60 protein-coding genes and 1 pseudogene (1 of these 61 only partly in view) are annotated in these 55,128 nt (G+C 69.0%); 18 read left to right on the forward strand and 43 right to left on the reverse strand.

All coding sequences use genetic code 11. The features are described from left to right. The 6 genes and pseudogenes from EV651_RS20310 to EV651_RS20335 all read right to left on the reverse strand — a co-directional run. Positions 1 to 455, reverse strand: a pseudogene (locus EV651_RS20310) (nitrate reductase subunit alpha); the annotation flags it as partial. A gap of 31 nt (positions 456 to 486) precedes the next feature. Beyond that, positions 487 to 1,749, reverse strand: a complete 1,263-nt coding sequence (locus EV651_RS20315; protein ID WP_166658672.1) for an MFS transporter — start codon at positions 1,747 to 1,749, stop codon at positions 487 to 489. 102 nt (positions 1,750 to 1,851) lie between these two features. Continuing rightward, positions 1,852 to 2,361 carry a DsrE/DsrF/DrsH-like family protein gene (locus EV651_RS20320; RefSeq protein ID WP_133786790.1) on the reverse strand — a complete coding sequence of 170 codons (510 nt, stop codon included), beginning with the start codon at positions 2,359 to 2,361 and terminating at the stop codon, positions 1,852 to 1,854. Between the two features lie 14 nt (positions 2,362 to 2,375). After that, positions 2,376 to 2,681, reverse strand: a complete 306-nt coding sequence (locus tag EV651_RS20325) for a TusE/DsrC/DsvC family sulfur relay protein (protein WP_133786791.1) — start codon at positions 2,679 to 2,681, stop codon at positions 2,376 to 2,378. Beyond that, on the reverse strand, positions 2,678 to 3,922 hold the full coding sequence (locus EV651_RS20330; RefSeq protein WP_133786792.1) for an NAD(P)/FAD-dependent oxidoreductase: 1,245 nt from the start codon (positions 3,920 to 3,922) through the stop codon (positions 2,678 to 2,680). The genes EV651_RS20325 and EV651_RS20330 overlap by 4 nt, the downstream gene beginning before the upstream one ends. A 58-nt stretch (positions 3,923 to 3,980) precedes the next feature. Further along, a complete protein-coding gene (locus EV651_RS20335) occupies positions 3,981 to 4,406 on the reverse strand; it encodes an Hsp20/alpha crystallin family protein (protein ID WP_133786793.1) in 426 nt (141 codons plus the stop codon). Between the two features lie 152 nt (positions 4,407 to 4,558). On the opposite strand from EV651_RS20335, the gene EV651_RS20340 reads away from it, so the two are divergent. From EV651_RS20340 to EV651_RS41425, 6 genes are all read left to right on the forward strand, one after another. Then, the gene (locus tag EV651_RS20340; protein ID WP_133786794.1) at positions 4,559 to 5,575 is read left to right on the forward strand and encodes a YbhN family protein; all 1,017 of its coding nucleotides are present in this window, start codon (positions 4,559 to 4,561) and stop codon (positions 5,573 to 5,575) included. Between the two features lie 77 nt (positions 5,576 to 5,652). Beyond that, a complete protein-coding gene (locus EV651_RS20345; protein ID WP_133786795.1) occupies positions 5,653 to 5,970 on the forward strand; it encodes a hypothetical protein in 318 nt (105 codons plus the stop codon). Positions 5,971 to 5,975: 5 nt separating this feature from the next. Further along, positions 5,976 to 6,347, forward strand: coding sequence for a hypothetical protein (locus EV651_RS20350; protein WP_133786796.1), 372 nt, complete (start codon positions 5,976 to 5,978; stop codon positions 6,345 to 6,347). Next, on the forward strand, positions 6,344 to 8,911 hold the full coding sequence (locus tag EV651_RS20355; protein WP_133786797.1) for a cation-transporting P-type ATPase: 2,568 nt from the start codon (positions 6,344 to 6,346) through the stop codon (positions 8,909 to 8,911). Before EV651_RS20350 ends, EV651_RS20355 begins: the two co-directional genes overlap by 4 nt. Positions 8,912 to 9,149: 238 nt before the next feature. After that, positions 9,150 to 9,371, forward strand: coding sequence for a hypothetical protein (locus tag EV651_RS20360; RefSeq protein ID WP_133786798.1), 222 nt, complete (start codon positions 9,150 to 9,152; stop codon positions 9,369 to 9,371). Positions 9,372 to 9,427: 56 nt separating this feature from the next. Beyond that, complete coding sequence (locus tag EV651_RS41425; protein ID WP_165546536.1) at positions 9,428 to 9,568, forward strand: hypothetical protein; 141 nt, start codon at positions 9,428 to 9,430, stop codon at positions 9,566 to 9,568. On the opposite strand, the gene EV651_RS20365 is transcribed toward EV651_RS41425, so the two are convergent. Continuing rightward, positions 9,554 to 10,009, reverse strand: coding sequence for an ATP-binding cassette domain-containing protein (locus EV651_RS20365; protein WP_133786799.1), 456 nt, complete (start codon positions 10,007 to 10,009; stop codon positions 9,554 to 9,556). The two genes, EV651_RS41425 and EV651_RS20365, sit on opposite strands and share 15 nt — an antisense overlap. Next, a complete protein-coding gene (locus EV651_RS20370) occupies positions 9,997 to 10,266 on the reverse strand; it encodes an ATP-binding cassette domain-containing protein (protein ID WP_133786800.1) in 270 nt (89 codons plus the stop codon). Before EV651_RS20370 ends, EV651_RS20365 begins: the two co-directional genes overlap by 13 nt. A 190-nt stretch (positions 10,267 to 10,456) precedes the next feature. On the opposite strand from EV651_RS20370, the gene EV651_RS41430 reads away from it, so the two are divergent. Beyond that, a complete protein-coding gene (locus EV651_RS41430; RefSeq protein WP_166658673.1) occupies positions 10,457 to 10,948 on the forward strand; it encodes a GyrI-like domain-containing protein in 492 nt (163 codons plus the stop codon). 10 nt (positions 10,949 to 10,958) lie between these two features. On the opposite strand, the gene EV651_RS20380 is transcribed toward EV651_RS41430, so the two are convergent. From EV651_RS20380 to EV651_RS20390, 3 genes are all read right to left on the reverse strand, one after another. After that, on the reverse strand, positions 10,959 to 11,234 hold the full coding sequence (locus EV651_RS20380; protein ID WP_133786802.1) for a DUF1876 domain-containing protein: 276 nt from the start codon (positions 11,232 to 11,234) through the stop codon (positions 10,959 to 10,961). A 93-nt stretch (positions 11,235 to 11,327) separates the two neighbouring features. Further along, a complete protein-coding gene (locus EV651_RS20385) occupies positions 11,328 to 12,446 on the reverse strand; it encodes a site-2 protease family protein (RefSeq protein ID WP_133786803.1) in 1,119 nt (372 codons plus the stop codon). A gap of 178 nt (positions 12,447 to 12,624) precedes the next feature. Next, positions 12,625 to 13,473: a VCBS repeat-containing protein gene (locus EV651_RS20390; RefSeq protein WP_166658674.1), complete on the reverse strand. Its 849-nt coding sequence runs from the start codon at positions 13,471 to 13,473 to the stop codon at positions 12,625 to 12,627. 308 nt (positions 13,474 to 13,781) lie between these two features. Between EV651_RS20390 and EV651_RS20395 the strand changes: the two genes are divergently transcribed. Further along, positions 13,782 to 16,202: a glycoside hydrolase family 65 protein gene (locus EV651_RS20395; RefSeq protein ID WP_133786805.1), complete on the forward strand. Its 2,421-nt coding sequence runs from the start codon at positions 13,782 to 13,784 to the stop codon at positions 16,200 to 16,202. A gap of 150 nt (positions 16,203 to 16,352) precedes the next feature. On the opposite strand, the gene EV651_RS20400 is transcribed toward EV651_RS20395, so the two are convergent. Genes EV651_RS20400 through EV651_RS20410 form a run of 3 tightly spaced genes read right to left on the reverse strand, consistent with a single transcriptional unit; the run spans position 16,353 to position 18,882 of the window. Then, complete coding sequence (locus tag EV651_RS20400; protein ID WP_133786806.1) at positions 16,353 to 16,844, reverse strand: hydrogenase maturation protease; 492 nt, start codon at positions 16,842 to 16,844, stop codon at positions 16,353 to 16,355. After that, the gene (locus EV651_RS20405) at positions 16,841 to 18,109 is read right to left on the reverse strand and encodes a Ni/Fe hydrogenase subunit alpha (RefSeq protein ID WP_202870417.1); all 1,269 of its coding nucleotides are present in this window, start codon (positions 18,107 to 18,109) and stop codon (positions 16,841 to 16,843) included. Before EV651_RS20405 ends, EV651_RS20400 begins: the two co-directional genes overlap by 4 nt. A gap of 23 nt (positions 18,110 to 18,132) precedes the next feature. Next, positions 18,133 to 18,882 (reverse strand): oxidoreductase, encoded by a 750-nt coding sequence (locus EV651_RS20410; protein ID WP_133786808.1) that lies wholly within the window; start codon positions 18,880 to 18,882, stop codon positions 18,133 to 18,135. 107 nt (positions 18,883 to 18,989) lie between these two features. Here EV651_RS20410 and EV651_RS20415 point away from each other — a divergent pair, with 107 nt between their 5' ends. From EV651_RS20415 to EV651_RS20435, 5 genes are all read left to right on the forward strand, one after another. Continuing rightward, complete coding sequence (locus EV651_RS20415; RefSeq protein WP_133786809.1) at positions 18,990 to 20,081, forward strand: 4Fe-4S dicluster domain-containing protein; 1,092 nt, start codon at positions 18,990 to 18,992, stop codon at positions 20,079 to 20,081. Beyond that, the gene (locus tag EV651_RS20420) at positions 20,074 to 20,511 is read left to right on the forward strand and encodes a Crp/Fnr family transcriptional regulator (RefSeq protein ID WP_133786810.1); all 438 of its coding nucleotides are present in this window, start codon (positions 20,074 to 20,076) and stop codon (positions 20,509 to 20,511) included. Before EV651_RS20415 ends, EV651_RS20420 begins: the two co-directional genes overlap by 8 nt. Beyond that, complete coding sequence (locus EV651_RS20425; protein ID WP_202870418.1) at positions 20,504 to 21,325, forward strand: FAD/NAD(P)-binding protein; 822 nt, start codon at positions 20,504 to 20,506, stop codon at positions 21,323 to 21,325. Before EV651_RS20420 ends, EV651_RS20425 begins: the two co-directional genes overlap by 8 nt. Positions 21,326 to 21,450: 125 nt before the next feature. Next, positions 21,451 to 21,822: an SPW repeat protein gene (locus EV651_RS20430; RefSeq protein ID WP_166658675.1), complete on the forward strand. Its 372-nt coding sequence runs from the start codon at positions 21,451 to 21,453 to the stop codon at positions 21,820 to 21,822. A gap of 71 nt (positions 21,823 to 21,893) precedes the next feature. Continuing rightward, a complete protein-coding gene (locus EV651_RS20435; protein WP_202870419.1) occupies positions 21,894 to 22,388 on the forward strand; it encodes a nitroreductase/quinone reductase family protein in 495 nt (164 codons plus the stop codon). 259 nt (positions 22,389 to 22,647) lie between these two features. Here EV651_RS20435 and EV651_RS20440 read toward each other — a convergent pair whose 3' ends face one another. From EV651_RS20440 to EV651_RS20510, 15 genes are all read right to left on the reverse strand, one after another. Further along, a complete protein-coding gene (locus EV651_RS20440; RefSeq protein ID WP_133786812.1) occupies positions 22,648 to 23,430 on the reverse strand; it encodes a DUF6390 family protein in 783 nt (260 codons plus the stop codon). Further along, positions 23,427 to 24,350: a DMT family transporter gene (locus tag EV651_RS20445; RefSeq protein ID WP_133786813.1), complete on the reverse strand. Its 924-nt coding sequence runs from the start codon at positions 24,348 to 24,350 to the stop codon at positions 23,427 to 23,429. Before EV651_RS20445 ends, EV651_RS20440 begins: the two co-directional genes overlap by 4 nt. Next, on the reverse strand, positions 24,347 to 24,547 hold the full coding sequence (locus EV651_RS20450) for a HypC/HybG/HupF family hydrogenase formation chaperone (protein WP_133786814.1): 201 nt from the start codon (positions 24,545 to 24,547) through the stop codon (positions 24,347 to 24,349). The genes EV651_RS20445 and EV651_RS20450 overlap by 4 nt, the downstream gene beginning before the upstream one ends. Positions 24,548 to 24,566: 19 nt before the next feature. Next, entirely contained in the window at positions 24,567 to 25,034 is a 468-nt protein-coding gene (locus tag EV651_RS20455; RefSeq protein ID WP_238157090.1) for a pyridoxamine 5'-phosphate oxidase family protein, read from the reverse strand. A gap of 171 nt (positions 25,035 to 25,205) precedes the next feature. Further along, on the reverse strand, positions 25,206 to 25,622 hold the full coding sequence (locus tag EV651_RS20460; RefSeq protein WP_133786816.1) for a universal stress protein: 417 nt from the start codon (positions 25,620 to 25,622) through the stop codon (positions 25,206 to 25,208). Continuing rightward, on the reverse strand, positions 25,619 to 26,239 hold the full coding sequence (locus tag EV651_RS20465) for a V-type ATP synthase subunit D (protein ID WP_133786817.1): 621 nt from the start codon (positions 26,237 to 26,239) through the stop codon (positions 25,619 to 25,621). The genes EV651_RS20460 and EV651_RS20465 overlap by 4 nt, the downstream gene beginning before the upstream one ends. Then, positions 26,236 to 27,615: a V-type ATP synthase subunit B gene (locus tag EV651_RS20470; RefSeq protein WP_202870420.1), complete on the reverse strand. Its 1,380-nt coding sequence runs from the start codon at positions 27,613 to 27,615 to the stop codon at positions 26,236 to 26,238. The genes EV651_RS20465 and EV651_RS20470 overlap by 4 nt, the downstream gene beginning before the upstream one ends. Then, positions 27,612 to 29,345, reverse strand: a complete 1,734-nt coding sequence (locus EV651_RS20475; RefSeq protein WP_133786818.1) for a V-type ATP synthase subunit A — start codon at positions 29,343 to 29,345, stop codon at positions 27,612 to 27,614. Before EV651_RS20475 ends, EV651_RS20470 begins: the two co-directional genes overlap by 4 nt. Beyond that, positions 29,333 to 29,860, reverse strand: a complete 528-nt coding sequence (locus tag EV651_RS20480) for a V-type ATP synthase subunit E family protein (RefSeq protein WP_133786819.1) — start codon at positions 29,858 to 29,860, stop codon at positions 29,333 to 29,335. Before EV651_RS20480 ends, EV651_RS20475 begins: the two co-directional genes overlap by 13 nt. Next, positions 29,857 to 30,081, reverse strand: coding sequence for a hypothetical protein (locus EV651_RS20485; protein WP_133786820.1), 225 nt, complete (start codon positions 30,079 to 30,081; stop codon positions 29,857 to 29,859). Before EV651_RS20485 ends, EV651_RS20480 begins: the two co-directional genes overlap by 4 nt. Beyond that, a complete protein-coding gene (locus tag EV651_RS20490; protein WP_202870421.1) occupies positions 30,078 to 30,458 on the reverse strand; it encodes an ATP synthase subunit C in 381 nt (126 codons plus the stop codon). Before EV651_RS20490 ends, EV651_RS20485 begins: the two co-directional genes overlap by 4 nt. Then, positions 30,455 to 31,774: a V-type ATPase 116kDa subunit family protein gene (locus EV651_RS20495; protein ID WP_202870422.1), complete on the reverse strand. Its 1,320-nt coding sequence runs from the start codon at positions 31,772 to 31,774 to the stop codon at positions 30,455 to 30,457. Before EV651_RS20495 ends, EV651_RS20490 begins: the two co-directional genes overlap by 4 nt. After that, a complete protein-coding gene (locus EV651_RS20500) occupies positions 31,761 to 32,687 on the reverse strand; it encodes a V-type ATPase subunit (protein ID WP_133786822.1) in 927 nt (308 codons plus the stop codon). Before EV651_RS20500 ends, EV651_RS20495 begins: the two co-directional genes overlap by 14 nt. After that, positions 32,684 to 33,121 carry a hypothetical protein gene (locus tag EV651_RS20505; protein ID WP_133786823.1) on the reverse strand — a complete coding sequence of 146 codons (438 nt, stop codon included), beginning with the start codon at positions 33,119 to 33,121 and terminating at the stop codon, positions 32,684 to 32,686. The genes EV651_RS20500 and EV651_RS20505 overlap by 4 nt, the downstream gene beginning before the upstream one ends. Next, positions 33,118 to 35,691 (reverse strand): cation-transporting P-type ATPase, encoded by a 2,574-nt coding sequence (locus tag EV651_RS20510; protein WP_133786824.1) that lies wholly within the window; start codon positions 35,689 to 35,691, stop codon positions 33,118 to 33,120. The genes EV651_RS20505 and EV651_RS20510 overlap by 4 nt, the downstream gene beginning before the upstream one ends. 148 nt (positions 35,692 to 35,839) lie before the next feature. On the opposite strand from EV651_RS20510, the gene EV651_RS20515 reads away from it, so the two are divergent. Next, on the forward strand, positions 35,840 to 37,582 hold the full coding sequence (locus EV651_RS20515) for a GAF domain-containing protein (protein WP_202870423.1): 1,743 nt from the start codon (positions 35,840 to 35,842) through the stop codon (positions 37,580 to 37,582). Here the strand turns inward: EV651_RS20515 and EV651_RS20520 are convergent, their stop codons facing one another. Genes EV651_RS20520 through EV651_RS20530 form a run of 3 tightly spaced genes read right to left on the reverse strand, consistent with a single transcriptional unit; the run spans position 37,583 to position 39,315 of the window. Next, positions 37,583 to 37,825, reverse strand: coding sequence for an SHOCT domain-containing protein (locus EV651_RS20520; RefSeq protein ID WP_133786825.1), 243 nt, complete (start codon positions 37,823 to 37,825; stop codon positions 37,583 to 37,585). It abuts the gene before it with no gap. Between the two features lie 45 nt (positions 37,826 to 37,870). Then, on the reverse strand, positions 37,871 to 38,746 hold the full coding sequence (locus tag EV651_RS20525; RefSeq protein ID WP_133786826.1) for a universal stress protein: 876 nt from the start codon (positions 38,744 to 38,746) through the stop codon (positions 37,871 to 37,873). 5 nt (positions 38,747 to 38,751) lie between these two features. Next, entirely contained in the window at positions 38,752 to 39,315 is a 564-nt protein-coding gene (locus EV651_RS20530) for a hypothetical protein (RefSeq protein WP_238157091.1), read from the reverse strand. Between the two features lie 180 nt (positions 39,316 to 39,495). On the opposite strand from EV651_RS20530, the gene EV651_RS20535 reads away from it, so the two are divergent. Both EV651_RS20535 and EV651_RS20540 read left to right on the forward strand, forming a co-directional pair. Beyond that, positions 39,496 to 40,146, forward strand: coding sequence for a hypothetical protein (locus EV651_RS20535; protein ID WP_133786827.1), 651 nt, complete (start codon positions 39,496 to 39,498; stop codon positions 40,144 to 40,146). Continuing rightward, entirely contained in the window at positions 40,143 to 40,643 is a 501-nt protein-coding gene (locus tag EV651_RS20540; protein ID WP_133786828.1) for a DUF1579 family protein, read from the forward strand. Before EV651_RS20535 ends, EV651_RS20540 begins: the two co-directional genes overlap by 4 nt. Here EV651_RS20540 and EV651_RS20545 read toward each other — a convergent pair. The 4 genes from EV651_RS20545 to EV651_RS20560 form a co-directional block, all read right to left on the reverse strand. Beyond that, on the reverse strand, positions 40,635 to 41,486 hold the full coding sequence (locus EV651_RS20545; protein ID WP_166658677.1) for a universal stress protein: 852 nt from the start codon (positions 41,484 to 41,486) through the stop codon (positions 40,635 to 40,637). The two genes, EV651_RS20540 and EV651_RS20545, sit on opposite strands and share 9 nt — an antisense overlap. A 25-nt stretch (positions 41,487 to 41,511) precedes the next feature. Continuing rightward, entirely contained in the window at positions 41,512 to 42,378 is an 867-nt protein-coding gene (locus tag EV651_RS20550) for a hypothetical protein (protein WP_202870424.1), read from the reverse strand. A 9-nt stretch (positions 42,379 to 42,387) separates the two neighbouring features. After that, complete coding sequence (locus EV651_RS20555; protein WP_133786830.1) at positions 42,388 to 42,999, reverse strand: hypothetical protein; 612 nt, start codon at positions 42,997 to 42,999, stop codon at positions 42,388 to 42,390. 62 nt (positions 43,000 to 43,061) lie between these two features. Next, a complete protein-coding gene (locus tag EV651_RS20560) occupies positions 43,062 to 43,811 on the reverse strand; it encodes a phosphatase PAP2 family protein (RefSeq protein ID WP_166658678.1) in 750 nt (249 codons plus the stop codon). A gap of 176 nt (positions 43,812 to 43,987) precedes the next feature. Between EV651_RS20560 and EV651_RS20565 the strand changes: the two genes are divergently transcribed. Both EV651_RS20565 and EV651_RS20570 read left to right on the forward strand, forming a co-directional pair. After that, positions 43,988 to 44,884, forward strand: a complete 897-nt coding sequence (locus EV651_RS20565; protein ID WP_133786832.1) for a lysylphosphatidylglycerol synthase domain-containing protein — start codon at positions 43,988 to 43,990, stop codon at positions 44,882 to 44,884. Continuing rightward, on the forward strand, positions 44,881 to 45,552 hold the full coding sequence (locus EV651_RS20570; protein WP_202870425.1) for a glycerophosphodiester phosphodiesterase: 672 nt from the start codon (positions 44,881 to 44,883) through the stop codon (positions 45,550 to 45,552). Before EV651_RS20565 ends, EV651_RS20570 begins: the two co-directional genes overlap by 4 nt. Here EV651_RS20570 and EV651_RS20575 read toward each other — a convergent pair. The 7 genes from EV651_RS20575 to EV651_RS20605 all read right to left on the reverse strand — a co-directional run. Continuing rightward, complete coding sequence (locus tag EV651_RS20575) at positions 45,484 to 46,641, reverse strand: ABC transporter permease (RefSeq protein WP_133786833.1); 1,158 nt, start codon at positions 46,639 to 46,641, stop codon at positions 45,484 to 45,486. The two genes, EV651_RS20570 and EV651_RS20575, sit on opposite strands and share 69 nt — an antisense overlap. Beyond that, the gene (locus EV651_RS20580) at positions 46,638 to 47,804 is read right to left on the reverse strand and encodes an ABC transporter permease (RefSeq protein ID WP_202870426.1); all 1,167 of its coding nucleotides are present in this window, start codon (positions 47,802 to 47,804) and stop codon (positions 46,638 to 46,640) included. The genes EV651_RS20575 and EV651_RS20580 overlap by 4 nt, the downstream gene beginning before the upstream one ends. After that, a complete protein-coding gene (locus tag EV651_RS20585; protein ID WP_133786834.1) occupies positions 47,804 to 48,745 on the reverse strand; it encodes an ABC transporter ATP-binding protein in 942 nt (313 codons plus the stop codon). Before EV651_RS20585 ends, EV651_RS20580 begins: the two co-directional genes overlap by 1 nt. A gap of 9 nt (positions 48,746 to 48,754) precedes the next feature. Then, the gene (locus tag EV651_RS20590; protein WP_133786835.1) at positions 48,755 to 50,710 is read right to left on the reverse strand and encodes a heparinase II/III family protein; all 1,956 of its coding nucleotides are present in this window, start codon (positions 50,708 to 50,710) and stop codon (positions 48,755 to 48,757) included. A 129-nt stretch (positions 50,711 to 50,839) separates the two neighbouring features. Beyond that, positions 50,840 to 51,475, reverse strand: coding sequence for a hypothetical protein (locus tag EV651_RS20595; RefSeq protein ID WP_133786836.1), 636 nt, complete (start codon positions 51,473 to 51,475; stop codon positions 50,840 to 50,842). Positions 51,476 to 51,526: 51 nt separating this feature from the next. Next, positions 51,527 to 53,890, reverse strand: coding sequence for an HAD-IC family P-type ATPase (locus EV651_RS20600; RefSeq protein ID WP_133787093.1), 2,364 nt, complete (start codon positions 53,888 to 53,890; stop codon positions 51,527 to 51,529). A gap of 149 nt (positions 53,891 to 54,039) precedes the next feature. Then, on the reverse strand, positions 54,040 to 55,128 hold the 3' portion of the coding sequence (locus tag EV651_RS20605) for an NADH-quinone oxidoreductase subunit C (RefSeq protein ID WP_133786837.1). 420 nt of this gene lie beyond the right edge of the window; the window shows 1,089 of its 1,509 coding nt (coding positions 421–1,509); its start codon lies beyond the right edge, outside the window; the stop codon is at positions 54,040 to 54,042.

The following is a 55,128-nucleotide window of genomic DNA, read 5'->3' on the forward strand; positions in this document are numbered from 1 at the left end:
CCGCCGTACTGGCGCCTCGCCTCGCGATACATCTCCAGCAGCACACCGCGGACGTAGGGATAACGCACCCGGGTCGGCGAGTACGTGTACCAGGAAAACGCCGCGCCCCGCGGACAACCCCGCGGCTCGTACTCCGGCCGGTCGGGCCCGACCGACGGATAATCGGTCTGCTGGGTCTCCCAGGTGATGATGCCGTCCTTGACGTACACCTTCCACGAACACGAACCCGTGCAGTTCACGCCATGCGTCGAACGGACCACCTTGTCGTGACTCCAACGATCCCGGTAAAAGTCATCAGCCTGCCGCCCACCGGTCTTCGTCAGCGTCCGCAGGTCAGCCGACACCGCGCCTTTCGTGAAGAACCGCCTCGTACGCACGAGCGCGTCGCTCAGACCTCCGTCCAGCCCCACCTCGCGACCGGCTCCCGTGCCTTCGGGCTGGACCTCAGTGCTCACAGGGAAATCCTCTCCTCGACGCGGTCAGGACTCAGGCGACGTTCTTGGAAGCGTCTTGTTCGCCGGGCGACGCAGGCCGGTGTGCGCGCTCGGTCGCACGCACGAGGGTCAGAGTCAGGGCGAGGGTCAGAGCCGCCGTCACCGACAGCAGCCACAGGCCGATCGCGTAGGACTCCGTCCGGCCGTAGACATAACCCATCACCAGCGGCGGCACGAACCCACCGAGTCCGCCGGCCGCACCGACCAAACCGGTCACCCCACCCACCCGGGACGGTTCCGTCACCTCGGCGATCAGCGCGAAGGTGGCCCCGCTGCCCGAGCCGAGCGCGGCAGCCATTCCCAGGAACGCGATCGTGCCGATGGGCTCGAGCAGCGGATGGGTCGCCGCGACTCCCGCGCCGGCGACCACGACGGCGTAACCGACCGCCAGCACCGGAACCGGCCCCAACCGGTCCGACAGCCACCCACCGAGCGGACGCATGATCACCGCGACCGCGACGAAGCCCGCCATCCGGTTCGCGGCGTCCGCAGGCGTCAAGCCATAGTCCGTCTTCAGGTAGGCCGGGAGATAGACCGAGAAGGCGACGTACCCGCCGAAGGCCACCGCGTACAGTACGCAGGCCTGCCAGGTGATCGGGAGTCTGGCGTTGGCCACGAGGCGCTGGACGAGTGAGGTCGTCGGGGCAATACGTCCGGGGGCGTCCCGAAGGAACATCCAGGCGACCACGGCGTACACGGCGAGCACGGCTGCCGTGATCAGGAAGGGCGCCTTGGAATCGACGTTGTTGTACAGCTTCACGGTGGTCAGTGCGCTGATCGCCGTACCGCCCATGCCGGCACCGAAGACCCCCACCGCGAGCCCCCTCCGCTCAGGCGGAAACCACGCGTTCACGAACGGCACCCCGACCGCGAAGGCCGTCCCGGCGACGCCCAGGAAGAACCCGCCGACCAGCAGCAAGACATAGGAGCCGAGCGCGACGAACGCGATGAACAGGATCGGCACGATCGTCACCGCGGACACGATCGGGAACATCACCCGCCCGCCGAGCCTGTCGGTCAGCGCACCGACCACGATGCGACCGAGCGACCCCACGACCACCGGGACCGCGACCAGCAGCGCGACATCCGACTCGCTCAGTGTGCCCAGCGACCCGTTCTGCCGGAACAACGGACCGAGCGGGCTGATCAGCGCCCACGCCCAGAAGTTCACGGCGAAACCAACCGTCGCCAGCACCAGCATCAACCACGGCGAACCCACCGTGTCCCCGGTACGCCGCTCCGCACGAGTCGTCATCCCTCGTCCCCATCCGAGATCGTCACGCTCTCCACCATCACGCAAGTTGCTCGTGTTGCCAATGGGCCGAAAGTCCCGCCTGCGGCATTTGGGCGCGACTGGTCAGATGAAGAGGAGTTGGGCGCCTTCGGTCTTTTCGATGAAGTCGGCGGCGCTGATGATGGCTTCGACGTCTTCGTAGAGGTCGGACTCGTCGAGGCGCATCATGTCGGCGGACATCCGGCAGGCCCACAGGTGACCGCCCGACGCGACGATCTGCTCCAGGAACTCCGGTACGTCGGGCACGCCGACGTCCTGGATCTGCTTCTTCATCTGATGGGTGGCCATCGCGGTCATACCGGGCAGGCCGCCGAGGCCTTGCGGCAGATGCGTAGCGGTGTTCCCGAGCATCGTGAACTTCAGGTCGTGCATTCGCGACTTGGTGATCATGTCGAAGCCCCAGAACGTGAAGAACAGGTGGGTCTCCACTCCTTCGCCCAGGGCGGCGTTGGCCAGGATCAGGCCCGGGTAGGCCATGTCCAAGTTGCCTTTCGAGCAGATGATGGCCAGCTTGCGGCCCTCGGTTGCCTCGTCCCCGAAGTTCGGGACGGTCAGCGGCATCGTGGTGGTCATGTCGGTTCCTTCTCTCACACGCAACCGCGGGGCTTCGGCAGGCCGGCGACGTACGCCATCTTCTTGGCCGGCTTGCCGGGGAACAGGGCGAACAACTGCTTGACCGGAATGCCGGCCAGCGTCGACACGCGGCGCAGCGTGGCGGTTTCGCCATGCGTCGGGTAGTCCTCGCGTAGGAAGCGGATCGCCTTCCAGTGCTCGTCGGTCAGCTCGATCCCGATCCGGGCCGCGAGCTGTACGGCGAGTTCCTCGGACCATTCGTCGTACACGGTCAGGAAACCCTCGGCGTCGGTGTGGATCTCAGGGTGGACAGTCGTCATGGTCGGACCTCCTCGTCCGGTCGGTGTTTGCCGTTCATCGACATCCGGCTCGGAATCGGCAACCAGCGGCCCTTGACCAGCAGGTTCCAGTAGATCCAGCGGAATGCGAGCTTGCCCCAGTGGTTCGCCTTCGTCTCGCGGAGCAGGGACAGCGGCCCGAGACGTCCGAACGGGAAGCGTCCGGGCAGCGGTTCGGTGTCGTAGTTGAAGTCGATCAGCAGGCCCCTGCCGTCGCCGGTCTCGACGAAGCAGTTGGCGTGCCCGTCGAAGCGGTGCGTCATCGCCAGGCCTTCGGCGTACTGGAAGAAGTTCTCGACGAAGATCTCGCTCGAGAAGTGCGCCACGGATCCGGCCTTCGAGGTCGGTATGTCGTTGGCGTCTCCAATGGCGAAGATCTCGGGGTGCGCGCGCGACTGCAGTGTCTGCTTGTCGACCGGCACATAGTTCAGCTCGTCGCCCAGGCCCGAAGCGCCGATGAAGTCGGCGCCCATGTTGAGCGGCACGGTGACCAGTAGGTCGTAGCCGATTTCGCGCTCGTCGTAACTCACCAACGTCTTGCGCTCGGCATCGACCCGTTCGACCAGGAAGTCGGTCTCGACCTTGATCTTCCGCTCGTCGAGCAGCCGGCCGAGGTACCGCGACGCGATCGGCTTGGTGAACGCGCCGTCGAGTGGCGTCACGTACACGAGCTCGACCTGGTCCCGCATCTCACGCCCGCGGAAGAACGCCTCCGCGAGGAACGTGAACTCGAGCGGCGCTACCGGGCACTTGATGGGTTGCTCGACCACGTGTACGACGAGGCGCCCGCCGGTGAACCCCTGCAAGGCGTCGCGCAGGGCGAATGCTCCGTCGTAGGTGTAGAAGTCGTGGATGCTGCGCCGCCACTCCGCGCCCAGCATTCCTGGAGTCTGGTCCGGCCGCGGGCTGGTGCCGGTGGCGATGACCAGGTAGTCGTAGCAGATCACGTCACCGTCGAACAGCTTGACCGACTTCCGCTCCGTGTCGACAGCCGCGACCTCACCGATCAGCAGCTGGATCCCGTCACGCAGCAAGCGGCGACGGGGTTTCAGCAGATCTTCCCGGCCCCCGAAGGGGACGAACAGCAGCCCCGGCTGGTACAGGTGGTCGCGATCCCGGTCGATCACCGTGATCCGCCAGTCGTCGCGCGCGAGCCCGCGACGCAGCTTGTTGGCCACGACCGTACCGGCGGTGCCACCGCCCAGGATTACCAACCGCTTCATGACGCGTCCTCTCACGACGGGGCCCGGCCGGATGCGGCCGGCCGGACCAGGGTGGATATCAGTCGGTGTGCTCGATCGTGATCGCGCGCGTCTCGGCCGGTTTCGCCGAGATCGGCACGGTCACTTCGAGGATCCCGGCCGTGTACTTCGCGACCACCGCCTGCTCGTCGGCTCCGTCCGGCAGCAGCACCCGGCGGGTGAGCGTGCCGTAGTGGAACTCGGAGCGGGCAGCGTCGTGCTCCTCCTGCTGACGAGTCGCGGAGATGGTCAGCATCCCGTTCGCGACCTCGACCTTGATGTCCTTGTCCGGATCCAGACCGGGCAGCTCCGCACGAACGACATACTTGTCGTCGTCGGTGAACTCCTCGATCCGGACGCCGCGCATCGTGGCCGGCAACGTGAACAGATTCGGCAGGCCCTCGGCCCAGTCGAACAGATCCGCGAACTGCCGCCGGGTGTCGCGGTGCTGAAGTGTCGTCACCATCGTGTCTCCTTCCGGTCGCCCTTCCCTACATCTCCACCTCACCCTGCGACGCGCCACGGCAGCAGGGCCTTCCGCACCGGATCACCCCTGACCTTCGGCCCTCCCGCACCGCCGTCCGGGCAGGCAAGCTGCACCGTGGAAGGGAGCGACCCATGGACGGTGCGACCGGGCCCCGGCCTGCTTGGCACCGGCGCGTCTGGTCCGCGGCTTCGCTCGTGGTCGTGTTCGCCGTGGTCGAGTACGTCGTCCTCCCGAAGCTCACCTTGGCCCGCGAGTCGCTCGACCGGGTAGCACATCTCAACCCGGCCTGGGTGATCGCCGGAATTACGCTCGAGACCTGCTGCTTGGTCAGCTACTCGCTCTTCACCCGTGCCCTGCTGGGCCGCGGCCAGGTGCGGTTCTCCTGGATCCTGCGCACCGACGTCACGGGCTACGGCGTCAGCCACGTCATTCCGGGCGGCGCGGCGACGGCGACCGCCCTGCGGTTCCGGCTGCTGCGTGCCGGTGGCGCGCGACCGGCCAACATCACGGCAACCATCACGGCCGAAGCAGTCGGCTCGTACGTTGCGCTGCTCCTGATCGCCTGGCTCACCTCGATCCCCGCCCTGTTCCTGCGGGACGCGACGTCGGCGTACCTGATCATGTTCCTGATCGGCCTGGCCGCCCTGGCCTGTGGCGTACTCGCTGTCCGCGAGCGGTCCGCACTCGAACGATTCGCCGCGGGTGTTCTGCGCGCGTCGCTGTCTCGACTGCCTCGCAGGACGCGGCCCTGGATCGCCTCGGTCGCGCTCCGGCTCCGTGACCTCCTGGCCGATCACGAGGTACGCCGGGCGTTCCTCCTCTGGGCAACGTTGAACTGGCTGCTCGACGCCTGCGTTCTCTGGACGTTCCTCGCCGCCTACGGCGAGCCGATCAGCCCGATCCCCTTGCTCCTCGCGTACTGCGCCGCCAACCTGGCCGCCGCCGTACCGTTGACCCCCGGCGGCATCGCGGTGGTCGAGGGCATCGCGATCTCCAGCCTCCTCGGGTTCGGCGTCGACAGCCAGGCCGCGGTCCTCGCCGTACTGTCCTGGCGCCTCGTCCAGTTCTGGGGGCCGGTTCCAGTGGCCGGCCTGTGCTACCTCAGCCTCCAGGCGCAGAGCGCAACGGCCCACGCGAAGCAGGACTAACGCCCCGTGCGCCGCGTCCGGGCAGGACAGATGCTCGAAGTGCGGAGTCTGTCCGTTCGTCTGAGGAAGGAGCAATCATGTCCAAGTCGTCGACCGCCGAGGTCCGTCGGGCTCCGGCCTCCTCCCAGGGCTGGTTCGTCTGGATGACCGGACTGTGGATCGTCTTCTTCGTCCTGATGCAGAAGGGCCAGCTCGACGATCTCGCCGCCTGGATCCGCGACCTGCCGATCGTGGTGGAGATTCTCACCTGGATCGTGTTCTTCCCCCAGGTCCTGGCCACAGCCGTCTGGACCAGCACCTGGTCCGAGGGCCTGCGGGTCACGCTCGTGGTGCTGTTCGTCCTCGTCTGGACGCTGCTGTCGCTACCACGGCCCAAGAGCTCCGGCCGGCGGTGAGTCCGGTGAGAGTACGGGTTCGCGATGCCGTTGCGGGGCTTCTGCTCGTTGCTGTTCTCGTTCCGTACATCGGCTACCTCGTCAACGGGGATATGCCACTGATCGACAATCCGCGGGCGATGGCCTCCACCGGGCTTCTCCTCGGTGGGGCGGCATTCTGGGTACTCCGAAGCGGCGTCCATCCGGCGCGACTCGGACGCGCCGAGGGCGTCGTCGCGGCTGTGGCGCTCGTGCTGTACGTCTTCACCATCGCGTTCGCCGCGACCGCCACGGCCGAGCTCTTGCTGGCCGCCTTTATCTGCAGCCTGATGGTGGTGTTCACCTTCGACGTGATCGTCCGTGGCAGGCCGCGGCGCCACGCCGAAGGTCGCCGATGACCGTTCAGCAGGCGTCTCCGCGCGGCCTGTCCTCGGACCAGGCCGCGCTCGCGCTGGTCGAACACGGGTCGAACACGATTCCGGCAGCCCGCCCGCCGTCGGCCTGGCGGCGCGTACTGATGCAGGTCCGGGATCCGATGATCCTGCTCCTGCTCGCCGCCGCGGTCCTCACCGCAAGTCTCCGTGACCTCACCGACCTGGCAGTGATCCTGGTCGTGGTTGTCCTCAACACCACCGTCGGCGTCATCCAGGAGGTCCGGGCCGAGCACGCACTCGCCGCCCTCAACCGGCTGGCCGCGCCGCAGGCGACCGTACGGCGCAACGGCCGCACCACCGTCATCCCGTCGGCCGAGGTCGTGCCGGAGGACGTGATCCTGCTCCAGGCCGGTGACGTCGTACCCGCCGACCTCGAGCTCTTCGAGGCGGTCCAGCTCCAGGCTGACGAGTCCACTCTCACCGGCGAGTCCGTCCCGGTCGAGAAGGACCCGCCGGACGAGCTGTACGCCGGAACCGTCGTGACCCGCGGTCGCGGCACCGGCGTCGTCACCCGGACCGGACCTGGCAGTGCCCTCGGGCGAATCGCCGCGCTCCTGTCGAACCAGCGGCCGCGGGCGACACCGTTGCAACGCAGACTCGCCGCGCTCAGCCGGGTCCTGAGCATCGTGGCCGTCGCGCTGTCCGCGATCGTCGCCGTCGCCGGTCTCGTCCGCGGACTGCCGTTGCCGAACATGGTCGTGACCGCGGTCAGTCTCACAGTGGCCGCCGTACCGGAGTCCCTGCCCGCGGTCGTCACGCTGGCCCTCGCCATCGGCGCCCACCGGATGGCACAGCGCGCCGCGGTCGTCCGCAAGCTGCCCGCGGTCGAGACGCTCGGCGCGGTCACCATGGTCGCGACCGACAAGACCGGCACCATCACGGAAGGCATCATGCAGGCCGAACGCCTGTGGACCGAGTCCGGCACGGCCACCGCCACCGGCGCCGGCTACGATCCCGCCGGCCGCCTCGTACCACCCGGCGGCTCTCCCGACGTCCAGCACCTGCTCCGTGATGTTGCCTTGTGCAACGATGCGGCCCTGCGGGCGCCGACGGACGACGACCCGGCGTGGCGAGCCATTGGTGATCCGACCGAGGCCGCGCTCCTCACCCTGGCCCATCGCGGAGCCGTCGACCCCGACGAACTCCGCGCCGCGTACCCGCGGACACACGAGCTGCCCTTCGACAGCGTCCGCAAACGGATGACCACCTTCCACCTGCCGCCGGGTAGCAACGACGTCCTCGTGATCGGCAAGGGCGCCCCCGAGGTGATGCTCACCCCCGACGTCACGCCGTACGGCGACCTCGATCGTGCCAAGGCCATCGCCGCCGAGCTGTCGGAAACCGGCTACCGCGTGCTCGCGGTCGCCGACAAATCCGTGCCGCCGGACGCTCCCCGCACCGAGAACGGACTGCACCTCGTCGGCCTGATCGCGATCACAGATCCGGTACGGCGTAACGCCGCCGACGCCGTCGCCACCTTCGGCCGGGCCGGTATCGGCGTCCTGCTCATCACCGGCGACGCGCCCGGCACCGCACTGGCCGTCGCGAACCGCATCGGCGTGCACGACGGCGAGGTCGTCACCGGCGCAGACATCGACCACGGGAAGGATCCGACCACCGGGCACGTGTTCGCCCGTATCCGTCCGGAGCAGAAACTCGACATCGTCCGCGCCTGGCAGGACCACGGTCACGTCATCGCGATGACCGGCGACGGCGTCAACGACGCCCCGGCACTCCGTCGCGCCGATATCGGCGTCGCGATGGGCAGAGGCGGCACCGAAGTCGCACGGCAAGCGGCCGACCTGGTCCTCACCGATGACGACCTCGGCACCATCGAGGCCGCGATCGAGGAGGGCCGGCGGATCTACACGAACATCCGTACCTTCCTCCGCTACGCCTTGAGCGGCGGTCTCGCCGAAGTCCTGGTGATGTTGATCGGTCCGCTGCTCGGATTCGCCGTACCGCTGCTGCCCGGCCAGATCCTGTGGATCAACATGCTCACCCACGGACTCCCCGGCGTCGCCATCGGCGCAGAGCCCGCCGACCCCGAGACGATGCAGCAACCGCCGCGCTCACCCCAGGAACAGATCCTCGGTGCGGGCCTGTGGAAGCGAATCGCGTGGACCGGCGCACTCATTGCCGCCGTCACCCTGGCCGCGGCGGTGTGGGCCCGAAGTGTGGGAGCACCGTGGCAGACCATGAGCTACCTCGTACTCGGTCTCGCCCAACTCGGTGTCGCCATCGCACTGCGCCGACCGAGTCCGCCCAATGGCCGGCGGCTGCGCTTCCTCGACCTGGCGGTGGCCGGCGCCCTGGCTGCTCAGATGCTTCCCCTGGCGCTCGCACCGCTGCAAGATCTGCTCGGCCTGCAGGCCTTGACCGGCACCGAGATCCTGTGCGCGCTGGCGCTGGCCTCGATACCAGGCCTGGCCACTGCGATCGGCCGTTACATCGGCCCCGCTCGAACCAGCCTCCACCGGACCTGGACATGGTGGCGCGCCGGCCGCAGACGCCTCCCGAAACGATGACCCCGCACCCCTCTCCCCGACCCACCCAACTTTGAGAAGCCACCAACCATTTCACTGGCGCCGAGATGGTCGGTGGCTTCTCAAAGTTGGCTCAGCCAGCGGGGGACGGTGGCGTTGATCGTGCAGACGGGTTGTTGCCGGCGGAGGAGGGCCGTCCGGTCCACCGCGCACAGGAACTTCTGCCCTGTCGGGTGAGCACCGCCGGGTGTGTGCTGATGGTGTGAGAAAGGAGCCGGCCATGAGCGACCTCGAGAACAAGCGCGTCCAGCGCGACGCGCAACGCTCCGCCGCAAGCCGCCGATCCAGCAGCTCGACCGCAGCCGGGCAGGCACTCATCCGCCACCTCGGCGTCGAGATCTACAAGGAACGCCACCAATCCGAGCAGGCGCCGACAACGACCGGCGACGAGGCCGGCGAGTCCGAGTCCGAAAAGCCGGCGGGGCGATCGAGCGATCGGTGACCTTCGTCGTACAGCGGCGGGCGGGTGCCGCTCGCCGCCGATCGAAGGAGAAGCGGATGAACAAGCACCGAACCGGCGCCGACACGGAGAAACTCCCCCGGTGGAGCCGACCCGTGCGGATCGGGATCCGACTCATCGCGATCGCTGTCATCGCGATCTTCGTCGCCCTGACCGTGGCACAGCTACTGGACTTCTGACGGAAGTCCATGGACAGCCCGCGGCCCCGGAGGGGCGTGCGGTACGACGGCCCGCTCAGGTACCTGGGTCTCCTGATCGTCGACGACGTCGCTTCTCGTCAGCTGCACGGTTCGGTCCGCGTGCCACTCGGCGTCGGGCTCCGACTGCGAGGTGACCAGTACCGCCGCGCCGCGGGCAGACGCTTCGTGGAGCAGGGCCGGCAGGACTCGGCGGGCTTCGTCGTCCAGCTCGGTCATCGGGTCGTCCAGCACGATCAGTTCGGGCTCGTGCATCAACGCCTGGACGATGCCCAGCCGCCGCAGCTGACCACGGCACAGCTGCCCCATCGGACGATCGATCTCCAGCCCGAGGCGGGCGGCGATCTCGTGCGCGTACGCCGTACCGCAGCCGCGCACCGCGGCGCAGATGTCCAGTACGTCGCGAGCCGTCAACGAGCCCATCGTTCCAGGTCCTTGACCAGATAGCCGACCCGCCCCTTCAGCTCGGCGGCGGCCGGATCCGCGCCCAGGACCTGGACCGATCCAACGGCCGCCAGCTCGCCGACGATCACGCGGCTGATGGTGCTCTTGCCGGTCCCGTTCGGCCCGGTCAGGACGACCACTTCGCCGTACCGCACGGCCAGATCCGTGAACCGCGCGCCGTACGCCGACACCCCGCTCAGCCGCACCGCCTCGTCCAACTGCTCCACCGTGCTCATCACAGCCTCCTATCGACTGCTTCGAGTCTCTGGCGCGGCCTGTGACTCGCACCACAGCCGTCCGGCCGATCTCCAGCAGTCAGAGGTCCACGGCGCGGGGCCGAAGGACCCAGCCGCCCGAGACCGTTCGCCGCTGCCGATCGCCGGCCGGCGGCGAGACGCTGAACGTAGAGCATCCGGAGGAGGAGATATGCACATCGAATCACGATCGGTCCCCACGCAGCGCACCGCCGTCGTCAAGGCCACGCTGCGTCGCGAGGAGCTGAGTGGTTGGTGCCCGGCTGCACTCGACCGTGTCGCGACGTACCTGAGCAGGCACGAAGTCGCCCCGTGCGGCTTCCCGTTCGTTCGGTATCACGTCCGGCCGGAGCACCGGTTCGAGGTCGAGGCCGGCTTCCCGGTCGCCACCCGCATCGTGGGTGACGGCAACGTCCAGCCATCCACACTACCGGGCGGCAACGTCGTCGTCGCGTGGCACATCGGTCCGTACGACGGACTGGGCGAAGCCCACGAGGCCTTGGACGAATGGCTGAAGGACGAGGGCGCTGTCCGGTCCGGCGACGCCTGGGAGGTGTACCACGATCCTCCGACCCGCGACCCGCACTTCTGGCGCACCGAGGTCATCCAGCCCTTCGTCCTCACCGCAGCCCGGTCGGGCCTGCAGCAGTCCAGCCGGCAGTGAGCGTCGAGTGTCAGCTCTTCAGGTGGACGTGCTTCTTGGTGATCTGCTCGATGTCGGACGCGGCGGCGTGGATCAGTTCGTGGGACAGATTCGACAACGCTCGCGCGACCGCGAGCTCGTCGCCGATCTCGGCGACCTCGGCGTCCTGGGGATGGCGGTGCGCGCTGCCGCGACCGACGAGATGGGTCTTGTCGTTCGTGTGCAGACGTGCCTCCGCGTTGGTGATCCGCTCGTCCTCGTGCTCGTCGATGAAGATCTCGACACTCCATCGCCTCGTCGCAGCCATGGCCGTCCCCTTTCAGTCAGCTCAACCTGTGTCCACCCTCCGCTCCCGAGACCCTCACGACCAGGGCCGTCCGGTCCAGCGGCACGGGCACTTCTACCCTGCCGGTCCGGTCGCGCGCTCGGTGGCTCGGGTGATGTCGTAGCCGGTGATCAGGCCGACGAGCTGCAAGCCGTCGGACACGAGAGCGACGCCCTCGGCGTCGACGGGAAGTCGCTGGAGGTCTGCCAAGGTCGCTTGCGAGCTGACGACCGGCACCTGCTGCAGTGGGACCTGGATCTCGCCGAGGGTCGTGGTCGAGCGCAGGCCGGACGGTACTGACGCGAGGCGGCGGAGGCTGACCACGCCGGTGGCACGGCCATCGGGTCCGATGATCGGGAACAGCAGTTGTTCCTCGTCCAGCACCCGCGCCAGGAACTCGCCGACGGGTGTCTCGACCTTCCCGGTGATGTCCGCAGCGCGCATGAGCTGACTGGCAGTTGTCCGTGCCGGCGCGCCGTGGGCACGCGCCTGCCGGCCTTCGGCGACCGCGGCAAGCACGATCACATAGCCGACGGCGATCAGCCACAGGCCCCCGGCGTCGCCGTTCAGCAACTGCACGACGCCGAGCGCGCCGATGACGCCACCGACGACGCGCCCAGCGATCGCGGCAAGCACGGTGGCGCGGTCCGGGTCGCCGTACCACTGCCAGAGCAGCGCACGTAACAGCCGGCCGCCGTCAAGTGGTACGCCGGGCAGCAGGTTGAACACACCGAGCGCGACATTCATGACCGCAAGCCACCACACCGACGCCCTGAGGAGATCGGGGGCGTCGAGGGGTCGCAGCAACAGCCCACCACCGCCGCCGAGCACTCCGAGTCCGATGCTGGTGGCCGGGCCGGCGCCGGCAATGAGAAAGGCCGCTCGCGGTGTCGCCGGGTCGCCGCCGAGCACGCTCACTCCCCCGAGCATCCAGAGCGTGATGCGCTCGACGGGCAAATCGAGTCTGCGTGCGGTCAGGGCATGGGCGAGCTCGTGGGCGAGGAGCGACGCCACGAACACGACGGCGGCCAGCACCGCCGTCGACCAGTACGCCGCGGCGCTGTGGCCGGGCACGAGCTGCGGCAGCGCGTTCGAGGCCAGCGTGTCGCTGACGATCAGCACCATCAACAGAACCGACCAATGGGCGCCAATCGGAATGCCGGCAATCCTTCCGAACCGGAACGTCGCGTTCATCGTCACCCCTGCTCTCACGATCCAGCAGGCGACGACTCTTCCCGCAGAGTCGTTCGGTCCCCCGTCACTGGGTCCTTGTCCCCAGGTTCAGGCGTACTGGCCGCGCTGTGCCGGTTCACTCCTTCGGTTCGCTGACGACCGGCCCGCGACACGAGCGTGACGCGGGCCGGTCCGGATATCAGGCGGTGATCGCCGTCATGCTGTTCCAGCCTGAGCCGACGAGCACCGGTGGCAGGATCCACCCACCGGTACCGCTGCCGCGGTACATGTACAGCTGACCGGACGCGTTGCGGACGAGCAGATCCACCTTGTCGTCGCCGTTGAAGTCCCACGGAGTCACGATCGCCGTCAGGTTCTGCCAACTGGTCCCGATCAGGGTTCGGCCCGGCAGCCAACCGCCGGTGCCGTTGCCCCGGTAGAGCCACAGATCTCCGTTTCCGTCACGAGCCGTCAGATCGACGAAGGTGTCGCCGTCGAAGTCACCAGGCCCGCGCAGAGAGGTCATGACGTTCCAGCCGTACCCGTAGGCCACCCGGGACAGGAAGCCACCTGTGCCATTGCCCGGGTAGAGCCACAGTTGCCCCGTGTTCTGCCGCGCCAGCAGGTCCATGTGACCGTCACCGTTGAAGTCGCCCGGCCCGGACACGGAGGTCATCGCGTTCCAGCCGCCACCGAAGCGCTTCCAGCTCAGCCATCCCCCCTTGCCGTTACTGGAGTACAGCCGCAGGTACCCCGTGCTGTCGACCGACATCAGGTCCGCGTTCCCGTCCCCGTCGAAGTCACCGGGTGCCAGGATCGCTGTCATCGCATCCCAGCCGTAGCTGTAGCCGATGCGTGGCAGCCACCCAGCAGCACCGTTGCCCGGGTAGAGCCACAGGCGTCCGGTGGTGTCGACGGACAGAACGTCCGAGTTGGTGTCACCGTTGAAATCGTTGTTCTTGACGACCAGTGCGGCCGGTGTGGCCGTCGTTGTCGCCTTCTGCTCGGCTGCGGAGGAGATCGACGTACCGGCCAGCAGCAGGCTCATGCCCGCCACCATCGCCAGTCCCGCTCGTCCTCCAAGGCGCAAGCTTCCACGCATGGAAATTCCCCCTCGTCCTTCGGTTCGGCGGCATGCCGCAGAGAGGCCCGGTCCGGGCACATCCGATTGGTACGCAGCGGCTGCCCTTCGACCCCCACCAAACCGGACTAGTGCGGAGTTGCTCTAGGGCCAAAGGACCCAACAGCCCGTGACAGTGGTCCTACTCACAGCTCTGGAGCACGTCTGGGCCGCGCGAGGCCGGAACAGGACCTTCGGCTCTACGCGAGTCCCGGAGGGCAGCGCACAGTCGAGGCATGAGCGTCGGCCCTGAGTGGATACTCGCGTTCAGCGGATACGACCCGGCGGACGAGCGCAGGCGAGAGGCGCTGTGTGCGACCGGCAACGGGTACGTCGCCACACGCGGCGCGTGGGCCGGATCGGTCGCGGGCGACCATCACTACCCGGGAACATACCTGGTCGGCTACTACAACCGTCTGACGGACCGGGTCGACGGAATGTGCCTCGACAACGAGAGCCTCGTCAACCTGCCCGACTGGCTGCCGCTCATGATCGCCGTCGACAACGGAGAATGGCTGACGCCGGACAACAGCGAGGTGCTCCAGTACGACCTGGAGCTGGACGTCCGGCGCGGCGTCGCGACCCACCGGTTCCGGCTCCGCGTCGCCGACGGCCGGGAGGTACGTGGCATCGAACGCCGCTTCACCAGCATGGCCGATCCACATCTCTGCGGCCAGACGCTCGCCGTCACGGTCGTAGGCTGGTCCGGCCGACTCCGGATCGGCTCCGCGGTGCACGGCAACATCACGAACTCCGGCGTCGAACGGTACCGCAAGCTCGCTGCCCGCCACCTCACCGAACTCTCCCCACTGGTTGCTGATGGCAATCTCCTGGTCACGGCGACGACGAGCCAGTCCCGCCACAGGGTCACCGTAGGCACCCGAACCGTCGCCTCCCACAACGGGTCGCCCCTGCCCGGCTGGACCACGTCCATCAACGGCAGCACCGCGTCCGCGGAACTCACGGTCGACGTGACCGCAGGCGACGTCGTCACCGTCGAGAAGGTCGCAGCCATCCACGGTTCGCGGGATGTGGGGATCTCCGAACCTCAGCTGGCCACCCGGCGCGCGCTCGACACCGCACCAGGTTTCCGCAACCTGCTCGAGGCACATGTCCTGGCATGGTCCCAGCTGTGGCGCCGCTTCGAGGTGGCTCTCGAAGAGTCACACGACGGGGCCCTCGCTGCGCTCCGGTTGAACATCTTCCACCTGTTGCAGTCGGTCTCACCGCACAGCGTCGACGCGGATGCCGGCGTACCCGCGCGTGGACTGCACGGCGAGGCCTATCGCGGACATGTCTTCTGGGACGAACTCTTCGTCTTTCCGGTCCTGACGCTCCGGACACCGGAACTCACCCGGGCCCTCCTGCGCTACCGGCACCGGCGCCTTCCCGCGGCCCGGCTGGCAGCGCGGCAGGGAGGCTTCCCGGGCGCGATGTACCCCTGGCAGTCCGGCAGCGACGGCAGCGAGGAAAGCCCGCGACTGCACCTCAATCCCCTGTCCGGGCACTGGACCGAGGACGCGAGCTTCCGCCAGCGGCACGTCGGCCTGGCCGTCGCCTACACGATGTGGCAGTACGTCGAGACCACGGGCGATCTCGACTTCCTCAGCGACCATGGCGCCGAGGTGATCATCGAGGTAGCCCGGTTCTTCGCCGGCCTGGCCGAGTACGACGCGGCGCGCGACCGCTACGTGATCAAGGGCGTCGTAGGTCCCGACGAGTTCCACACGTCGTACCCGGACTGCCCGGGTCCTGGCATCGACAACAACGCCTACACCAACGTGATGGCCGTCTGGCTGTTCGGCGTGGCCGCCCGCGCACTGGATCGGCTGCCGGCCTGGCGACGCATCGAACTCGTCGAGTCACTCGGACTCCGGCAGGAAGAGCGTAACCACTGGGACGAGCTAACTCGCCGCATGTACGTGCCCTTCCACGACGGCGTGATCAGCCAGTTCGAGGGCTACGAGCAGCTGACCGAGCTCGACTGGCCGCGGTACCGGGAGACGTACGGCGACATCCGGCGGCTGGACCGGATCCTCGAGGCGGAAGGCCACGACGTCTCGTCGTACCAGGTCTCCAAACAGGCCGACGTCCTGATGCTGCTCTATCTCCTGTCCCGCCGGGACCTCTACAGCTTGATGGAGCGGCTCGGATACCCGCTCTCCGCCGATATCGTCCGCAGGACTGTCGAGTACTACCTCGAGCGCACCTGCCACGGCTCCTCGCTGAGCGCCGTCGTGCATGCCTGGGGCCTGGCGACCCTTGATCCCGACCGCGCGCTGGCCTTCCTCGAGCAGGCCCTGCACAGTGACGCCGGAGACGCGTCGCGCACCGGAACGACCGCCGAGGGCATCCACCTCGCCGCGATGGCGGGCAGCGCCGACCTGATCCAGCGCTGCTTCACCGGACTGACAACGTCCAACGACGTCCTGCGGTTCGGCCCCCGCTGGCCGGCCAAACTCGGCACACTGCGCATGGCACTGCGCTACCGCGGCCATCGGCTGGTGGCCGAGGTCTCGAGCACGGCCGTCACCGTCACCGTCGATCCGGGGCCGGGCCCTGCCATCACCGTCCGATGCCATGGACACACCCAGGTGCTCAAGGCAGGCGACAGCCATACCTGGACGGGCCGCGCTGAAAGGCCCTCTCGGAGGTGACCTTTGCCCCTCTGGCGTGGCGGTTTTCCGCGCTGTACTGAAGGTGGGCGAGGGAAGCCTGGCACAAGGGTACGGAGTAGCGGTTCCCCAGCCGTTCACCGTACATCTCGGCCCGCTGCAGTAGCGGCGGTTCGCTTCCCCCGCTCCTTTCTATTGGGGCAGAGGCGACGTCAGCTCGCTGAGGACGGCGTCGACGAGTCTGGACAGCGCTGCGCCCACCGGGGCTGAGAGTTCGGCGCCGAAGCCGACGTCGGCAGCCTCGACCGCGTAGACGACGAGCCGTTGCGGCAGGCGGTCGAGCGCCTGCCCGAGCCGCAGTGCGTCCGGGATGCCGAGGCTGTGCGAACCAGCCGTGTGCGGGTGGCTCTCAAGTGCCGGGTCGCCTTGGTGATCATGATCGTCGAGGGGCACATCGGTGCGATAGAACTCCCCAGGTGTCGAGGGTTCACACAGGACTGCGTCCACGACGATCGCGAGTGGTACGTCGGCCCAGTCGTCGATCAGTCTCGCCGGCTCGCCGTCGGAGACGATCAGCTTCACTCCGGGCAGCCAATGCTCCTCGAGCGCGGCGATCAGGGCCGGGCCGATCCCGTCGTCGCAGCGGTACTCGTTGCCGACCCCGATCACCACAGCTGTCCTCACTGCCGCTCCACCGTGAGGTCGAGGAAGTGGGTCGAGCAGGAGATGCACGGGTCGTAGTTGCGGATCGTCCGCTCGCACAGCCTGGTCAGCGGCTCGTCGGCGAGGTGCAGGTTGGCGGAAACCATCCGTCGGAGGTCGTCCTCGATCGCGGCCTGGTTCTGCGAGGTCGGCGGCACGATCGTCGCCGACCGGACCAGGCCGTCGGCCCCGATGCCGTACCGGTGGTACAGCAGGCCCCGCGGCGCCTCGCTGACACCGTGCCCCACCCCTTCCCTGGCCGGTACGTCGACGTACGACGGCTCCGGCGGCCGGTAGGACTCGATCAGTCGTAGCGCCTCCTCGACGGCGTACACGGTCTCGACCGCTCGGACCACGATGCTTCGGAACGGGTTGCGGCACTCGCTTCCGAGGCCCGCCTCACCCGCGAGTCCGAGCGCCAGCGGCGACAAACGTTCGTGGTTGAGGGTGTAGCGGGCCAGCGGTCCGGTGAGGTACCGGCCGCCGTCCAGGCTCGCGTGCAGCGCGGTCGAGCGCTGCACGTGTTCCTCGACGACATGGTTGCTGAAGGCATCGACTACGAAGGCAGTACCCGCGGTGCGGCGCAGCGTCGTACCGCCCTCGATCGCGTAGCGGGCCGGATCGTGAACGGCCAGCAGTTCGTGATCCAGCTCCAGGTCGGGGAAATCGAATCCGGATACCCAGCGCACCGTCGCGATCGCGGCATCGAGCGCCGGCCGCAACTGCTCGGCCAACCGGGCGAGCTGAGCACGGGTCGGTGCCGAGTAGAAGCCGCCGACCCGGACGTTGATCGGGTGGATCGCCCGGCCGCCGACCAGCTCCAGGATCGCGTTGCCGGCCTTCTTCAGCATCAGGCCGCGTTCGACGAGCTCGCGATGATCGGTCGCCAGCGCGATCGCGTCCGGGTAGCCGAGAAAGTCCGGCGCGTGCAGCAGGTAGATGTGCAGCGCATGACTCGAGATCCACTCCCCGCAGTACAGCAAGCGCCGCAGTTCCCGGATCGCGCCGCCGACCGGGACCCCGCAGGCGTCCTCGATCGCGTTGCACGCGCTCGTCTGATAGGCGACCGGGCAGATCCCGCAGATCCGCGCGGTGATGTCCGGCGGCTCGGTGTAGCCGCGGCCGCGCAGCAACGCCTCGAAGAACCGCGGCGGCTCGTAGATCTGCAGGTCCGCGCGCTCCACGTCACCGTCTCGCACGATGACGTGGAGCGCGCCCTCCCCCTCCACCCTGGCCAGCGAACTCACCCTCAGCTGCCTTGCGCGGTGACTCACGACGACCAGCCTCCGGACGCGGCGTTGAAGGTGAGGAACACCCGTTCGACGTCGCCCTCGCTCATTCCGCACTCCCGCAGCCGTGGAATCAGCGCCGCCACGTTGGGCTTGGTCATCGGGCCGAAGCAACCGAAACAACCACGTTTGTACGCCGGACACAGCGCACCGCACCCGGCGTGGGTGACCGGCCCGAGGCACGGCGTACCGTCGGCGACCATCACGCAGGTCAGGCCGCGGCGCTTGCACTCGGTGCACACCGACGTGTCCGGCAGGTCCGGCGTGCGGCCGGCCAGGAACGCGGTCAGCACCTCGAGCAACTGGCGGCGGTCGATCGGGCAACCTCGCAGCTCGAAGTCGACTGTGACGTGGTCGGCGACCGCAGTCGAGGTGGCCAGCGTCTCGATGTAGTCCGGACGCGCATACACCACCGACGCGAACTCGGCGACATCGCCGAAGTTCCGCAACGCCTGGATCCCGCCGGCGGTCGCACAGGCGCCGATCGCCACCAGGACGCGCGACTCCGCCCGGATCTGCCGGATCCGCTCGGCGTCCGCCGGCGTCGTGATGGAGCCCTCGACGAGCGTCACGTCGTACGGACCGGGCCGGACCGCGCTCGACGCCTCGAGGAAGTGCGCGATCCGCACTCGCCCGGCCAACGCGAGCAGCTCGTCCTCGCAGTCCAGCACAGTGAGCTGGCAACCGTCACACGAGGCGAGTTTGAAGACCGCTAGCGTCGGAGTGTCCATCCCTGAGAGCACACCAGTTGACGGGCGCGCCCGCCAGGGACCGACGGCCACCTCCGCCGGGACCTTCGACCCTGGAGGGGTACGACGGTACGCAGCACGATCACGGCATGGGGCAAGCGACGATCGACACCAACGGACTTGGCACGCTCGTTCAGGTGCTGATCGCCGACGGTTACCAGGTGATCGGGCCGACGATGACCGGCAGCGCGATCGAACTGGCCGAGCTGACCGACGCCGGCGAACTGCCGGCCGGCTGGGGTGTCGAGACAGGTCCGGGACACTACCGGCTCAAGCGGCGTGACGACGACGCGATGTTCTCCCACTCGGCCGGACCGCAGTCCTGGAAGACGTTCCTGCATCCGCCCCGCCGCAAGCTGTGGTCCACGGATGCGGACGGCTCGTTCCAGGCCGCGGAGGAGGAGACGCCGCGATACGCGCTGCTGGGCGTCCGCGGGTGCGACCTGGCCGCGATCGGGAAACTTCGCGACGTGCTCGGCGGCGGCACGCATCCGGACGGGTCGTTCGAGGCCCGGCACCAGGCGTTGTTCATCGTGGCGGTGAACTGCACCGAACCCGGCGAGGTGTGCTTCTGCGCCTCCATGGGCACGGGTCCCGCCGCCGGACCGGGCGCGGACCTGACTCTCACCGAGATGAGCGATCACTTCGTCGTCGAGGCCGGTACCGACGCCGGACGCGAAAAGCTCGCCCGGATCACCTATCGCGACGCGACCACGGACGAGACGGGCGCTGCACGATCGGCGGTCGAGATGGCCGCGCACCGGATGGGCCGCGCGATGCCAGAGGTGGACCTGCGGGCACTGCTGGCAGGTAGCCGCGAGTCGTCGCACTGGGAGGACGTCGCCGAACGATGCCTGACCTGTGGCAACTGCACGATGGTCTGCCCGACCTGCTTCTGCACCACCACCGAGGACGTCACCGACCTCACCGGTGACCACGCCGAACGCTGGCAACACTGGTCGTCGTGCTTCGAACTCGACTTCTCCCACGTGCACGGCGGCAGCGTCCGCAGCTCCGGTGAGAGCCGCTACCGGCAATGGCTCACCCACAAGCTCAGCACCTGGTACGACCAGTTCGGCGGCTCCGGCCGCGTCGGCTGCGGCCGCTGCATCGCCTGGTGTCCCGTCGGAATCGACCTGACCGAAGAGGTCAGCCGACTCGCTGAGTCCGCCGATGTCTGACACCAGTCTCTTCGACGGTCTGACCGCCCACGAGCGCGAGACGCTGCTCCGTGCTTCCCGCGAGGAGTTCTACGACGACGGCGACCGGCTGTTCGACGAGGGCGGCCACGCCGGGTACTGCTGGCTGATCCGGCATGGGCGGGTCGCGCTCGACACTACCGTCCCCGGCCGCGGTCATGTGGTGATCCAGACGCTGGGACCCGGCGACCTGCTCGGTTGGTCCTGGCTGATCCCGCCGTACCGCTGGCACTTCGGCGCCCGCGCCGTCGGCACGGTCGAGGCGACGGTGTTCGACGCCGAGCAGCTGAGGGTGCTCGCGGACCAGGATCCGCGGCTCGGCTACGTGCTGACGCGGCAACTGCTGGCGGTCGTACTCGACCGGCTGCAGTCCACCAGGGCGCGGTTGCTGGACCTGTACCGCCATGACTGAGCCGATGCTGCCCGTCGGCTACCGGGTCATCGACCGCACGATCGAGACCCGCGACTCGGCCACGCTCTGTCTGGAGCCGGTCGACCAGCCGCTGGCTCCGTTCCGGCCTGGGCAGTTCGCCATGATGTACGCGTACGGTGTCGGTGAGGTGCCGATCTCGATCAGCGGCATCGGCGACGACGGGACCTTGACCCACACAATCCGGTCGGTCGGAGCGGTCAGCCGGGCACTGCACGACGCACAGCCCGGGACGGTGATCGGTGTCCGCGGTCCGTTCGGTACGACGTGGGCACCAGAAGGTGCTGCTGGCAACGATCTCGTCGTGGTGGCCGGCGGCGTCGGACTGGCACCGCTGCGCCCGGTGGTGCTGGCCGCGCTCGGCGCGCGATCGACGTACCGCAAGGTCGTGGTGATCGCCGGCGCGCGGACGCCGGACGAGTTCCTGTTCCGCGCCGAACTCGATGCCTGGACAGCACGCGACGACCTCGATGTCGAGCTCACCGTCGACCAGCCGGCGGCCGGTTGGGACGGTGCGGTCGGCTTCGTCACCGAGCCGCTCGCCCGGCTGCGGCTCGATCCGGGACGAACCGTCGCATTCCTCTGCGGCCCGGAGCCGATGATGCGCTTCAGCGCCCGCGTCCTGCTCCGCGCACACGTGCCGGCCGACCGGATCCACGTGTCGCTCGAACGTTCGATGAAGTGCGGGATCGCGTTGTGCGGGCACTGCCAGCTCGGCCCACTGCTGGTCTGCCGCGACGGCCCGGTGGTGCCCTACACCGTCGCCGAGCCCTTGCTGGCCGTACCGGAGCTGTGATCGCCGAACGTCCGTCGCAACTGGTGACGTTCGTCCCTACGCCGCAGCCGGCGGCGGAGCAACGATCAAAGTGAGGGAGCTGACCGATCCGGTCAGCGAATCAGCATGAAAGGGAGATGAGCGAAATGGCAGATCTCCAGTCGACTGCCTGGACGCGCCCGCAGGACTGGCTGAGCCTGCTCGCGGGCGGATACCTGGCCCTGTCCCCGCTGTGGGTCGAGATCGACTCCACCGGGACCTGGGCAATGGTGATCGTCGGTGCGGCGATCGGTGTGATGGCACTGATCGCACTTGCCGCGCCGGGCGCCTTCATCGACGAGTGGATGACCGCGCTGGGTGGCGCCGTCGCATTCGTAGCTCCGTGGGTCTTCACCTACACCGACGCGACGGCCGCATCGTGGACCTCGTGGATCGCTGGAGGCGTGACGGTACTCGCCTCGCTGGCCGCCGTACCGGCCAGCCGGAAGGTCTACCGGCACCAGCACCACATGGTCTGAGTCCGTCGATCGAAACCCGGCGTACGCGCCACTGACCGACGCGTACGCCGGCTCCTGGAGGTGACCTTCGGATGCAGCACACGACATCGCGATGGCTGCATCGGTTCGATCGGTGGATGTACCGCGGCGGCCGGCCGAACCGGATGGCGCGCGTCCTGAACCGGATCAGTGCGATCCAGTACGCGAGCGGGATCGCGGTACCTCAGCGGGCGGTCACTCTCGACGTGGTCGGCCGACGTTCCGGCCGGGTCATCTCGTTCCCGCTGGTCCTCACGCAGTATCAGGGCGAGCGGTACCTGATCGCGATGCTCGGCGAGCAGGCCAACTGGGTTCACAACGTCCGCGCCGCCCAGGGACAGGCGGTACTGCGCCACGGTCGGCGCGAGCCGGTCCACCTCGAGGAGATCGATCCAGCCATCCGCGCGCCGATCCTCCGCCGCTTCCTCGAACTGGCTCCGGGAGCCCGGAGTCACCTCCCCGTGGAGCGCAATGCGCCCCTCACGGAGTTCGAACGCATTGCGCCCCAGTACCCCGTCTTCCGCATCACGCAGGACCCGGCGACCTGAGCAGATCTGATGCCCGCCAAGAATCGTTCGGGTCGCAAATCGTCAGCTCTGCCGGTCCGCGTCGTACCCCAGTGCGGCGAGGTGAAGTGCTCACGACTCCCCAAACCAGTTTGGGGAGTCCCACCTACCCAGATCGGGAGGTAGGACTCCCCAGTCCGTGCACAGACCCTCCCCAAACCGGTTTGGGGAGGAGCGCGTCGCGCCACGGGGCATCATGCCGGTGCCGTGCAGCAGCTGGCGCCGCGAGGACTTCCGTTCTTCATTCGCAATGTGTTCCCTCGAGGGCGCTGCCTACTGCCGGTCGGCCGAGGGCGTGGTTGACGAGTTCGAGGAGCGTGGTCGTGGTTCTGCGTAGCTTGAGTGCCTGAGCCGGAGACAGGACGTCGCAGATCCAGTTCCAATGCAGTGAGACGACGTCGCCGATCTGCACCTCGCGGGCCAGCTGGTAACCGCGTGAACCGATCAGCATCCGCCGTACGACGGGTTCGCCGAGCCGGAGCCGGCCGTTGTCGTATTCCAGCGGCCGCGCGCGTACGTCGGCAATCTCCCCGTCGACGGAGGTCACCGTTCCCCACGAGATCCGGCAACTGTCGAGCACGCGCAGCGGCTCCGCGGCGGGTCCGGCCCGAAGCAGCCCTGTCCAGGGGTAGACAGCGAACACGTGGAAGTTGTGGTGTGGCCGGCCCCCGAGCAGCGCGAGCCGGATCGGATCGGTGAGTCCGTGATCGACGCGGCTGTCGAACCGGTCGGTCAGGTGCGCCGCCAGCAACGCGCCTGGCACGTGGTCGAGCAGTTGGTTGCCCACCCAGTACGCCTCGACGACCTCGGTGTCGAGCGGATCGCGGCCGGACGCAGCCGCGATCAACGACAGGTACGGCCACGCGCCCAGGAACCGCTGGGCGATCGCCGCGAGACCACGGTCGGACACAGCGTTGCCGGCGTACTCGAGCAGTTCGCCCGAGTCGCCCGGGCCGCAATAACCGAGGGCGTTCGGCGGATAGGCGTACCGCGCGAACAGCAGCGGCCCCGGGGTCCGGATCATTGCGCCAGGACCGGCGTACGGCGGGAGCGCGCCACCATGATCAAGCCCGCGCCTGCGGCGAGCAGCGCGATCCCCACACCGGCCTGCGGTGTGACGACCGTGCCTTTGACGATCGCGTCGAGGGCGGCCGTGATTGCGGCGGCGAGCACGAGTACCGCGGTCACATCCACCGCGGGTGCCAGAGCCAGGGCTCGGTACCAGGTCGCGACGTACCCGGCCAGGAACAGTCCGGTCAGCAACGCCCAGCGCCAGCCCTCAGCGCTCAGCCCGGTGAGCGCCGACCAGTGTCCGCTGACCGCCACCCAGCCGATCAACAGCAGGACGCCCAGCCCCATTCGCGCCACCGCGAGGATATCCGGCGGAGCCGCGCCGACCAGCCGCTTCACGACGATCACCTCGACCGCCCACAGCAACGTGGCAGCAAGAATCATCAGTTCGCCGGTGCCGAACGCGAACCCACTCAGCCCACCGCCGAGCGCCGCCTGGCCGACGAGCAGCAAACCGATCGCCGTGTAGTGCAGGAGGCCGAGCCGTTCACCCAGGATCGGTACGGCGAGCAACGCCACCCACACCACGAGCGTCTTGTGCACGAACGCGGCATGTGTCGACGACGCCCGCGCCAGACCGTTGAAGAACAACACGAACGGCACCGACCCGCCAACGACAGCGACCGCGACCAGACCGGCCCAGCTCCGTCGGGTCAGCACCCGCCGGCTCGCGACCGCTCTCTGGCGGGCGAAGGTGCGGGAACCGGCCGCGACCAGGATCAGGAGGACCGCGGCGACCAGGTTCTTCGCCGTCGTGTACACCGTGGCGTCGTGGACGACGCGAACGCCGTACGAGTTGACGAACACGGACACCCCGCTGATAACGGCCGTCCCGAAGGCCAGCGCCAATCCCTGGGTCCTTGAAGCGCTCATCGTTCTGCTCCTCTGTCGTCCAGCCGGTTGACCGCGAACCCGGAGTGCACGAGCACCAGTTCACCGACGGCGGCGTCGGGAAGAAACGCGAAACAGACCTGCCGTCGTCCTTCCTCCGTATCGACCGTGCCGGTCGGTGCTGCCGGCGGCGCGTCGCCGTCGAGCTCTACCACCCGTCCTACGATGCCGATGCACATCTTGTAGCCTCCGTTCGGCTCACGGAACGGCAACGCGAGCTCGGGATGCCTGCGGGTCGCGCATCCGGAGAAGGGGCACGCCGATGCCGTACGTGAGGAAGTGGTCCTCGGGGAAGATCTCGACGATTCGGCAGCTGGACAGGCGATCCGCCGGAACCAGGTGGGCGAGTTCCGCGGACATCGATCCCGGGGCAATATGGCCGCGTGGATGGACGACGGCCCGTGCGTGGAAGCTGATCGTCGCGGGCGGGATCGGCAGGAGCAGCGACAGCAGACCACCGCGGCGTACCGGAACCGTGACGGCGACCTGGCCGGTGGCCGGAATGTGCAGGGCCTTCCAGCTGTCGGGTGCCACCGCGACGTACAGCTGGTGCGGCCCCGCCGCGTAGACGACTCCGCTCGACCGGGGCTGACCCGTCGGCGTCACGTAACTCAGTACGGCGAAGGACCGCTTCACGATCGTCCGCCAGACAAGCTCGCCGGTCACCGTCGGGCCTCCCGCGACATGGTCCAAGTTCCGCTCCGTCGCCACCATCGCCATCCCTCCCAAGCCTCGTCGTACTCGAGAGTGGCCGTTTCTCAGCGACGCGACCAGGCCCAAAGGTCCGGAGGGTCGGGACCAAAAGGCCCTGTAGACGAAACGGCGGTGCCGCTCGCCTCAGTTGGGTACGACGAGTATCGGACGGTCGGCGAATTCCAGGAGGTGGCCGACGTTGACCGGCGTACTGCCGCCCTCGGTGGGATCACGACCGACGACGATCAGGTCGGCGGTGCACTGCGCGGCGGCGGCAAGCACCCGCTCGGCGCCGGGGCCGGTGAGGATCTCCTGCTGCGTCCGCAGCCCACGCGACGACGCGCGCGCGGTCATCCGTGAGAGCATCGCCACCGCGCCCTGGGCTCGCCGCTGTGCCGCCTCCGGGATCGAGGCGGCCCGCAGCCGTGCGTCGAGCACGTGGTCCTCGACAACCGCGACGAAGGTCAACCCGGACCCGAGCGCGGCCGCCAGGTCGATCGCCACCTGGGCCGCCCGCAGCGCCGCAGCCGAGTCGTCCACCACCACCAGGATCTGCTTCATGATCTCTCCTTCGGTACCCCCGCGGCACGACCGGCCGCCCAGCGCAGCCTCACGTTCTCCTCGCGCTCGGACTCGTCGAGGCGCTGCGCCAGCGCAGTCAGCTGCTTGTCCAGTTTCGGGATCCAGCGCAGCTCGAGTGCCCGCTGCTGCTGACGGGTCAGTGCGAGCTCGTCCGACACCAGCACGACAGCGCGCTGTGCGGCCGCCAGCTGAACAGCCGCTGCGAGCGCCTCGCGGTGGGCCCGCATCGTGTGGACCAAGGCGGAGCTGCCGGCCAGATCCGGCTCCGGGCCGAAGGTGACGTCGGCGCTGGTCGGATGCCGGACGCCCATGGTCGCGTCGTACCCGACGGCGACCTCGGCGGTTTCCTCCGGCGCCGACGCGAGCAGCCTCCGCTGACCGTCCAGCGCGACACATCGCCGCGCCCAGCGCGCCGCGGCACCTGCCTTGTGCTCGAAGTCGTCGGCGGCACGTCCCGCGACCAGCTCGAGCCGCTCACACTCCACAGCGAGGGCGCGCTGCTTGCGATCCAGCAGTTCGACAGCCCGCTGTGCCGTGGCCAGCCTGGCGGTCAGCGCCAGCCTGCCCGCCCGGCCGGTCAGCCGTCCGCCGCTCATCGGACACCATCCGGCGGAAGATGCTCGTCCAGCAAGGCTTTCGAAACCATGGTCAGCTCACGCCGTGGCAGTACGGACACTGCCTGCCACAACCGGTCGAGGGTCTCGCCGAATCCCCGCGCCTCGTCCGGGCGCTGGCGCAGCAGCGAGTCCTCGAGCGACGTGGCGTAGGCGAGGTAACCGCGGTCGGTGTCGCTCAGCGCCGCGGCGCCGATCAGGTCGGCCAGCTCGGCCGCCTGCCGAGCCCGGGACAGCGCGGCGACCGCCTGCGCGGCGATCTCGAGATGGTCGTCCCTGGTGCGACCCGGCCCGGCACCGTGACGCATGAGGCGGGACAGCGAGCCGAGGACGTCGAGCGGCGGATACAGACCGCGAGCGTTCAGGTCCTCGGCGAGGACGATCTGCCCTTCGGTGATATAGCCGGTCAGGTCGGGCACCGGATGTGTGATGTCGCCGGCCGGCATGGTGAGCACCGGCATGATCGTCACCGATCCCGGACGTCCCCGGATCCTGCCGCAGCGTTCGTAGAGCGATGCCAGATCGCTGTAGAGGTATCCCGGATAGGCCCGCCGCGCCGGGATTTCCTGGCGTGCGGCCGCGACCTCGCGGACCGCATCGCAGTAACTCGTCATGTCCGACATGACCACCAGCACGTGGCTGCCCTCGGCAAAGGCTAGATGTTCGGCGACCGTGAGCGCGATTCGAGGGGTCAGCAGCCGCTCGATGACCGGATCGTCCGCACTGTTGAGCACCATGACCAGCTCGTTCGCGGCCGCACGCTCCTCCAGCGCCGTACGGACGAAGTCGATATCGGCGTGTGGCAGCCCCATCGCCGCGAAGACCACCACGAACGGATCACCGGCCGCCGACGACTGTGCCGCGACCTGGGTGGCCAACTGCAGGTGCGGCAGCCCCGGCACCGAGAAGATCGGCAGTTTCTGCCCGCGGACCACCGTGGTCATCGCGTCGATCCCCGACACCCCGGTGAGCACCGGCTCCAGCGGTGGCTCCCGTTCGACCGGGTTCAGCGGCCAGCCGTTCACCGCGGCCGTCGTCGCACCGAGAACCGGCGGTCCGCCGTCGAGAGGCTCGCCCCGCCCGTCGCAGGTCCGGCCGAGCCATCCCCGGCCGAGCGGTATCCGGAACGGGCTGCCACCGAACCGCACCCGAACCCCACCGGGCCGCATCCCCACCGTGCCTTCCAGCACCTGCAGTACGGCGAGATCGTCGGCGACCTCGAGTACGACACCGTGCCGCTCGCTGCCGTCGTCGACCTTGATCACGGCCGATTCGTCCCAGCCGACACCGCGGACACCCCGCACCACCAGGAGCGACCCCTCCATCGACCGCACGTCGCCGTACTCGAGATCCTTCACACCAATGCCTCCAGTGCTGTCGTGAGCCTGGTGCGGCAGCCCTCCAGGTCCGCGGCGGACGGGGCTTCCTCGCGCGCCCTGACCAGCGCGCCGAAGTCGAACTCCTCGATCTCCGTGGCGGCCACACCGCGATCGATCAAGGTCATGCAGCGGTCGAGGATGTCGAGGACGAGCTGCAGCAGCGCCGCTCCGCGCTCACCGGAGCAGGTGGCGTCGACCGGACTCAGCGCACTCTGCGCGAGGACCGCGTCCCGGAGCAACCGGCCGCCGAGGATCACCATCCGCTCCCGGCCGGGCAGCGTCCTGGTACCGACGATCTCGGCGAGCTCGCTCAGCCGCGCGGCCTCGGCGAGCACTTTCATGGCTCGGGCCCGGCGCGACGCCCAGCCCGGATTCTCGTGACCTGTCTGCCAGGCAGCCACAGCATCGGCGTCACGCGAGTACGACGCCGACCAGCTCACGGCCGGATAGTGCCGGGCGTACGCGAGGTCGCGATCCAGACACCACACCCCGCGGACGAACCGCTCGGTCGCCGTGGTGACCGGCTCCGTCAAATCCCCGCCAGGCGGCGAGACCGCGCCCACCACCGTAACCGCCGCAACCCGGCCGCCCTGGGTGCGGACCCGGCCGGCCCGCTCGTAGAACGCCGCGAGCGACGAGGACAGGTCCGCCGGATAGCCCTCTTCTGCAGGCAGCGCACCCACGCGGGAGGCGAACTCGCGCAGGGCCTCGGCCCACCGCGACGTCGAGTCGGCCACCACGACGGCGTGGTACCCCATGTCCCGGAAGTACTCCGCCACCGTCATCGCGGTGAAGACGCTGGCCTCGCGCGCCATCATCGGCATGTTGGAGGTGTTGGCCAGGATCACCGTGCGATCGATCATCCGGCCGCCGGTCCGCGGATCCGCGAGCTCGGCGAGGTCGGCGAGTACGTCGGCCATCTCATTTCCCCGCTCGCCGCAGCCGACGTACACGATGATGTCCGCGTCACACCACTTCGCGAGCTGCTGCAGCAGCACGGTCTTCCCGGTACCGAACCCGCCAGGCACCGCGGTCGTCGAGCCGGCGCCGATCGGAAAGATCAGATCCAGCACCCGCTGCCCGGTGTGCAGCGGCACGAACGCCTCCTCCCGCGCAGCGAACGGCCGCGGCCGCCGGACCGGCCACTGCTCGAACAGCCCGACCTCGACGTCACCGACCCGCGCCACCACCTCCCCGTCGGACACCTTCCCCGCACCGGCCAGGAACAGCAGCTCGCCACTCACTCCCGGCGGCACCAGCACCCGATGCTCGATCGCTCCGGCATCGGCGACGATGCCTAGCACTGCCCCGGCTCCGAGCTGCCGGCCGAGCACCGCGCCCGGTGCGAAGCTCCACCGGTCGGCCGTCCGCTCGCCCAGTGTCAAGGTCTGCGGTACCAGCCAGGTCGGTGCCGACGACAACGGCCGCAACAGCCCGTCGAAGACCCTGCCCAGCAAACCCGGCCCGAGACGCGCCGACAGCGGCCGCCCGGTTCGACGAACCACGTCGGCCGCCATCAGCCCGCCGGTGTACTCGAACGCCTGCAGTGTGACGGTGCCGCGGTCGATGGCGACCACTTCGGCCGGAATCCGATGATCGCCCAACTCCACGACCTCGTACATGAACGCATCCGGTACGCCGGTCGCTTCGACCAGCGGGCCGTTCACCCGCCGGATCCGGCCTGGCCGCGCCGATGTCACGGTGTCCACAGTCCGGCCACCTCCGGTCCGGATCGATCCAGCGCGCGATCCGCCAGTGCCGGCAGGCTCAGGTTGACCAGCTCGCTCCCGGCGGACGCGACGATGCCCCCGTCCGGGCTCTCCTCGATCACCGCATCCGGGCCGAGCTGCTCGCGGGCGGTGTCGATCAGCTGTCGGCGGAGTCGTTCGTACTCAGGGGTTCTGGCCAGCGCCGACGCGGCGGCACGACATCGGCGCCGAAGCTCGTCGTACAGCTCGCGCTGCGCCGACAGCGCCGATCGGCGGGCGTCGCGCCGGCCCTGCGCCAGGCGGACCGCGACGGTCGCCTTCGCGGCAGCCTCCCCGGTCGCGCGCGCCTCGGCGACGAGATCCTCCGCCGTACGGCGTGCCTGCTCGAGCAGCTCCCGGCGCTGCGACTCGGCTTTCTGCAGAACATCGGCACCGTCGGCCTGGGCCGCGGCCAGCAGCGCGGCCCGGACCGGGGCCAGGGCCGCGTCGGCGGCGACGGACAAGGGGCTGCTCATGGCGGTAGCACCACCGTCAGCACGGCGCCGGACGCGAGGCGATCCAGGCCGAGGGCCTCGGCCGCCGAGGCGGTCAGCACGACGATGCCGACGTCCGCGGGCAGGTCGCTCCACTGCCGCCGTACCTCCGCCGCCGTCGTTGCCGTCAGCAACTTGACCCCGGTCAGCCCGTAGCCCGCGGTGCGAATCGGCTCGCCGAGCACCGCCACCTGCGTCCTCATGCCTTTCCCACCAGAATGATCGCGACGATCAGTCCGTAGATCGCGATCCCTTCGGCGAGGCCGACGACCACCATCGCGCGCCCGAACAACTCCGGCCGCTCGCTCATCGCGGCCAGCGCGGCAGCACCGGTGTAGGCGACAGCGATCCCGGCACCGATTGCGGAGCCGGCCACCGCGATCGCCGCGCCGAGCAGCGCGGAACCGTTGGCCGGTACTGCCTGGCTCGCGGCCGCGGCGGCGTCGGGCCGGCCGGCGGCGAACCCCCAGTCTGAGGTCAGAATGGCGATCAGCAGCGCGACCGCACCCGTCAGCAGCACGACGTTCGCCACGGTCAGCAGCACCGCTGCCCATGGATGCCGGCGCAGGAAGTCTCTCACGATGTCACCTCCAGATCCTCCGCGGGCAGTCGCCACGGCCGGAACGGTCGTCCGTCCGTGTCGAACACCCGGGAGAACAGTTCGTAGTACTCGAGCCGAAGTGCCTGGATCCCCGCGACCAATGCCTCGAGGGCGAACGCGACGCCGGTCCCGACCACCAGCACCAGCACCGCTCCCAGGCGGCCTGGCACCGAACCGCCGTTCCACAAGGCCACGGTCCCTTGCCAGACGATGGCTCCCAACGCCGCGTGGGTGAGGCCGAACGCGGCGAGCCGGGCGAACGAGACGACGTTCGATCCCAGCCGGACCACGACGTCGAACAGCTCGACGATCGCCTGCAGTACGCCGGCCGAACCGCCACCCGCCGCCGCGAGCAGGCCGGCGAACGTGAGCACGAGACCGGCGAACCCGAGGAGCACCGCCGCGAACAGCAACCAACCATTGCTGAAGTAGAGGCCCCCGGCAACGCCACCCAGCGCGAGGAACAGCAACGCGCCGGCGATCCCGGTCCGCGCATAGAGCGCCAATCCCCAACCACCTTCGCGGAATCGGTTGACGATGCCTAGCGCGTAGGCACCGCCGAGCAACACCGCACCTACACCGATCGCGGTCAGCAGCAAGGTGATGACGTCGTCGACCGGCGAAAGCCACACGACCGGCACCAGGCCGGTCGGCCCGAACATCTCGCCGTACAGCACTCCGAACACGACACTGGCGGCGCCGGCGCCGGCGAGGAACGGCCACGCCGGCCGGACCTTCGCCAGTCGGGCGATCCGCCCGCTCCGGACGATCACCGCGCCGAGCAGGAGCAGCAGCCCGTGGCCGACGTCGCCGAACATCATCCCGAACATCGCCACATACGCGAGCCCGGCAACGAGCGCGGGGTCGACGTCGGCGTACGGGACCGTGGTGTAGGTCTGCACCAGTACCTCGAACGATCGGCCTCGTCCCCGCTGCCGCAGCAAGGTCGGCGGCTGCACCCCAGGCGGCGGCGGAAGCGGTACGGCGGCGGCGCCCGCGGGCGTCAACGCCTCCGTCAGCTCGGGCAGGAGCGCGGCCGGTGTCCAGCCGAGCAGCGCCGTTACAGGTCCGTGGGGGACCGACTGTGCCGTCCGCCGGCGGAGCTCCAGTTCGCGGTCCGACCAGTCCGGCCGACGGTCCGCGACAACGGCGAGCTCGATCTCCGGTCGAACCGGATCCAGCTCGACGACGCCCGTCGAGCTCAACCGGTCCAGTAGGTCCCGCTGCCGCTGTGTCGGCACGACCAGTGCGATCCGTTCCATCCGGACCGGGCGAACAGCGTCACGCCACGACACCGAGCACCTCCCCCGGTCCCGCGCCGTACGACGCGTCCCCGAGCGCAACCCGGACCCGCCAGCCATCGACTGCGAGGACTGCTACGGCGCCCAGGAATGCATCCACATCCGGCGTTCCCTGCCTCAGCAGGCGGAAGCCGTCCGACTCGATTCGGGCAGCCAGTCCCGCTTCCGCCCGCCAGAGCTCCGCAGGAGAGCCGACACCGTCCAGGGCCCATCGCCCGGCGACCGGCGTCGCCGTCCGCAGGTCCGGCACCGACCGGGTCCGTACCCATTCGGAGCCGATCAGCGGGACAGCGGCCCGGACGACACTCTCGGCCGGGCCTCTCGTGGCTACCAGCAACTGCTTGGCCGCCACGAGGACGGCGGCGCCAGACACCCACTCGGTTGCCTGTGGCGCCTCGGCCGCGACCATCCGCAGCCAGCGCAGGACCAGGATGTCGTGCAGTGTCTCTGCGGACGCGTCGCCGGGGTCGCCCCACGGGGACGCCGCGAGCGCTGCCCGCAACTCCGGCACGGAGATCGTGGCTGCGATCCTGGGCCAGGACAAGGCCAGGCTGCCCAATTCGTAGTACGCCTGCCGACGGCCGGGCGCCGCCAGCGCCCGGGCATGCGCCTCGATGTTCGCGAGTTCGTAGCGCGCGCCGAGAGCCCTGGCCAGACCGACCGCGGACCTCGGCAACCAGCCCGACAGGACGCGCAGCTGCCAGACCTCCGCGGCGGCAACCTGTTGCTCGGCCTCCGCGAGCGTCGTACCCGGTGCGGCCGCACGAGCGTAGGCCGTACCTTCGAGCATGCTGAGTGCGTCGGCCAGGCCGGGGGCCGACGCGAGCCGGCGTGCGGCACCGGCACCGAGACGCCGGCGAGCCATCGCCTTCGCGCGGACCATCGCCGCCACCCAGCCGGCGCTCATCGGCCAGTCCCCCGAACGTCGGCACGCAGCCGGTCCAGGACCACAGTCACCAAGCCGTCCATTCGCTGCAGACCAGCCTGCCGGAGGTCGCCGACATCCGCGGTCGCTGCTGCCCGAGTCCGGTCCACCTCGGCGTCGCCACGGGCCTGGATCGCCGCGGTGATCTCCGCCCGCTCGCCAACCGCGCGGGTACGGGCATCGGCCACCAGCCCGGCTGCCTCGTTCCGCGCAGCGGCGACGAGGTCCGCAGCCTGCTGTCCCGAGCGCCGGCGGACCTCGTCGCACGCTGCGATCGCAGCGTCGAGTGCTGCGAAGACGGCAACGAGTTCCGCCGGTACGCCGGCTCGCGTGTCCTCAGGTACGCCGACCGACCGCACGCCGCCCGGGGTACCAAGAGGGCGAAAGCGCCGCAATCGATCCAGTGTGGTGCTCATCCAGCACCTCGTGCGCGGCGGAGCACCTTCGACATCGTGTCGACCAGTAGCAACACGATCGCGCCGGCGCAGGCGTACAGCCAGCCCTGGAAGGACGGCCAGCCGCCGCCCAGGAGGTCCGCCACCGGCGGGACGCCGAGGAAGACCGCCAGCAGGACCAACTCGATGGCGAGCGCCAGCAGGAGGGTCCGGTTGGTCGTGAAGCCGACCTTGAAAACCGTGCTCCGCTCACTACGGCAGGCAAGGGCGTTCGCCATCTGCATCAGCGCGATCACCGCGAACGTGGTCCCCGAGGCGACCGCCAGTGCGGCGGCGGACGGTTCGGCACCGAAGTGCCAGCCGTGACCGGAAAGGATCAGGACGAACGCCGTCATCGCCACCACGGCCTCTGTCAACCCGAGCACACCGAACGCTCTGACCACCAGCCCACGATCGACCAGCCGGTGATGCCGGGCCGGGCCGTCCAGAACGTTCGGTCCCGGCCGCTCGACGCCGAGCGCGAGCGCCGGCAGTACGTCGGTGCCGATGTCCAGTGCCAGCACCTGCAGTACGCCGATCGCGAGCGGAATCGAACTGCCTGTCAGCGCCCAGGCCACGAACGGCGCGAGCTCCGCCACGTTGTCGGCGAGGTGGTACGTGAGAAACCGCCGTACGTTCGAGAAGGTCGCTCGGCCGAGCCGGATCGCGGTCACGATGCTCGCGAAGTGATCGTCCAGCAGGACCAGGTCGGCCGAGGCACGGGCGACATCGCTGCCGGAAGCGCCCATCGCGACGCCGACATCGGCCTCGCGCAGCGCCGGCGCGTCGTTGACACCGTCCCCGGTCATCGCCACCACGTGACCGCGCTTGCGCAACGCCCGCGCGATCCGCAACTTGTCCTGCGGTGTCACCCTGGCGACCACGACCCCGTCGTCACGGTCGAGCAACTCCCCCAGGCGCTCGTCGTCGTCCGGCAGGTCGGAGCCATTGACCACCAGGCCGCCGGACCGGAGCAGGCCGACCTCCCGTGCGATCACCTCAGCGGTCGCAGCGTGATCGCCGGTCACCACCGCGATCCGTACCCCGGCCTGCCGACAGGCCGCGAGGGCGGCGTGAACATCGGTCCGTGGCGGATCCTCCAGTCCGACCACGGCCATTAGCTCGAGTGCGTCGGCGCTGAGCTTCAACTGGCCGTCGTGCACCAGTACGCCGGATGCCTGCGTCACCGCGAGCACACGCCGCCCGCGCCTGGCCAGACTGTCCACCGCGGCCGTCGCATCCGGACCGCCGTTGGTCCGGCAGTACGGCATCAGGGCGTCCGGCGCACCGATCACCACAGTGTTGCCGTCGACAACTACCGCGCTGTACCTCGTCTCGCTGGTGAAGGTGACCCGGTGGGTAATGGTCGCCCGATCCACCGGCGGCACCCCGAGGCGTCGGGCGAGCACGTCGACGGCGACCTCCATCGGATCACCTTCCGCGACCCACCGGTCCTTGGCCCGCGCCGCTCTGCCCCTGATACAGGCGATCGCCGCCGCGGCGGCCCTCGCAGCGGCCTGGATCGCCGCCGGATCCCCCTCGGCCGGACCTTGCGGATCGTAGCCGTGACTCTCCATCGCGACCGATCCACGCGGCGTCCAGACCTCCAGGACCTCCATCTGGTTCATCGTCAACGTGCCGGTCTTGTCGGTGCACACGTACGTCGTCGCGCCGAGCGTCTCGACCGCGTCCAGCCGTCTGACCAGGGCATTGCCGTGTGCCATCCGCTGCGCGCCCCGGGCCAGCGACAACGTCACCGTGGGCAGCAGCCCCTCGGGGACGAGCGCCACCATCACCCCCACCCCGAACAGGAGCGCGTGGGAGACACTCAGGCCGAGCACCAGCGACACCGCCGTGAGTGAGACGCCGACGGCTACGGCGATCACCGCGATGACCCGGATCAGGCGATGCAGCTCGACAGTCAACGGACTGGGCGGGCGGTCCGCGCTCTCGGTCAGAGACTGGATCCCGGCCAACCGGGTGTTCCCGGCAACCGCCGTGACGACAGCGTCTGCCTCGCCCTGAACGACGAACGTTCCCGCGAACACCTGCTGTCCGTACGACGGCCGGACCGGGACCGACTCGCCGGTGAGCATCGACTCGTCCACTCCGAGCGCATGCACCGTGACCAGCCGCAGATCGGCCGAAATCCGATCGCCGGCGCTGAGCACGACAAGATCGTCGCGGACCAGCTGGGTCGCATCCACAGTCGTGACCTGGCCGTCACGGATCACCTGGGTGCGCGCCGGCAGCAAGTCACGTAGTCGTTCGGCGGCGCGGTCGGCGCGGTACTCCTGGGCGAACGAGAAGAGGCCGTTCAGGACGATGATGACCACGATCGCGACCGCGAGCGGCGCCAGTCCCGCGGCCAGCGCCAGTGCCGCGGCGACCCACAGCATCAGCGCGAACAGATGCGTCAGCTGCCCGGCGAGGATCTTCCAGGTCGGTGTACGCCGCGGCGCGGGCAACTCGTTCGGCCCGTCGGCGACGAGCCGTCGCGCCGCGTCCGCCGCGGACAAGCCGCGAACTATCGGTGCCTGCACGCTGGGCATGACCACCTCCCCCATGAGGATCCCGGCTCTCGCTACCACCGCAGCAGGGCCTAAGGTCCCCAATTGGTTGCCGAACGGACCGCCAGTCATGACCCGCGGGTAACGCGTTGTGGTGCATTCTGACGGTGACTTCCCGTAGTGTTGACGCGTGACTGACGGCACAAGGTCAGGGCGTGGGGGCTGGGACGAGGGCGCACTGGAGTACGCAGGCCTGTCCCGGGTGCGTCTTGATGCGCTCTTGCAGGAGCTGCTCGGGCGTGTCGACGAGATCATGGAGTACCAGGAACGCCTGCGGGCGCTCCTCGACGCGGTCGTCGGCATCGGTGCGGATCTGGATCTGAACAGCACCCTGGACCGCATCGTCACCGCGGCCTGCGAACTCGCCGGGTCCCGGTACGGCGCGCTCGGCGTCGTCGGGCCCGACGGCAGGCGGCTCGTCCGGTTCATCACCCGCGGGGTCACCGATGAGGAGATCGCCGCCATCGGACCGTATCCCGAGGGCCACGGCATCCTCGGCCTGCTGATCGAGCACCCGGAGCCGATCCGGATGCACGATCTGGCGGAGCACCCCCAGTCGTACGGCTTCCCGGCCAACCACCCGCCGATGAAGAGCTTCCTCGGAGTCCCGATCCGGACCCGCGAACACGCCTACGGCAACCTGTACCTGACCGAGAAGACCGGCGGCGCCGACTTCACCGAAGACGACGAACGCACCGTCACCGCCCTGGCCGCCGCAGCCGGCGTCGTCATCGACAACGCCCGGCTGTACGCCGACACCGAACAGCGCCGCCGCTGGCATGAGGTGACCGCTGAGATCACGCAGCTGATGCTCGGCGAATTCGATCCGGACCAAGCACTCCAGCTGATCGCGCGGAGGTCTCGCGAGGTGTCCGGCACCTACGTCGCGGCCGTGCTGTTCGCGGACGGCAACGACTTGGTGGTCCGGGCCGTCGACGGGCCGCCGGAGTTCCAGCGCTTCCTCGGTGAGCGGTTGCCTGCCGACCTTCCGGTGCTGGGTCGTGCTTTGACCGGCGGCGAGCAGGTGACGATCGAGGACCTGGCCGAGTTGCTGAAGGACAACGGCAGCCTGACCGAGTTTCCCGAAGGCGCGCGGCTCGGCCGTACGACGATGGCGCCGCTGCCGGCAGGTACTACCGGCACCGGTGGCCTGCTCGTGGTGGCGTCCGCACAAGGCCCGGACACCGGGATGTCCGACGGCGCCGACCTGGTCCGGATGTTCGCCGGCCAGGCCACGCTGGCCCTGGAACGTGCTCAGTCGCAACGCGACCGCGACATGCTCGCGGTCCTCGAGGACCGCGACCGGATCGCACGGGACCTGCACGACCTCGTCATCCAGCGGCTCTTCGCCACCGGGCTGCAGCTCCAGGGAATGCATCGCCTGGCGCGTCCCGAACACCAGGAACGGCTGGCCCAGGCGGTCGACGACATCGACGCCACCATCCATGACCTCCGGGCCGCGATCTTCGGGCTCCAGCAGGCCCCCGGCGCCAGCACGCTACGCGGCGACATCCAGGCCCTGGTCAACGAGTACACCGAGCCGCTCGGGTTCCGGCCGCGCCTGATCTGCAGCGGTCCGATCGAAACCGCCGTACCCGCCGCGACCAGACCACAGATCCTCGCCACGATCCGCGAGTCACTGTCCAACATCGTCCGCCACGCCAAAGCCTCACAAGCGACCGTAGAGGTCTCGGTCGGCGACGGTCTCGTCCTGGCGCGCATCACCGACGACGGCGTCGGGATCGGCCCGAGCGCCCGTCGCAGCGGCCTCCGGAACCTCACCGAACGCGCGCAGACCCTCGGCGGCACCGTTCGGATCACCAGCAACGATCCCCGCGGCACAGTCATCGAGCTCCAGGCACCGACCGACTGATCAGATGTCGAGCTCGTGCTCGCGAAGACGGGCACGAGCTTCGTCGAAGTCTTCGCGGGTGATCTCACCCGCGGCGAAGCGGCGTTCCAGAATGTCCAACGGGGACGGAGGGCTGAGCGGACGGGACGGCCGGGTTCGATGGATCAGCCAGACAGAGCCCCACACCGCGGCTCCGATCACCGCGACCCACAGCACCAGCCCGATCACCATCCAGCCTGCGCCGCCACCCATCCAGTGCATCATGGTTGTGTACCTCCTTCTGTTCACGCGGGTTCGCGGGGCCGCGCGTCAGCTTGTACTCGCCGCCGGAACGATTGCCAGTGGGCAGGTCGCGTGATGCAGGACGCCTCGGGTCACCGACCCGAGCAGGAACGAGGCGACCCGCGTGGGGTGGCGAGTGCCGAGGACCAGCAACTGCGCGTCGCTTTCCTCGGCGGCTGTGACGATCCCGTCCACCGCATGACCGCGCCGGACCTCCACCTCGAGGACCTGCTCGGGGAACTTCTCGTGCCATGCGGCCACCACGTTCGCAAAGCGACGCTCGGCAGTCTCGGCCATCTCGGCGCTGACGCCCGCGACATTGATCGCGTCCCAGCTGTACATGGCCGGTAGGTCCCAGACATGAACCAGCCGAATCGGCAGTCCTCGCTCCGCCGCCGCGGCAACCGCGAACGCCCTCACGGCGATGTTGTCGTCGTCCTCGTCCAGGGCGACCAGCACCGGCCCGGCGTGATCGGACGGCTTCCAGTACTCCGGCACAACCACCACCGGGACCGTCGCCTGTGCGACAACCGCCTCCGACGTCGAACCGACCAGCAACCGCTTGAACGTTCCCAGCCCGCGGCGGCCGACGACCAGCATCCGGCTGTCCGCAGCCGCCTGGGCGAGTTTCCTCGCCGGCTGGCCGACCATCAGGTCGGCCTCGTTGTCCAAGGTTCCCGGGCTCTCGTCCAGGTACTTCTGCACGTCATTGACCAACTCCATCGACGCGTCGTCGACGGCGTCAGCCTCCCACCCGGGAACGTGCCGGAGCTTCTCGTCGATGACGTGCACCACCTGGAGGGGCTCTCGCCGGAGCAACGACTCCTCGAGGGCCCACTCCAGGGCACCGGTGTCACGCCAGGAGCCGTCAACCCCCACGTGGATAACCGGCTTGACAGTCATCGAGCTCACCGGAGCCACGGGTACTTGCGGACGAAGTCCAGACCGCTCCACCACTTGCCGAAGCCCCACACGTTGCCCGCAGCAACCAGCGCAAGGACGATGACCGTGACGGCGCCGACGATGTGGTCGTCCAGCACCGGGTTGTTCTCCGGCGGCAGGTTCGCGGACCACATCAGCAGGTACAGCAGCGTGCCGGCGACGGCGGCGATCCGCATCCCGATACCGAACGTCAGGGCCAGGCCGATACCTGCCAGGCCGACCATGAACAGCGGACTGACCCACCAGTCACCGACCAGCGTGTGGTAGAAGTCCGCGAACGGGCCGCTGGTTCCCTTGCCGAGGAACCCGGCCGTCGGGTCACCGCCGTCGATCCAGCCCTTGCCCGACTTGGTCGCGTAGCCGAGGCCGAACAGCTTGTCGACGAAGGCCCACAGGAAGGTCAGGCCGACGACAATCCGCAGGACGGCGAGCGCACGGCCGGCCGCGGTAGTGATGATCGGGTGCCGATCACCGTCCGGCTCCATCGCAGGAACCGGGAGATCGTGCCGCTGGCGCGAGGTGGTGCTCATGATGTTGTCCTTCCACTCGAATCTGATACTCCGATCCTGAGATCTCCCGGCTCCGATGGTCAGAGCCCTTGTCACCCATTCCTCAGCCGAACGGCCCGCCCTGTCCGGGACGTATGTCGCTGTCCGGCACGCCGGCTCGGGCGGATGGTGGAATCGGGAGAACTGCCCGAGGAGGTACCGATGCTCACCGACCAGCTGTCGACCGAGGCTCTCGGTGTGCTGCTGCACGCCGCCGATGCCGCCGGCCCGCACCTCGCCCGGCCCTGGCGGCTCGAGGTGGACGGCCACTTGATCGACGTCCATCTGGACGCGGCAACCGCCCTCCCCGAGCCGATCGCACGCGCCGAGCGCATTGCCACCGGCGCAGCGCTCTTCAACGTGCGCTGCGCCGCCGCCTCACTCAGCCTCCAGACCTGGTTCAGCCTGTATCCCTACCCGCAGAATCGGTCCCTCGCCGCCCGGATCGTCATCGAACCGACCGGTCTACCCGACGAGGAACTGCGCAAGCTGTACCGCGCGATCCTCTCGCGCCATCTGCTTCGGCCCCCGAGCGGTCCGGACGTCGCGGCCCGGTTCGCGCTCGAACGCGCGGCCGAGCTCGAGAACGCGCATGTCCAGTGGCTACCGGCAGGGGTCCGGTCCTTGGGCCTGATCACCACCGACCTGGACCAACCTGCCGACCAGATCCACCTCGGCATGGCGCGGCAACGCGTCCTCCTCACCGCCTTGTCCCACGACGTAAGGACGACCTGCCTCAACCACACGCTGATCCGCTTCGGCGAGTCTCCGGCAGAGGCGGACGCCCGCGAGCAAAGGAGTGACGCGTCATGACAACCACGCTCACGCTTCCGCTGCGGTTCAGTGCAGAGATGGCGCGGCTGGCCCGCTTCCACCGCGACGTCCACTGGACCGGCACGATCCAGGCCGGCAGCACCGGCCCTGACAGTCCTGCGATGACCGCAACCGGGCAAGCCCGGTATCGCATCATCCAGGACGGGCTCTGGATCGTGGGCGACCACGAGCAGGACCTGTACCTGACCGACGGCACGTTCGTCCGTCACTCACAGCTTCACTGGGTAGCCGGCTGGGATCCCGAGGCCTGCGAGTACCGCGCCTCGGCCGCCGACAGCGACGGTCACCTGAACTTCCTGTCCGGCACCATCGGCGGCCGCTTGCTCACGTTCGAGTCCATCGGCCGCCCGCGCGTACGCACCCGCCTGTTCTGGCATGTCGCCGACGCCGAGACGATGACCTGGCGCAACGAGGTCTCCGTCGACGGCGGCCCCTTCCAACTGGTCGAACGCTACGTCTGCACAAGCTCAGCTTGACTGCTCGTGCCGGCGGACGATCGCGACGGGCGAGTCCGCATGGTGCAGAAGGCTCTGACTGACAGATCCCAGCAGCAGTCCGGCGACACCGCCCCGGCCACGCGAGCCCACGACCATCAGGGACGCGGTCGTCGACAGCTCGACGAGCACGTCGCTCGGCCGGCCGTTGAGCACCGACGCCCGTACGTTGACGGTCGGATACTTCTCCCGGTACGCCGCGAGGTTCTCGACGAGCCAGTTCTTCAACAGCTGCCTGGTAGTCGCGATCGGTGCGATGTGCTGCTCCGGCGCCTGCCAGCAGTGGACGACCTTCAGCGCCTGTCCGGTCCGTGCTGCCTCCTCGAACGCGAACGCGACGGCGTCATCCGACAACTCGGAGCCGTCGGCACCGACGACGATGGGGCCGGTACGGCGTTCGCCGCGCACCACGACCACCGGGCACGGCGCCTTCGCCGCGACTGCCGTCGCCACCGACCCGAGCACCGCGGCCGACATCTTGCTCCGCGACCGCGAGCCGAGCACGACCATCTCCGCGCCCGCGGCCTCGGTCAGGATCGCGTTCGCCGCGTCACCGTGGACCAGCCGCCCGGACACATCGTCGTACCCGAGCTGGTCGCGCGCGAACTCGACGGCCTCGTCGAGCCCCTGCCGGAAGACATCAGGCTCCACCGGTAGCGGCACGTACCCGGCCATCCCGATCGCCGGCCACTGCTCGACCTCGTTCAGGTAGGCGCGCACGACCCGCATCGCCAGACCCTGCTGCTGCGCCGTGTCGACAGCCCAGCGCAGCGCGATCTGGCTCTCGGGTGCGTCGTCCACACCCACGAGGATGTACTTCGTCATTGTCAGTGATCCCTTCATCGATAGCTCAATCAGCTGTGCGGATCGCCGTGACCGCGAAGGCCTCGACGCCCTGGTAGTGGCCACCGGTCGAGGCGACGATCACCACGGCCGGATCAGTTGCCCCCTGGAACGTCACCTGTGCCGACCACGGCTGCCCTTCGCCGCCCGCGGCGACGCAGCAGAACGTCCCGAGCCGTGCGCCCGTGGAGGCCTGGCGTACGTCGACGCGAATCGCCTCGTCGACACCAGTGATCCGACCACCGACGGTCAACGGCGAGCCGGCCACCGCGCCGTACCGCGGCTGTGTCAGCGTCAGGCTGCTGTCGCGCGTCCCGACGACCTCCCACGGCGCGTCGTCCCCCGGGCCGAGCCGGGCGAGGTGAATGACGGCGGCGACCGACGGCGGGTTCTTGTCCGCCCGGTAGCCGACCGATACGAAAGCTTCGTCACCCCGGACGGACTTCGCCACGACCAGGCCGATCTCGTCGAAACCCAGGAATCCGTTCGTGAACGACAGCGCGGTCTGTGCCGGGTCCAGGTGCCAGGGCTGCTTGCCGCCACTGCGATACGCCTGCTGCCAGGCCGTCGCGGCACTCTCGGATGTGAACGGCCACAACGGCTGGTACCGGAATGTCCGGTGGTCAGGGCTGGTCGTCGGCGTCCGCGACGACGTGGGCTCCGGCGTGGCAGTGACTGTCACCGTCGGGCCGGGCTGCGTGACGGTCGGGCTGGGCCCGGGCGCCGTACCGGACGGCTCGTCGTCGTTGTTGAGGACGACGACCGTCAGCACCGCGACCGCGATGATCGCCAGACTCGAGAGCACGATCGCCCACCGAGCACGCAACCCGACGGCCTGGCCGTCCGGGGATCGCTCAGGACCATTGTCAGTCATGGCTTCCTCCTACTTCTGACCGCGGAGCCAGCGGGGGGCGACGGCGAGCCATTCCTCGGCCCAGTCACGCGAGCGACGGCGGTCCAGCGGGACGCAGGCGAGGCGTACCGCGCCCCACAGGAGCAGCCAGGAGCCGGCGACCAGGAGGATTCCGATCCAGCTGCCGATCGCGGCGTTGTCGCCTGGCGATCGCGGTGCCGCAACGACGTCGCCGGCCTGGTTGAGCCAGACCGGCACCTCGGCATCGGCCTTGGTCCCGATCACGACGTTCGTCGCTCCCTGGCGCTGGAGACCCGAGGGATCGACATAACTGATCTGGACCCGCGTCAGTACGTTTCCGGGCGTCGTCGGCACCTGGCCCTCGGTGCTTTCCAGGGTCCGTGCCTTCACCTCGTGCAGACTCGCGCGCTGCCGTTGCGCCGAGGCGTCGCCCGCGTTGCGGTACGACGTCCCGACGGCAGCGCCGATCGGGATCACCAGCAGTGCGGCAACGAGTGCGCACCACAACACAGCCGTCTCGATCCGGTCGGATCGGCGACGCAGCGGATTCCGCCCGAACCCCAGCCGACGGGCCAGCATCAGCACCCACAGCTCCCCGGACCGCTTCTTCCCGGTGCTCATGACAACCCCCTCAACCCGGTGACCGACATAGAGCCAGAGTCACCCCGGCGCCACCGCGTGGGTCAGGGCCTAAGGTCCCGACCCGCCCGGCCCGTGGTCCCCACGACGACAGGGGCTCGCGGCGGACGCCTGCCGATGCGGGTCGCCACGAACAAGCCGAAGAGGGCAAGGGCGCCGCCGACCAGGCCGTCGAACAGGTAGTGGTTGGCGGTCAGGACGATCGCCGCGAGCATCAGCAGCGGCATCAGCCAGCCGAACAAACGGATGATCCAATGACCGCCGAGGCCGGCCACCGCGATCCCCATCAGCAGGTTCCAGCCGAAGTGCAGGCTCGGTACGGCGGCGTACTGGTTGACGAACGCCGGTGGCTGTAGCACCCGGTACGCCGAGGTCCGCTCGGTGACCGTGTCGACGAAGCCGTACATCGTCAGGAATCGTGGCGGTGCGACCGGGAACACGGCGAAGATCACCAGACCGATCCCGCCGGAGATCAGCATCGCGTTACGAAACCGCAGGTAGGCCTCGCGATGCCGGAACAGCAACCATCCCAAGGTCGCCAGCAGCACCGGCCAATGGCCGTAGATGTAGATGTAGCCGACCAGTTCGGCCAGCCAGCTGTGCGCGGTCACTACTCGCTGCAGCCTCGGCTCGACGAACACGCCCGCGGAGCGTTCGAGGTCCACGACGTCCTCGGCGTTGCGGTAGGCGACGTCGACGCGGGTCGTGATCAGCCCGCGAACACCGAAGTACAGGACGATCGCGGCCGTGATGACCGTCATCTCCCGGACAACCTGCCGCCTGCGGCTGATCACGCGCAACATCGTCGTCCCCCTGTCCTGTCGACACCCTGTATCCAGACTCGCGAGGACGGGCGCGCCGAGACAGGGCCGGACCGCCCGCCGATCCGCGGCAAAGGTCCAGAACGGCAGGCCTTGCGCAGGCCGGTTATCTTCCAGATAGTGAAAGGCCAGGCCCGGAAGGAACCCTCATGCAGTTGGGCCGTCAACAACTCCTGCGCGGTGTGCGCGCGCTCGTCACCAACCGCGGCCTGCGCATCACCGCGCTGGTCGTTGCGGTTGCGCTCTCGCTGTGGAATGTCGAACGTGTTCCGCACACAGTGATACTTCCGGCCGTCGTCGGTCTGCTCCCGTTCGCGATCGGCAAGTACCTGCTGTGCCCGTTGCGCTGGCACGCGATCTCGACGAGCGGCCGATCGCGGCGATGGCACCTCCGCGCCTACGCGGAGAGTGAGGTCCTCGGCCTCATCTCGCCCTGGCATGCCGGAGCCGACCTGTGGCGCGTACACCGGCTGGAGACAATCGGCGTACGGCGCTCCGGCGCGGCTGCCGAGGTCGGGCTGGACCGCTTCATCGGTGCCGTCGGCCTCGTCACGGCCGTCGTGATCACCGGCGTGACCCTTCCGGCCGCGGTGATCGCGGCCGCCGCCGGTGCCGCCGCCGTGGTGCTCGTGGCGGCGCTCGTCGTACGGCGCCGCCGCCCGAGTCTCACCAGCCGCTGGCCTTGGCCGTCGCCCAAGGTGTTCGCTTTCGGCATCCTGTTGTCGATCGGCTATCAGGCCACGATCCTCGGCCTGCTGCTCGGCTCGATCGACGCCGTCGGGGGCTCGGTGCCCGCTCTCCAGCTGATCGCGGTCTTCGGCGCCAGCCAGATCGCCGGCGTACTTCCGGGCGTGCACGGGGCCAGTCCCCGCGAGGGTGCTCTGGTCGCGGGCCTGGCCTCGATCGGGGTCTCCTGGACGGCCGCCTTCGGTGCGGTCGCGCTGACGGCCTTGTTGTACTGGATTCCGGCGCTTCTGCTGGGCGGCAGCTGCCTGTTCTTGCGGTGGCGCGGCTGGTTCACCGAACCACAGCCGGCTACGCCGTGAAACGTCTACTCGTGATCGCGCACCGCGCCGGCAACGACCTCGACACGCTGCGGTCCGCGCTCGACCACGGCGCCGATCTGGTCGAGGCTGACGTGCATGCGTACCGCGGCCGCCTCGAGATCCGGCATCACAAGACCCTCGGGCCTTGGTGGCTGTGGGAGTGGGGTGAGCTCGTCCGCCGCCGCCAGGTGCCGGAGATCCGTGGGCTGCTGACGGCGGCCGCAGGTGATCCGCGGCTGATGCTCGATCTCAAAGGCCTCCATCCGCGCCTCGCACCCAGACTGGCCGACATCCTGCCGGACACGACCACGATCACCGTGTGCACGCAGCATTGGTGGATGCTCTCGGCCTTCCGCGACCGCGCGAACGTACGACTCGTTCTGTCGGCCGGCAGCCGCCGCGGACTCCGGCGGCTGAGATCCCGCCTTCGTCGGCAATCGACGTACGGCGTCTGCGTCCACCGGCGCCTGCTCACTCCTCAGATCGTCACCGAGCTCCGGCACGGTGCCGAGGTGGTCCTGACCTGGCCTGTGGACAGCGCCGACGCCCTGGCCGACGCCCGCCGTCTCGGCGTCGACGGCGTGATCGGAAAGACCTCATCAGCTGCTCAGTCGGCGTTGGAGGAGGACCGAGGCGAGGCCGAGCATGCCCACGGCGAAGGCCGCTAGTACGGCGAGGTCGGTGGCGATGTCCACGACACCGCCGTTCCGGGACAGCACGGTGATCCAGGCGTCCACGGCCCACGCGTGCGGCGTGACGTGTCCCAGCGTGCGGACCGCGTCGGGCACGATCGCCAGCGGCCACATGCAACCACCGAGCATCGCGAACCCGATGCCGATGACCGGACCGATCGCGGAGGCCTGGTCCGGCGTTTTGAAGACAGCTCCACTGAGCATGCCGGCACCTGTCCCGACAAGCGCCCAGACACCGATCAACGCGGCCGCGGCGAACGGATTGCCCCAGCTGACCCCGAACAGCAGCGCGCCGACCGCAACGATCAGCAGGGACTGAAGCACGGAGAACGTCAGGTAGCACAATGCCTCCCCCAGCACCAGGCTCCGTACCCGGATGGGCGCCGCCTGGGCCCGGTTGTAGATCCCGAGCTGCCTGGTCTGCACGATCGCGGCACCACCGGCCAGAGCATTGATGAAGACGAAGAGCACGAGCATCGTCGGCGCGCTGTAGCTGAACCCGAGCGGGAGGAAGTCGCTCCCGGTCGCGACATTCTCGGTGCTGATGTCGATCCGCGGGGTCACCTGCTGGAGTGCGGATGCTCTCGGCAGCTGCTGCGCGGCCGCCGTCCCCGTCGTGCGGGCCGCGAAGGCCGCCGCCTGGACGCGTTCCGCATGCCGTGCGACCGCAGCCGCGACCGCAGAACGGACGGCCGCTTGCGTCGACTCGGCGCCACCGGCGAGCACGGGGATCCGCACCTCCTCCCCGGCGAGCAGGCTGGTGTCCAGACGTTCCGGAACAAGTACGACGGCGTCGAGCTCGCCACGGCGCAGCGCCGTACGAGCGGTTGCCTCGTCGGGCATGGCGTGCAGCGGCCCAGCCTTCTTCAGCTCGTCAACAAGGCTCGCCGCGAGTCCTGTCCGTTGGCCGTCGAGTACGCCGATCCGGAAACCGCCCGGGTTCTGCACGACGGCACCGATGATGACGATGATCAGGACCGGTAGCACCACGATGAAGAACAGTGCGGTCCGGTCGCGCAGCATTCGGCGCAGCGATGCCCCTGCCACGGTCAGTACGGTCCTCATGCCGGCCTCCAGCGGGCGATGAGGGCAGCCACCGCTCCGAGAGCGGCCGCCATCCCGAGAATGATCAGGACGGGTTGGATCGCGCTGGTCGCCGCAGCACCGGTAGCAAGGTCAGTGAACCCACGGAGCGCCCAGCCGTTGGGCGTCAGCAGGGCAAGTCTGCGCAGCGTCTCCGGTGCCTGGCTGACCAGGACGAAGTTGCCACCGACCAGCAACAGCACGAACGTCACGATCGTCGCGAAGCCGTCGGCCTGCCGCTCGGTCCGGGCCACCGCAACAACTAGAGCCGTCAGGGCCACCAGCACCGCAGACATCGCGATGATCAGCGCCGCCGCCGGGAGCACCGGACCCCAGCGTGCGCCGAACGCCACCGACGACACGACCGCGAGCGTGCCCAGACTGACAACGCTGTAGACGAACGCGGCGAGCGACTTCCCGAGCAGTACGACGCCACGGCGTACCGGCGCCGCATTGATCCGTTCCAGGGTCCCGGTGCGCCCCTCAGCGAAGTAGCTGTGCGCGGTGAAGCCGATGGCGAACAGCACGAACATGATCCCCATCGCCGGTGCGTAGTAGCTCGCGGTCGTGAGTTGCCGGTACCCGGTCGGCCGTGCTTCCACCGATTCGGGCAGCCGGAGGCCCGCTACCGCCGCCGCGAGCTCGTCGCTGCGGTTCCGCGGTACGCCCGCCGCCAGCGCCGTATGCACGGAGAGCCGGTCGGCGTTGAGCTGCGTGACATAGGCGTCCGCTACGGCCCGGGCCACCTCCGCCTGCAGCGGTTCGTCCGGATCAGCCAGGACGCGGAGACCGATCGGTTCGTCCCCCACCGCGGCGGCGCTGAACCCCCGGGGCACCACGAAGGCCGCGCCGACGTCGCCGTCGTCGATCATCCTGCGCGCCTCGGCCTCGTTGCCGGCCTGCCGAATCGTGAGCACGTCGGACAGCTCCGGTCCGGTGAGCGCGGTCTTCAGTGCGGCCGCGATCTGGCCCCGATCGTTGTCGACCAGGGCGACGTCGGCGTGGAAGTTCTCCACACCTGAGAAGGCGAAGCTCATCAGCGCCGCGACCGCGATCGGCGCGACGAAGCCGAGGACGAGGGCGGACCGGTCGCGGAAGCGCTGGCGGAGATCCTTGGCGGCGATCACCAGTGCGGCGAACATCATCACTCCCGCAACGCCGTACCGGTCAGGTGCAGGAAGACGGCCTCGAGATCGGGCTCGTCCACGTCCACCGACCGAACCGACACTCCAGTCCGGTCAGCTGTCTCGAGTACGTCGGGGAGCAGGCGGCGCCCTTCGGAGGCGATCAGCTGCACCGCACCGTCCTTGACGTCCGCGCGGTCGACACCGGCCAGCACCCGGCATCTGTCGGCCAGCAGGGACAGGTCGCCGGTCGCGGACAGGTTGATCCGGTCACGCTCACCGAGCTGCGCGACCAGCTCCCGACGGGTGCCCTCGGCAACCAACCGGCCGTGGTCGATGATTCCGACGCGGTCGCAGAGCCGTTCCGCCTCTTCCATGTAGTGGGTGGTGTAGAGCACCGCCATGCCGGCAGCGCCGAACGACTGCACGCTCTCCATCACAGCGTGCCTGCTCTGCGGATCCACACCGACCGTCGGTTCGTCGAGAACAAGCAGCGAGGGCTCGTGCAGCAACCCGGCCCCGATGTTGAGCCGTCGTCGCATCCCGCCGGAGAACGACTCCACGCGGTCGCCGGCCCGGTCGGTCAGGCCGATCAACTCGAGCACCTCGCCGACCCGGCGACCCAGTGGCTTGCCCCGCAGCCCGTACAACCGACCGAAGAACCGCAGGTTCTCGCGGGCGGTCAGGTCCGGATAGAGCGCGACCTCCTGCGGGACGTACCCGATGTGCCGCTTCGCGTCGGGCATCGCCGGGCCGACCGGTGAACCGGCGACGAGGACCTCGCCCCGGTCGGCCGTCAACAAGCCGCACACCAGACGGATCGTCGTGGTCTTGCCGGCCCCGTTCGGACCGAGCAGACCGTAGGTCTCCCCCGGGGCCACCGTGAAGCTCACGTCGTCGACCGCGACCCGGTCGCCGAACCGCTTGCCCAAGTGCGCTGCCGACAGCGCCGGGGACGACATGACAGCCGCCTAACCGACTCGGTAGAGCGAGCCGCCGCCGGAGATGGCGATGGTCGCCGGACGGCCGCCGACGTTCAGGCCGACGATGAATGTCGTACCCGACCAGCGGGTGCTGTAGGTGACCGAGCCGGAGGCACGCACCGGGACGACGAACGACAGGATCGAGGCCGTCTTGGCAGAACGCGCCATCATGATGGTCGGCGCCGACTTGCGCACATAACTGCTCGGGTAGGTCCAGCCCTGGATCGGGCTCGTCTGCCCCTGCTTCACCAAGGTCGCACCCGCCGGGAGCGCCTGCTTGAACGGGACCTGGAAGACGACCGTTCTGGTGGAGTCGCCCGGCGCCATCGCCACCGCAGTCGTCCGCGAGTAGACCGTCGCGCGCTGATCCGCGGGCAGGTGCCACAGCGTCTGGAACGCCTGTGCGGTCGTTGCCGACGCGCTGTCCCACGTGACCATCAGGTCCGGGTCCTTCAGCACCAGAACCCTCCGCACGCGGCTGATCCCCGCACCAGGTGCATCGGCGAGAGTGTACGACTCCGAGGTGTTGTTCACCGCGTACGAGCTCAGCTTCGTCACCGGATTCACATCGGTTGACAGAGGTGTGGTCATCACGCTGTGCGCACTCGGGCTGAGAGTCCACGTGCGCCACACACCGGCCGAGTAGGCGGCGTACCCGCCGTTGATGACGATGTCCCGGCCACGGGCCGTGTAGGTGATTCCCGTGTGATCGCTGTGCCCGTGGAACGCCCGCGCCGGGCCGAACCTGATGCTGTACGCCGACTCGCCGGCGAACCCTCTGGCCGGATCGGTGCCCCACCCGGTACGGCCGAAGACGTACCCGTTCGAGTAGACGCCGACCCGCCAAGGCGGCACGGTGCCGGACTTGCCGAGGGAACCGGCGTACTCCATCGGTGTCCCCGGCCAGGGGTACGTCGCCTGCAGTTCGGTGTCACCGATCTGGGGCAACTTTCCGAGCGAGTTCGTTGCCAAGGCCAGCCACTTCCCCAGCAACGCGCGTCGCGTCGACATCGTCGTCCCCGGATCCACGCCGCCGTTCTGCAGCACGGTGATCGCACGCCCCCAGAGCGAGTAGTTGAAGGACGCGTACCCGGTGGACTGCTCGTTGGTCGACCCCTGTGCGTCGATCGACGTGGTGACACCCGCCGCCAGTCGCTGTACGGCCAGATTCTTGTAGTCGCTGCGGCCCAGCGTCACTCCGACACCGAACAGCGCAATGCTCTCGTCCGTGCCGTGGTTCCACGCGCCACTCCAGTAGTTGGTGAGGAACCTCGCGTGGCTCAGCAGCGCGGCATCGAGCCACGCGTACCGGGTCGGCAGCGTAGTGACCTGCAACCCGGACAGGATCGCCTGGCGCAGGCAGATCAACACGTTGGTCCGGTGCATGGTGGACTCCCACGCGCCGACGTTCGCCTTCCACGAGTACGGGTTGTCGCGGTACCAGTCGTACGCGATCGTGTTCACCCGCGTCATCGCGGTCAGATCACCCTTGCCCGCGGCAATGATCCCCTGACCGAGCCAGCGCAACGAGTGGAACCACATGTACCAACTCGCGTTCTTGTACGGGTTCAGCGCCCAGTTGATGTTGCCGCCGCCGTTGCCGACCTTGTACGCCGCGTACGGCGCCCACGTGAACTTGTCGGCATACAGGTTCGCCAACGGGTTCTGCGCGTCGAGCCCGCTGAATCCCGGACACGCGTAGAACGGCGCCGCCGCCGACTGGATCTTGTTCTGCCCGACGTCCGTCGCCGGTGCCGCCGTCGGCGGTACGACGTTGCTCGCACCCGGCACGAACTGTGCCTCGCCCGGACTCTCCGGCGCCGGCACGATCGTGATGCCGGGCGGTGCTGCGGCGGGCGCACGGTTGACCCCCGCCGACGTTCCGGCCCCCAGAACCAGTACGGCGATCCCCACAACCACGCCTGCAGTCGTCCTGAATCTCATCGATCTTCCCCCTCATCATCTCCGCCCGACCGCGGCGGTGGTTCGAGGGTCTGCCCGCTGCCGCACGCAGGCCAGAGACGAACGTCCCGTTCTGGACAGGACCAGTTGGCCCTTGGGTGTTCAGTTGCCTCACGGACCGTGACGAACTTCGGGCGCCGGTGGACGCTCGGTCGCCGAGCCGACCGGTTCGGCGCGGCCGTTCATCCCGGCCCGCCGGATCAGGTCGGACACCAGCTCCTGAGCCTGGCCGAGGGTCTCGTCGAGGATCTTCAGGCCGGGGTCCACCTGACCGGCCTCGAACGACCACCGGGCGGCGGCCATCCCCTGCACCAGCGAATCGTTGATCTCGATCGCCTCGCGGTGCAGCAGCGCGGCGGCTTCCAGCCGGACACGCTCCGCCTCCGCCCAGCGCAATCGATCCGCTGCCCTACCCAGCAGAAGCCCGAGCACCAGCAGCGGTGCTACGCGCGCCGCCCACCCGGCGGTGGAGAACGAGATGTCACGCGCCACGACCCAGACCACCACGAAGGCAACGGCTGACAGCCCTGCAACAGCGCCGGCGCGCAGGCCGAACGCGATCGCGATCAGCGCGACCGGGAAGACGTACAGCAAGAAGTAGTCGTCGCCTGGTGCACCGGCGAACAGAGTCAGGAACAGAACGACGCCGTACAACCCCGCCGCCACCACGAGGGCAACGGACGGATGTTGCCGGAACCACGGATTGCGCGGCGCCGACCTGTGCAGAGGCCAGGCGAAGTCGGTCATGCGTCTAGCTGTAACCCGCACCCGCGTCCGGCCCCAGGGCCGAAAGTCCTGTCAGTGAGGAGTGGACAGACTGTCCCGGTTTCGGCGGCCGATTCGGGACGTGGTCTCGACCAGAATGATGCCGACGGCAGCAAGCACGAGGGCGGTGAGCAGCCGGACCGGAGTCAACTCGAGCAGGAACAGACCGTGGCCGATAGCCGGCACGAGAACAGCGACCGCCGCGAGGGCCACCATGGCGGCCAGCAGTGCGACCTTCCACGATCGCAGGGGCCGGGCAAGGACCGACAGCGTCCAGAGTGAGATGGCCAGTACGACGACGGTGGTGACCGTCCGAGCGCCGGCAACGCCCGCGCCCGGATCGAATGCTCGCATCAGGCGGTAGCCGGCGAAGGCACAGACGGCAGTCACCACACCGACCGGAACCGCGAACCGCAGCGCACGGCCGAGAAATCCCGGGAGATAACGCCTGGTGTTCGGGCCGAGCGCCAGGAAGAACGCGGGGATCCCGATCGTGAGGTTCGAGATCAAGGTGAGCTGGATCGGTTCCAGCGGATACGCCACCAGCGCGATCGCGGTGATCAGCGACAGGACCAGTGAATAGACGTTCTTGACCAGGAACAGGTTCGCGGCCCGTTCGATGTTCGCGATCACCCGGCGACCCTCGGCGACCACATCGGGCAGATGCGCGAACCGCCCGTCGAGCAGCACCAACTGTGCGACCGCCCGGGTCGCGGGCGAACCGTTGCCCATGGCTACGCCGATGTCGGCATCCTTGAGCGCGAGCGCGTCGTTGACGCCGTCGCCGGTCATCGCGACCACATGCCCGCGACTCTGCAGCGCCTTGACGAACGCCCGCTTCTGGTGCGGGCTGACGCGCCCGAAGGCCGAAAACCGGTCGAGTACGTCGGCCAGCTCGTCGAGGTCCCCGGAAAGGGTCCGCGCGTCGACCGTGTCATCGGCGCCGTTGACACCTGGTACGCCGACTGCCGCGGCGACCGCACCGACTGTCCGTGGATTGTCACCCGACAACACCTTCAGTGCGACGCCCTGCTCGGTGAAGTACCGCATCGTCGCGGCGGCGTCATCGCGGATGTTCTCCGTCAGCACCACCAGCGCGATCGGCACCAGATCCGCGGGCAGCTCCGGGGCGTCGCCGGTGTGCGGGACGCCGCGAGCGAGCACGAGCACCCGCTCTCCCCGAGCTGCCAGGTCGTTCGCGCGGCGCCGGGCCGCGATCCCCGGCCGGTCGCCCTCATCGACCAGCACCATCTCGGGCGCGCCCAGTGTCCAGGCGATACCGCCTGCCGTCACCGACTGCCACTTGCGAGCCGAGGAGAACGGCACCCGCGCGGAAGCCGTCGACGTGGCCGGGCCGAAGGCGGCCCGCAGCGCATCCGAGGTGGCGTTCGAGTCTGCGCCGGCGGCGATCAGGGCGAGGACCTCGTCGACGTGCTCGTCGATCAGTGATTCGACACGGTCGAACACCATGTTGCCGTGCGTCAGCGTGCCGGTCTTGTCCAGGCAGACGACGTCGACCCTGGCCAGTCCTTCGACCGCGGGCAGTTCCTGGACGAGGGTCTGCCGGCGCGCCAACGTCACGATCGCGAGCATGAACGCCAGGGACGTCAGCAGTACGAGCCCTTCGGGGATCATCCCCACGATCGCCGCGACAGTTCCGGTGACCGCGTCACGCCAGTCCTCGTTGTCCGTGCTCCGGAACTGCGACCACAGCAGCACCGGCGCGACGACGAGCAGGACCAGCGAGATCCACCGCAGCAATCTCGTCGTACCGGCAACCAGTTCGGAGCGGGTGATCTGGAATCGACGTGCCTCCGCGGCGAGTCGAGCGGCGTACGTATCGGCGCCGACTGCGGTCGCCTCGAACTCGCCCGTCCCGGCGACGACGATCGAGCCAGAACGCACCTCGTCCCCAGAGGCCTTCTGCACCGGATCGGATTCCCCGGTCAGCAACGACTCATCGATCTCGAGACCGTCAGCAGCGACCAGCGGACCGTCGGCCAGCACTTGGTCGCCAGTTCGGAGCTGTACCAACTCGTCCTCGACGACGTCGGCGGCGTCGATCTCGGTCGGTGCACCGTCGCGCACGACGCGCGCTCGGGTGACGTTGAGCAGCGCGAGCCGGTCCAGGGTCCGCTTGGCGCGCACTTCCTGGATGATTCCGATCCCGGAGTTGGTCAGGATCACCAGCCCGAACAGCGCGTTGCGCCATTGGCCGGTGGCGATGACGGCGACCAGGAGAAGCCCTAGCAGCCCGTTGAAGAAGGTGAACACGTTCGCCCGGACGATCTGCCCGAAGGTTCGGCTGGTCCGCACCTGGACCGCGTTGGTCCGTCCGTCCGCGACCCGCTCGGCGACCTGTTCCGCGGTCAGACCGTGCGTGCGTTCAAGCGCCACAACGCCGCGATCGGCAGGCACCTCGTCGCCCCTCCAAGTAACAGCGTTCCGGTCCAGCACCACGATGCCGCTTAAGCACCGCTCGTCCAAGGGCCGAAAGTCCCGGTCATCGGGGACAATCCCGTGGGCTCCGTCGGACGGCGCTCGCTTCAGAGGTCGTTGCCTGCGTAGGAGAGGTTGAAGCTCTTGTTGGTGAGAGGGAAGTCGGGGACGATCGTGTCGGCCAGGGCGACCGGGAGGGCCGGCCAGTTGAAGAACGACGGGTCGACGATCTTCAGCCGGGACACGGTGCCGTCCGGGGCGAACTCGATCCGGTGCGCGATCGTCCCCCGCCAGCCTTCGACCAGGCCGACACCGGACGACCGTCCGGCGGCCAGCCAGCTGGGCTTGGCCGTTTCCGCGCTCGAGGGCGGCCTGGTGGCCAGCAGTTCGGTGATCAGCGCGACGGATGCGTGGATCTCGTCGACGCGGGTGAGGAGCCGTGACAGGACGTCCCCCGCCGTGTGTGAGGAGGCGATGACCCGGGCCGTCAACGGAGTGAACGGGTGATCGCGGCGGGCATCGTGGTCCAGTCCGCTGGCCCGGGCGACGTACCCCAGGGTTCCGATGTCGCGAGCCTGTTCGAGGCCCAGAACCGCGGTGCCGGTCATCCGGTCCAGTACGACGCTGTTGGCGAGCGCGATGTCGACGATCTCCTGGACATCGGCGGCGATCGCGCTCACCACCTCCGGGGCTGGGAGGCTGCGGACGTGCACGCTGCCCGGGGCGATCGCACCGCGCAGCAGGCGGTGCCCGGTGACGTCCTTGTTGAGCCGGAGGAGTTGCTCGCGGATCCGTTGCGCGTGGGCGTTGGCGATGCCGTAGCCGACGTCGTTGCACAGGGCACCGATATCGGACACGTGGTTGTAGAGGCGCTCCAGCTCGAGCAGCACCGCCCGCAGATCCTGCGTCTGTGCTGAGACACGCCAGTCCCGGGCCTCTTCGACGGCGAGGCAGAACGCGAGCGCATGCCCGACGGCGGTGTCGCCCGAGATCCGCTCGGTCAGCGGCAGGACGTCGGCAATCAGCTTGCCCTCGGCAAGCTTCTCGATCCCTTTGTGCACGAACCACAACCGGGCCTTGAGTTTGAGGATCGTCTCGCCGACCACCGAGAACCGGAAGTGGCCGGGTTCGATCAGGCCGGCGTGGATCGGTCCGACCGGGATCTCGTACACACCGGTGCCGTCGACCTTGACGAA

It is taken from the genome of Kribbella sp. VKM Ac-2571 (assembly GCF_004362255.1).
GTDB lineage: Bacteria > Actinomycetota > Actinomycetes > Propionibacteriales > Kribbellaceae > Kribbella > Kribbella pratensis.

Excerpts from the sequence above, each read along its gene's own strand:
- EV651_RS20520 (WP_133786825.1), bottom strand. The coding sequence starts at position 37,825 with ATGATGCACTGGATGGGTGGCGGCGCAGGCTGGATGGTGATCGGGCTG.
- EV651_RS20410 (WP_133786808.1), bottom strand. The coding sequence starts at position 18,882 with ATGGACACTCCGACGCTAGCGGTCTTCAAACTCGCCTCGTGTGACGGT.
- EV651_RS20585 (WP_133786834.1), bottom strand. The coding sequence starts at position 48,745 with ATGTCGTCCCCGGCGCTGTCGGCAGCGCACTTGGGCAAGCGGTTCGGC.
- EV651_RS20415 (WP_133786809.1), top strand. The coding sequence starts at position 18,990 with ATGGGGCAAGCGACGATCGACACCAACGGACTTGGCACGCTCGTTCAG.
- EV651_RS20505 (WP_133786823.1), bottom strand. The coding sequence starts at position 33,121 with ATGAGCACCACACTGGATCGATTGCGGCGCTTTCGCCCTCTTGGTACC.
- EV651_RS20440 (WP_133786812.1), bottom strand. The coding sequence starts at position 23,430 with ATGATCCGGACCCCGGGGCCGCTGCTGTTCGCGCGGTACGCCTATCCG.
- EV651_RS41425 (WP_165546536.1), top strand. The coding sequence starts at position 9,428 with ATGAACAAGCACCGAACCGGCGCCGACACGGAGAAACTCCCCCGGTGG.
- EV651_RS20380 (WP_133786802.1), bottom strand. The coding sequence starts at position 11,234 with ATGGCTGCGACGAGGCGATGGAGTGTCGAGATCTTCATCGACGAGCAC.
- EV651_RS20385 (WP_133786803.1), bottom strand. The coding sequence starts at position 12,446 with ATGAACGCGACGTTCCGGTTCGGAAGGATTGCCGGCATTCCGATTGGC.
- EV651_RS20530 (WP_238157091.1), bottom strand. The coding sequence starts at position 39,315 with ATGAGCACCACCTCGCGCCAGCGGCACGATCTCCCGGTTCCTGCGATG.
- EV651_RS20460 (WP_133786816.1), bottom strand. The coding sequence starts at position 25,622 with ATGAAGCAGATCCTGGTGGTGGTGGACGACTCGGCTGCGGCGCTGCGG.
- EV651_RS20575 (WP_133786833.1), bottom strand. The coding sequence starts at position 46,641 with ATGAGGACCGTACTGACCGTGGCAGGGGCATCGCTGCGCCGAATGCTG.
- EV651_RS20345 (WP_133786795.1), top strand. The coding sequence starts at position 5,653 with ATGTCCAAGTCGTCGACCGCCGAGGTCCGTCGGGCTCCGGCCTCCTCC.
- EV651_RS41430 (WP_166658673.1), top strand. The coding sequence starts at position 10,457 with ATGCACATCGAATCACGATCGGTCCCCACGCAGCGCACCGCCGTCGTC.
- EV651_RS20365 (WP_133786799.1), bottom strand. The coding sequence starts at position 10,009 with ATGGGCTCGTTGACGGCTCGCGACGTACTGGACATCTGCGCCGCGGTG.
- EV651_RS20555 (WP_133786830.1), bottom strand. The coding sequence starts at position 42,999 with ATGAGCACCGGGAAGAAGCGGTCCGGGGAGCTGTGGGTGCTGATGCTG.
- EV651_RS20335 (WP_133786793.1), bottom strand. The coding sequence starts at position 4,406 with ATGGTGACGACACTTCAGCACCGCGACACCCGGCGGCAGTTCGCGGAT.
- EV651_RS20330 (WP_133786792.1), bottom strand. The coding sequence starts at position 3,922 with ATGAAGCGGTTGGTAATCCTGGGCGGTGGCACCGCCGGTACGGTCGTG.
- EV651_RS20320 (WP_133786790.1), bottom strand. The coding sequence starts at position 2,361 with ATGACCACCACGATGCCGCTGACCGTCCCGAACTTCGGGGACGAGGCA.
- EV651_RS20395 (WP_133786805.1), top strand. The coding sequence starts at position 13,782 with ATGAGCGTCGGCCCTGAGTGGATACTCGCGTTCAGCGGATACGACCCG.
- EV651_RS20465 (WP_133786817.1), bottom strand. The coding sequence starts at position 26,239 with ATGAGCGGCGGACGGCTGACCGGCCGGGCGGGCAGGCTGGCGCTGACC.
- EV651_RS20340 (WP_133786794.1), top strand. The coding sequence starts at position 4,559 with ATGGACGGTGCGACCGGGCCCCGGCCTGCTTGGCACCGGCGCGTCTGG.
- EV651_RS20360 (WP_133786798.1), top strand. The coding sequence starts at position 9,150 with ATGAGCGACCTCGAGAACAAGCGCGTCCAGCGCGACGCGCAACGCTCC.
- EV651_RS20430 (WP_166658675.1), top strand. The coding sequence starts at position 21,451 with ATGGCAGATCTCCAGTCGACTGCCTGGACGCGCCCGCAGGACTGGCTG.
- EV651_RS20595 (WP_133786836.1), bottom strand. The coding sequence starts at position 51,475 with ATGACCGACTTCGCCTGGCCTCTGCACAGGTCGGCGCCGCGCAATCCG.
- EV651_RS20590 (WP_133786835.1), bottom strand. The coding sequence starts at position 50,710 with ATGAGATTCAGGACGACTGCAGGCGTGGTTGTGGGGATCGCCGTACTG.
- EV651_RS20420 (WP_133786810.1), top strand. The coding sequence starts at position 20,074 with ATGTCTGACACCAGTCTCTTCGACGGTCTGACCGCCCACGAGCGCGAG.
- EV651_RS20550 (WP_202870424.1), bottom strand. The coding sequence starts at position 42,378 with ATGACTGACAATGGTCCTGAGCGATCCCCGGACGGCCAGGCCGTCGGG.
- EV651_RS20315 (WP_166658672.1), bottom strand. The coding sequence starts at position 1,749 with ATGACGACTCGTGCGGAGCGGCGTACCGGGGACACGGTGGGTTCGCCG.
- EV651_RS20480 (WP_133786819.1), bottom strand. The coding sequence starts at position 29,860 with ATGAGCAGCCCCTTGTCCGTCGCCGCCGACGCGGCCCTGGCCCCGGTC.
- EV651_RS20535 (WP_133786827.1), top strand. The coding sequence starts at position 39,496 with ATGCTCACCGACCAGCTGTCGACCGAGGCTCTCGGTGTGCTGCTGCAC.
- EV651_RS20565 (WP_133786832.1), top strand. The coding sequence starts at position 43,988 with ATGCAGTTGGGCCGTCAACAACTCCTGCGCGGTGTGCGCGCGCTCGTC.
- EV651_RS20545 (WP_166658677.1), bottom strand. The coding sequence starts at position 41,486 with ATGACGAAGTACATCCTCGTGGGTGTGGACGACGCACCCGAGAGCCAG.
- EV651_RS20540 (WP_133786828.1), top strand. The coding sequence starts at position 40,143 with ATGACAACCACGCTCACGCTTCCGCTGCGGTTCAGTGCAGAGATGGCG.
- EV651_RS20580 (WP_202870426.1), bottom strand. The coding sequence starts at position 47,804 with ATGATGTTCGCCGCACTGGTGATCGCCGCCAAGGATCTCCGCCAGCGC.
- EV651_RS20370 (WP_133786800.1), bottom strand. The coding sequence starts at position 10,266 with ATGAGCACGGTGGAGCAGTTGGACGAGGCGGTGCGGCTGAGCGGGGTG.
- EV651_RS20355 (WP_133786797.1), top strand. The coding sequence starts at position 6,344 with ATGACCGTTCAGCAGGCGTCTCCGCGCGGCCTGTCCTCGGACCAGGCC.
- EV651_RS20500 (WP_133786822.1), bottom strand. The coding sequence starts at position 32,687 with ATGAGCGCCGGCTGGGTGGCGGCGATGGTCCGCGCGAAGGCGATGGCT.
- EV651_RS20390 (WP_166658674.1), bottom strand. The coding sequence starts at position 13,473 with ATGAGCCTGCTGCTGGCCGGTACGTCGATCTCCTCCGCAGCCGAGCAG.
- EV651_RS20525 (WP_133786826.1), bottom strand. The coding sequence starts at position 38,746 with ATGACTGTCAAGCCGGTTATCCACGTGGGGGTTGACGGCTCCTGGCGT.
- EV651_RS20450 (WP_133786814.1), bottom strand. The coding sequence starts at position 24,547 with ATGTGCATCGGCATCGTAGGACGGGTGGTAGAGCTCGACGGCGACGCG.
- EV651_RS20445 (WP_133786813.1), bottom strand. The coding sequence starts at position 24,350 with ATGAGCGCTTCAAGGACCCAGGGATTGGCGCTGGCCTTCGGGACGGCC.
- EV651_RS20435 (WP_202870419.1), top strand. The coding sequence starts at position 21,894 with ATGCAGCACACGACATCGCGATGGCTGCATCGGTTCGATCGGTGGATG.
- EV651_RS20325 (WP_133786791.1), bottom strand. The coding sequence starts at position 2,681 with ATGACGACTGTCCACCCTGAGATCCACACCGACGCCGAGGGTTTCCTG.
- EV651_RS20485 (WP_133786820.1), bottom strand. The coding sequence starts at position 30,081 with ATGAGGACGCAGGTGGCGGTGCTCGGCGAGCCGATTCGCACCGCGGGC.
- EV651_RS20425 (WP_202870418.1), top strand. The coding sequence starts at position 20,504 with ATGACTGAGCCGATGCTGCCCGTCGGCTACCGGGTCATCGACCGCACG.
- EV651_RS20510 (WP_133786824.1), bottom strand. The coding sequence starts at position 35,691 with ATGCCCAGCGTGCAGGCACCGATAGTTCGCGGCTTGTCCGCGGCGGAC.